The sequence below is a fragment of the Amycolatopsis sp. NPDC003676 genome (assembly GCF_053587275.1).
Map to the genome: position 1 here is coordinate 1 of NZ_JBSFNS010000044.1, position 55,916 is coordinate 55,916.

General features: G+C 68.6%; 51 protein-coding genes (1 of these 51 running past the window's edge). 26 read left to right on the forward strand and 25 right to left on the reverse strand.

Features of this window, described 5'->3' with window-relative positions:
- Nucleotides 1-155: 155 nt before the first annotated feature.
- A complete protein-coding gene (locus tag ACWDNU_RS24480) occupies nt 156-884 on the reverse strand; it encodes a sugar isomerase domain-containing protein (protein WP_449670592.1) in 729 nt (242 codons plus the stop codon).
- Nucleotides 885-965: 81 nt separating this feature from the next.
- Here ACWDNU_RS24480 and ACWDNU_RS24485 point away from each other — a divergent pair, with 81 nt between their 5' ends.
- The 4 genes from ACWDNU_RS24485 (at nt 966) to ACWDNU_RS24500 (ending at nt 4,948) form a co-directional block, all read left to right on the forward strand.
- Complete coding sequence (locus ACWDNU_RS24485) at nt 966-1,691, forward strand: alpha/beta hydrolase (protein WP_449670641.1); 726 nt, start codon at nt 966-968, stop codon at nt 1,689-1,691.
- An 89-nt stretch (nt 1,692-1,780) separates the two neighbouring features.
- Nucleotides 1,781-3,043 carry a class I SAM-dependent methyltransferase gene (locus tag ACWDNU_RS24490; RefSeq protein WP_449670593.1) on the forward strand — a complete coding sequence of 421 codons (1,263 nt, stop codon included), beginning with the start codon at nt 1,781-1,783 and terminating at the stop codon, nt 3,041-3,043.
- Between the two features lie 110 nt (nt 3,044-3,153).
- Nucleotides 3,154-4,347, forward strand: coding sequence for an LCP family protein (locus tag ACWDNU_RS24495; protein WP_449670594.1), 1,194 nt, complete (start codon nt 3,154-3,156; stop codon nt 4,345-4,347).
- A 76-nt stretch (nt 4,348-4,423) separates the two neighbouring features.
- Nucleotides 4,424-4,948, forward strand: a complete 525-nt coding sequence (locus ACWDNU_RS24500; RefSeq protein WP_449670595.1) for a GNAT family N-acetyltransferase — start codon at nt 4,424-4,426, stop codon at nt 4,946-4,948.
- Nucleotides 4,949-5,120: 172 nt separating this feature from the next.
- Here ACWDNU_RS24500 and ACWDNU_RS24505 read toward each other — a convergent pair whose 3' ends face one another.
- Entirely contained in the window at nt 5,121-5,579 is a 459-nt protein-coding gene (locus ACWDNU_RS24505) for a peroxiredoxin (RefSeq protein ID WP_449670642.1), read from the reverse strand.
- A 197-nt stretch (nt 5,580-5,776) separates the two neighbouring features.
- Here ACWDNU_RS24505 and ACWDNU_RS24510 point away from each other — a divergent pair, with 197 nt between their 5' ends.
- Entirely contained in the window at nt 5,777-6,223 is a 447-nt protein-coding gene (locus ACWDNU_RS24510; RefSeq protein ID WP_449670596.1) for a hypothetical protein, read from the forward strand.
- Nucleotides 6,224-6,342: 119 nt separating this feature from the next.
- Here ACWDNU_RS24510 and ACWDNU_RS24515 read toward each other — a convergent pair whose 3' ends face one another.
- From ACWDNU_RS24515 to ACWDNU_RS24540, 6 genes are all read right to left on the reverse strand, one after another.
- Nucleotides 6,343-8,196, reverse strand: a complete 1,854-nt coding sequence (locus tag ACWDNU_RS24515; protein ID WP_449670597.1) for a diguanylate cyclase domain-containing protein — start codon at nt 8,194-8,196, stop codon at nt 6,343-6,345.
- Between the two features lie 246 nt (nt 8,197-8,442).
- Nucleotides 8,443-9,846 (reverse strand): cytochrome P450, encoded by a 1,404-nt coding sequence (locus ACWDNU_RS24520; RefSeq protein ID WP_449670643.1) that lies wholly within the window; start codon nt 9,844-9,846, stop codon nt 8,443-8,445.
- 363 nt (nt 9,847-10,209) lie between these two features.
- Nucleotides 10,210-11,283, reverse strand: a complete 1,074-nt coding sequence (locus ACWDNU_RS24525; protein WP_134663605.1) for a ribonucleotide-diphosphate reductase subunit beta — start codon at nt 11,281-11,283, stop codon at nt 10,210-10,212.
- A 10-nt stretch (nt 11,284-11,293) separates the two neighbouring features.
- A complete protein-coding gene (locus ACWDNU_RS24530) occupies nt 11,294-14,263 on the reverse strand; it encodes a ribonucleoside-diphosphate reductase subunit alpha (protein WP_449670598.1) in 2,970 nt (989 codons plus the stop codon).
- 216 nt (nt 14,264-14,479) lie between these two features.
- Nucleotides 14,480-15,091 carry an acetoacetate decarboxylase family protein gene (locus ACWDNU_RS24535; protein ID WP_449670599.1) on the reverse strand — a complete coding sequence of 204 codons (612 nt, stop codon included), beginning with the start codon at nt 15,089-15,091 and terminating at the stop codon, nt 14,480-14,482.
- Nucleotides 15,088-15,921, reverse strand: coding sequence for an enoyl-CoA hydratase-related protein (locus tag ACWDNU_RS24540; RefSeq protein ID WP_449670600.1), 834 nt, complete (start codon nt 15,919-15,921; stop codon nt 15,088-15,090). Before ACWDNU_RS24540 ends, ACWDNU_RS24535 begins: the two co-directional genes overlap by 4 nt.
- An 81-nt stretch (nt 15,922-16,002) precedes the next feature.
- Here ACWDNU_RS24540 and ACWDNU_RS24545 point away from each other — a divergent pair, with 81 nt between their 5' ends.
- The 9 genes from ACWDNU_RS24545 to ACWDNU_RS24585 all read left to right on the forward strand — a co-directional run bounded on the left by ACWDNU_RS24545 (nt 16,003) and on the right by ACWDNU_RS24585 (nt 26,025).
- Nucleotides 16,003-16,368, forward strand: a complete 366-nt coding sequence (locus tag ACWDNU_RS24545; protein WP_449670601.1) for a VOC family protein — start codon at nt 16,003-16,005, stop codon at nt 16,366-16,368.
- A gap of 151 nt (nt 16,369-16,519) precedes the next feature.
- Nucleotides 16,520-17,311 (forward strand): TIGR03084 family metal-binding protein, encoded by a 792-nt coding sequence (locus tag ACWDNU_RS24550; RefSeq protein WP_370938689.1) that lies wholly within the window; start codon nt 16,520-16,522, stop codon nt 17,309-17,311.
- The gene (locus ACWDNU_RS24555; RefSeq protein ID WP_449670602.1) at nt 17,308-19,002 is read left to right on the forward strand and encodes an acyclic terpene utilization AtuA family protein; all 1,695 of its coding nucleotides are present in this window, start codon (nt 17,308-17,310) and stop codon (nt 19,000-19,002) included. The genes ACWDNU_RS24550 and ACWDNU_RS24555 overlap by 4 nt, the downstream gene beginning before the upstream one ends.
- Nucleotides 18,957-20,150 carry an acyl-CoA dehydrogenase family protein gene (locus tag ACWDNU_RS24560; protein ID WP_449670603.1) on the forward strand — a complete coding sequence of 398 codons (1,194 nt, stop codon included), beginning with the start codon at nt 18,957-18,959 and terminating at the stop codon, nt 20,148-20,150. Before ACWDNU_RS24555 ends, ACWDNU_RS24560 begins: the two co-directional genes overlap by 46 nt.
- The gene (locus tag ACWDNU_RS24565) at nt 20,147-21,748 is read left to right on the forward strand and encodes an acyl-CoA carboxylase subunit beta (RefSeq protein WP_449670604.1); all 1,602 of its coding nucleotides are present in this window, start codon (nt 20,147-20,149) and stop codon (nt 21,746-21,748) included. Before ACWDNU_RS24560 ends, ACWDNU_RS24565 begins: the two co-directional genes overlap by 4 nt.
- A gap of 5 nt (nt 21,749-21,753) precedes the next feature.
- The gene (locus ACWDNU_RS24570; RefSeq protein ID WP_449670605.1) at nt 21,754-23,706 is read left to right on the forward strand and encodes an acetyl/propionyl/methylcrotonyl-CoA carboxylase subunit alpha; all 1,953 of its coding nucleotides are present in this window, start codon (nt 21,754-21,756) and stop codon (nt 23,704-23,706) included.
- On the forward strand, nt 23,703-24,869 hold the full coding sequence (locus ACWDNU_RS24575) for an acyl-CoA dehydrogenase family protein (protein WP_449670606.1): 1,167 nt from the start codon (nt 23,703-23,705) through the stop codon (nt 24,867-24,869). The genes ACWDNU_RS24570 and ACWDNU_RS24575 overlap by 4 nt, the downstream gene beginning before the upstream one ends.
- A 178-nt stretch (nt 24,870-25,047) precedes the next feature.
- A complete protein-coding gene (locus ACWDNU_RS24580) occupies nt 25,048-25,653 on the forward strand; it encodes a TetR/AcrR family transcriptional regulator (protein ID WP_037814758.1) in 606 nt (201 codons plus the stop codon).
- A gap of 102 nt (nt 25,654-25,755) precedes the next feature.
- The gene (locus tag ACWDNU_RS24585) at nt 25,756-26,025 is read left to right on the forward strand and encodes a hypothetical protein (RefSeq protein ID WP_449670607.1); all 270 of its coding nucleotides are present in this window, start codon (nt 25,756-25,758) and stop codon (nt 26,023-26,025) included.
- 658 nt (nt 26,026-26,683) lie between these two features.
- On the opposite strand, the gene ACWDNU_RS24590 is transcribed toward ACWDNU_RS24585, so the two are convergent.
- Entirely contained in the window at nt 26,684-27,655 is a 972-nt protein-coding gene (locus tag ACWDNU_RS24590) for a chitinase (RefSeq protein ID WP_449670608.1), read from the reverse strand.
- A 357-nt stretch (nt 27,656-28,012) separates the two neighbouring features.
- Between ACWDNU_RS24590 and ACWDNU_RS24595 the strand changes: the two genes are divergently transcribed.
- Complete coding sequence (locus ACWDNU_RS24595; protein ID WP_449670609.1) at nt 28,013-28,666, forward strand: NIPSNAP family protein; 654 nt, start codon at nt 28,013-28,015, stop codon at nt 28,664-28,666.
- Nucleotide 28,667: 1 nt separating this feature from the next.
- Here ACWDNU_RS24595 and ACWDNU_RS24600 read toward each other — a convergent pair whose 3' ends face one another.
- The gene (locus ACWDNU_RS24600) at nt 28,668-29,111 is read right to left on the reverse strand and encodes a nucleoside deaminase (RefSeq protein ID WP_183123549.1); all 444 of its coding nucleotides are present in this window, start codon (nt 29,109-29,111) and stop codon (nt 28,668-28,670) included.
- A 79-nt stretch (nt 29,112-29,190) separates the two neighbouring features.
- Between ACWDNU_RS24600 and ACWDNU_RS24605 the strand changes: the two genes are divergently transcribed.
- Nucleotides 29,191-30,186 carry a helix-turn-helix transcriptional regulator gene (locus ACWDNU_RS24605; RefSeq protein WP_370938677.1) on the forward strand — a complete coding sequence of 332 codons (996 nt, stop codon included), beginning with the start codon at nt 29,191-29,193 and terminating at the stop codon, nt 30,184-30,186.
- On the opposite strand, the gene ACWDNU_RS24610 is transcribed toward ACWDNU_RS24605, so the two are convergent.
- On the reverse strand, nt 30,142-30,711 hold the full coding sequence (locus ACWDNU_RS24610; RefSeq protein ID WP_370938676.1) for a TetR/AcrR family transcriptional regulator: 570 nt from the start codon (nt 30,709-30,711) through the stop codon (nt 30,142-30,144). The genes ACWDNU_RS24605 and ACWDNU_RS24610 overlap by 45 nt on opposite strands.
- An 87-nt stretch (nt 30,712-30,798) precedes the next feature.
- Between ACWDNU_RS24610 and ACWDNU_RS24615 the strand changes: the two genes are divergently transcribed.
- A complete protein-coding gene (locus tag ACWDNU_RS24615) occupies nt 30,799-31,710 on the forward strand; it encodes an NADP-dependent oxidoreductase (protein WP_449670610.1) in 912 nt (303 codons plus the stop codon).
- Here ACWDNU_RS24615 and ACWDNU_RS24620 read toward each other — a convergent pair.
- The 4 genes from ACWDNU_RS24620 to ACWDNU_RS24635 form a co-directional block, all read right to left on the reverse strand.
- The gene (locus ACWDNU_RS24620) at nt 31,707-32,312 is read right to left on the reverse strand and encodes a TetR/AcrR family transcriptional regulator (protein ID WP_449670611.1); all 606 of its coding nucleotides are present in this window, start codon (nt 32,310-32,312) and stop codon (nt 31,707-31,709) included. The genes ACWDNU_RS24615 and ACWDNU_RS24620 overlap by 4 nt on opposite strands.
- Nucleotides 32,313-32,415: 103 nt before the next feature.
- Nucleotides 32,416-33,594 carry a hypothetical protein gene (locus ACWDNU_RS24625; protein WP_449670612.1) on the reverse strand — a complete coding sequence of 393 codons (1,179 nt, stop codon included), beginning with the start codon at nt 33,592-33,594 and terminating at the stop codon, nt 32,416-32,418.
- A 23-nt stretch (nt 33,595-33,617) separates the two neighbouring features.
- Nucleotides 33,618-33,971: a hypothetical protein gene (locus ACWDNU_RS24630; protein WP_449670613.1), complete on the reverse strand. Its 354-nt coding sequence runs from the start codon at nt 33,969-33,971 to the stop codon at nt 33,618-33,620.
- Nucleotides 33,968-34,498 (reverse strand): SigE family RNA polymerase sigma factor, encoded by a 531-nt coding sequence (locus tag ACWDNU_RS24635; protein ID WP_449670614.1) that lies wholly within the window; start codon nt 34,496-34,498, stop codon nt 33,968-33,970. Before ACWDNU_RS24635 ends, ACWDNU_RS24630 begins: the two co-directional genes overlap by 4 nt.
- A gap of 203 nt (nt 34,499-34,701) precedes the next feature.
- Between ACWDNU_RS24635 and ACWDNU_RS24640 the strand changes: the two genes are divergently transcribed.
- From ACWDNU_RS24640 to ACWDNU_RS24665, 6 genes are read left to right on the forward strand one after another with little or no spacing between them, the layout of a single operon-like run.
- On the forward strand, nt 34,702-35,607 hold the full coding sequence (locus ACWDNU_RS24640; protein WP_449670615.1) for a dihydrodipicolinate synthase family protein: 906 nt from the start codon (nt 34,702-34,704) through the stop codon (nt 35,605-35,607).
- Between the two features lie 33 nt (nt 35,608-35,640).
- Nucleotides 35,641-36,642: a proline racemase family protein gene (locus ACWDNU_RS24645; protein WP_449670616.1), complete on the forward strand. Its 1,002-nt coding sequence runs from the start codon at nt 35,641-35,643 to the stop codon at nt 36,640-36,642.
- Entirely contained in the window at nt 36,639-37,790 is a 1,152-nt protein-coding gene (locus ACWDNU_RS24650; protein ID WP_449670617.1) for an NAD(P)/FAD-dependent oxidoreductase, read from the forward strand. Before ACWDNU_RS24645 ends, ACWDNU_RS24650 begins: the two co-directional genes overlap by 4 nt.
- Entirely contained in the window at nt 37,787-38,044 is a 258-nt protein-coding gene (locus ACWDNU_RS24655) for a (2Fe-2S)-binding protein (protein WP_370938666.1), read from the forward strand. Before ACWDNU_RS24650 ends, ACWDNU_RS24655 begins: the two co-directional genes overlap by 4 nt.
- Nucleotides 38,037-39,410 (forward strand): FAD-dependent oxidoreductase, encoded by a 1,374-nt coding sequence (locus tag ACWDNU_RS24660; protein ID WP_449670618.1) that lies wholly within the window; start codon nt 38,037-38,039, stop codon nt 39,408-39,410. The genes ACWDNU_RS24655 and ACWDNU_RS24660 overlap by 8 nt, the downstream gene beginning before the upstream one ends.
- A 31-nt stretch (nt 39,411-39,441) precedes the next feature.
- Nucleotides 39,442-40,116, forward strand: a complete 675-nt coding sequence (locus tag ACWDNU_RS24665) for a GntR family transcriptional regulator (protein ID WP_449670619.1) — start codon at nt 39,442-39,444, stop codon at nt 40,114-40,116.
- Nucleotides 40,117-40,164: 48 nt separating this feature from the next.
- On the opposite strand, the gene mmsB is transcribed toward ACWDNU_RS24665, so the two are convergent.
- The 8 genes from mmsB to ACWDNU_RS24705 form a co-directional block, all read right to left on the reverse strand.
- Entirely contained in the window at nt 40,165-41,406 is a 1,242-nt protein-coding gene (gene mmsB / locus ACWDNU_RS24670) for a multiple monosaccharide ABC transporter permease (protein WP_449670620.1), read from the reverse strand.
- A complete protein-coding gene (mmsA, locus tag ACWDNU_RS24675) occupies nt 41,403-42,923 on the reverse strand; it encodes a multiple monosaccharide ABC transporter ATP-binding protein (protein ID WP_449670621.1) in 1,521 nt (506 codons plus the stop codon). The genes mmsB and mmsA overlap by 4 nt, the downstream gene beginning before the upstream one ends.
- Complete coding sequence (gene chvE / locus ACWDNU_RS24680; protein ID WP_370938661.1) at nt 42,920-44,026, reverse strand: multiple monosaccharide ABC transporter substrate-binding protein; 1,107 nt, start codon at nt 44,024-44,026, stop codon at nt 42,920-42,922. The genes mmsA and chvE overlap by 4 nt, the downstream gene beginning before the upstream one ends.
- A 17-nt stretch (nt 44,027-44,043) precedes the next feature.
- Nucleotides 44,044-45,549 (reverse strand): L-arabinose isomerase, encoded by a 1,506-nt coding sequence (araA, locus tag ACWDNU_RS24685; RefSeq protein WP_449670622.1) that lies wholly within the window; start codon nt 45,547-45,549, stop codon nt 44,044-44,046.
- 25 nt (nt 45,550-45,574) lie between these two features.
- Nucleotides 45,575-46,252 carry an L-ribulose-5-phosphate 4-epimerase gene (locus ACWDNU_RS24690; RefSeq protein WP_449670623.1) on the reverse strand — a complete coding sequence of 226 codons (678 nt, stop codon included), beginning with the start codon at nt 46,250-46,252 and terminating at the stop codon, nt 45,575-45,577.
- A complete protein-coding gene (gene araB / locus ACWDNU_RS24695) occupies nt 46,252-47,922 on the reverse strand; it encodes a ribulokinase (protein WP_449670624.1) in 1,671 nt (556 codons plus the stop codon). The genes ACWDNU_RS24690 and araB overlap by 1 nt, the downstream gene beginning before the upstream one ends.
- 108 nt (nt 47,923-48,030) lie before the next feature.
- Complete coding sequence (locus ACWDNU_RS24700) at nt 48,031-49,044, reverse strand: LacI family DNA-binding transcriptional regulator (protein WP_449670625.1); 1,014 nt, start codon at nt 49,042-49,044, stop codon at nt 48,031-48,033.
- Nucleotides 49,045-49,467: 423 nt separating this feature from the next.
- Nucleotides 49,468-50,076, reverse strand: a complete 609-nt coding sequence (locus ACWDNU_RS24705) for a TetR/AcrR family transcriptional regulator (RefSeq protein ID WP_449670626.1) — start codon at nt 50,074-50,076, stop codon at nt 49,468-49,470.
- A 23-nt stretch (nt 50,077-50,099) separates the two neighbouring features.
- Here ACWDNU_RS24705 and ACWDNU_RS24710 point away from each other — a divergent pair, with 23 nt between their 5' ends.
- Nucleotides 50,100-50,567, forward strand: a complete 468-nt coding sequence (locus tag ACWDNU_RS24710; RefSeq protein WP_370938655.1) for an SRPBCC family protein — start codon at nt 50,100-50,102, stop codon at nt 50,565-50,567.
- A 49-nt stretch (nt 50,568-50,616) separates the two neighbouring features.
- Here ACWDNU_RS24710 and ACWDNU_RS24715 read toward each other — a convergent pair whose 3' ends face one another.
- Together ACWDNU_RS24715 and ACWDNU_RS24720 are read right to left on the reverse strand one after the other, a co-directional pair.
- The gene (locus ACWDNU_RS24715) at nt 50,617-53,577 is read right to left on the reverse strand and encodes a trypsin-like serine protease (protein ID WP_449670627.1); all 2,961 of its coding nucleotides are present in this window, start codon (nt 53,575-53,577) and stop codon (nt 50,617-50,619) included.
- Nucleotides 53,578-53,714: 137 nt separating this feature from the next.
- Nucleotides 53,715-54,584, reverse strand: coding sequence for an XRE family transcriptional regulator (locus tag ACWDNU_RS24720; protein ID WP_449670628.1), 870 nt, complete (start codon nt 54,582-54,584; stop codon nt 53,715-53,717).
- A 126-nt stretch (nt 54,585-54,710) separates the two neighbouring features.
- Here ACWDNU_RS24720 and ACWDNU_RS24725 point away from each other — a divergent pair, with 126 nt between their 5' ends.
- Together ACWDNU_RS24725 and ACWDNU_RS24730 are read left to right on the forward strand one after the other, a co-directional pair.
- On the forward strand, nt 54,711-55,598 hold the full coding sequence (locus tag ACWDNU_RS24725) for an XRE family transcriptional regulator (protein WP_449670629.1): 888 nt from the start codon (nt 54,711-54,713) through the stop codon (nt 55,596-55,598).
- 154 nt (nt 55,599-55,752) lie between these two features.
- Nucleotides 55,753-55,916: the start of a CHAP domain-containing protein gene (locus tag ACWDNU_RS24730; protein WP_449670630.1), read on the forward strand. The gene runs 373 nt beyond the window's last position; the window shows 164 of its 537 coding nt (coding positions 1-164); its start codon is at nt 55,753-55,755; its stop codon lies beyond the right edge, outside the window.

Here is a 55,916-nt window from a genome sequence, read left to right on the forward strand (position 1 = left end):
TCGCCCAGCGCGGTGACCCGGTCTCCTCCGGCCGGGTCTCGCCGGGGCTGTCGGCGGGGCTTCCAGTACGTGAGGGGAACCCTGAGGGAATCTGATTCCCTCAGGGTTCCCCTCACGTACCTTGTGCGCCCTTGCGGGGGCACCGGCGAACGGAGTCAGCGCAGAGCGGGAACCCGAGGTTCGTATTTGGCCAGCAGCGCCGCGTTCGCCGCGTCGCCACCCTCCACATTGGAGCTGCGCCACAGCGGAACGTCGAGCCCCTCGGCAGTGCCCCGGTCGTAAACCTCGGCCAGGATCAGGTTCCACAGAAACGCGTTGACCACAGTGGACAGCGGCCCGGTGCTCGGCGCGGAAGCCGGATAGCTGGCGTCGCCGGGAATCACCAGCGAATCCAGCACCACGCTGCCTTCCTCGACCAGCGTCGTGGGAGACCGGCGCGGCGCGGCGGCTACGCACGCCCGCGACGTCACCGCGATCACCGCGGCGCCCCGGCGGCGCGCACCGGCGGCCAGTTCGACCGGGTACGGGTTCACGCCGGACGTGGAGAACACGACCAGCACGTCGTCGGCTCCCGGCGCGCGTTCGGCCAGCACCTCTTCGGCGAGCCCGGAACGGCGCTCGGTGCGCGTGCTGTGCTGCGCGCCGTGCAGCGGCAGCAGTTCCGGGTGGTACACCGGATACACGCAGGCGAGCCCGCCCGCGCGGTAGAACGTCTCGGCGACCGCGGCCAGCGAGTGCCCGGCGCCCGCGGTGAAGACGAGCGCGTCGGCCCGGATCACCCCCAGCAGCAGGTCCGCGGCGGCGGACACCTGCGCGGCATTGGCCTCCGCTGCCGCCGCAAGATGGTCCGAAGTGCTCTTCACGAGATCCGTGGCGCTCACCACACCTGCCCTTCCTCGCGGGTCCGGGCACCGAATCTATCGGGTGGACACGCTTCGTGGTGGATTACCGTGGAGTTGATCGGAATGGGGGTGCCGGTGAACGGGAAACGGCAAGACGGTCGGACGGATCCGGCCGTGCGGGTGTGGCGTGCCCCCGGGCAGACCCGCGCGGTGGCGCTCGTATTGCACGGCGGGGCCGAACGCAGCGCCGCGGTCGTCCAGCCGTGGCGGCTGGCGTATCAGCGCATGGTGCCGCTGGCCCGTTCGCTGCACCGGGCCGGACGGCGGCACGGCCTGGAAGTCCGGTTGATGCGGAACCGGCTGTACGGCTGGAACGACCGGATGGAAAGCCCGATCCCGGACGCGCGCTGGGCGCTGGAACAAATCCGCGCCGACCATCCCGGGCTCCCGGTGGTCCTCGTCGGCCATTCCATGGGCGGCCGCGTCGCGCTGCGCGTCGCCGACGATCCGGCGGTGACCGGGGTGTGCGCGATGGCCCCGTGGACGCCGCAGGGCGAGCCGGTGGACGCCGTCGCGGGCCGCGCGGTGCTGATCGCGCACGGCACCCGCGACCGGATGACCTCGCCCGCCGAGTCCTACGCCTTCGCCGCGCGCGCCCGCGAGGTCACCGACCTGGTGGCGCGGTTCGAGATCGCCGGGGAAGGCCATTCGATGCTCCGCCGTCCCGCGGTCTGGACCCGGCTGATGTGTGCTTTCACACTGGACCGGATCGGAGTGGGCGAGACGGACGAGACTCTCCGTCAGGCCTGGTCCCGCCCTTCCGGCGACCGGCTGCGCATCCCGGGGTAATCCGACGGCGCGGCCCGGTCGCGAAGGCAGTCGGGACGAAGCGGGAATATCATGGGGAAGGGCTCGAAAGCCCGTTCGGAGGGAGTGTCTTGTCCACGTCACGAGTCGATCCGACAGTGGTCTCAGCGGCCTCGCAGCCGGTGCCCGACGAATCCCGATGGCCCGGTCTCGCCACGCCGCCGCACTCGCCGTTGCGGGCGCGCGCGGCCGAGGCGCTGTTCCGGCACGCGGTGAAATCGCTGGACGTGCGCGTCACGTTGCCGGACGGCACGGTGCTCGGCGCGGGCGGCCCGGAAGCGCCGGAGATGCGCATCCACCGGCCCGCGGCGTTCTTCCACCGGCTCGGAGCCGACGCGAAGATCGGCTTCGGCGAGGCGTACCTGGTCGGCGACTGGACGGCGGACGACCTGGCGGGCGTCCTCACGCCGTTCGCCGAACGGCTGGCCACGCTGGTGCCGCCGTTCCTGCAGCGGTTCCGCCGGTTCGCCGAGCGCATGCAGCCGTCCGAGGAAGAGAACACCGTCGAAGGCGCGCGGTCGAACATCCACCGGCACTACGACCTGTCGAACGACTTGTTCAGCGCGTTCCTGGACGAGTCGATGATGTACTCCTCCGCGCTCTTCGGCCCCGGGGACACGCTCACTCAGGCGCAGCACCGCAAGCTCGACAGCGTGCTCGACTACGCCGGAGTGCGCAAAGGCAGCGAGGTGCTGGAGATCGGCACCGGATGGGGCGAGCTGTCCATCCGCGCGGCCTCGCGCGGCGCGAAGGTCACGTCGCTGACCATCTCGCGGGAGCAGAAGGTGCTCGCCGACGCCCGGATCGCCGAGGCGGGCCTTTCCGACCGCGTCGACGTGCGGCTGTGCGACTACCGCGAGGCCACCGGCGAGTACGACTCGGTGGTCAGCGTGGAGATGATCGAGGCGGTCGGCGCGTCCTACTGGCCGACGTTCTTCTCCACGATCGGCAAGCGCCTGCGCCCCGGCGGGCAGTTCGGCCTGCAGGCGATCACCATGGACCACGACCGGATGCTGGCCTCGGCCAAGTCCTACACGTGGATCCACAAGTACGTCTTCCCCGGCGGCATCATCCCGTCGGTGCAGGCGATCGAGGACGGGATGCGCGAGAACACCCGGCTGAAGCTGGCCGGGATGCGCGAGTTCGGCCAGGACTACGCCCGCACGCTCAAGCTGTGGCGGGACCGCTTCCAGCAGCGCTGGGACGACATCCGCGGCTTCGGGTTCGACGACGTGTTCCGGCGGATGTGGGAGTTCTATCTCGCCTACTCCGAGGCCGGGTTCCGGTCGGGGCATCTGAAGGTCCACCAGTTCGGGTTCGCCGACCCGCGCTGAGGCCGTCTCTCCCCGCCGGAACAACCCGCGTAGGGTCCCGCACGTCCACCGCAGGAGGACCGCGCAGGAGCCTGCGCGGCCACGCACCACCGGATCGGGGAGACAGGCCCATGACGTACGGAGGCGACGACGGCAGGCGGCGGATGCCGCCCGGCCCACCGCAGCCCCCCGCACGCCCGCGCCAGCAGCAGCGGGCGCAGATGATGCCGCTGCCGGGCAGGGGGCAGAGCCCGTATGACGCCCGCACCCGGCCGATGGGAGCGCGCGGCGAGGCCCCGCCCCCGCCGCCGGGGCCGCCGAGGCAGGACCCGCCGGAGTACGGGGGCAGGCAGCCGCGACCGCGCCGTCGCCGCCGGTGGAGCGTCGGCAAGATCCTGATGACGCTGCTCATCGTGTTCGTGCTGTTCCTCGCCGGGGTCTGGGCGTATCTGGAGTTCACCATCAACCGGGTGGACGCGATCGGCGACTACTCCGGGCGCCCGGCCGCCGCGTCGGGCACGAACTGGCTGATCGTCGGGTCGGACAGCCGCCAGGGCCTGAGCGCGGAAGACGAGGAGCGGCTGGCCACCGGCGACTCCGGCGAGGCGGGCGGGCAGCGCACCGACACGATCATGATCGCGCACATCCCGGACAATTCGACCAAACCGACGCTGCTGAGCCTGCCGCGCGACTCGCAGGTGAAGATCCCCGGCCACGGCACGAGCAAGATCAACGCCGCGTTCGCCCTCGGCGGGCCGAAACTGCTGGTCCAGACGGTCGAACAGGCCACCGGCCTGCGCATGGACCACTACGCGGAGATCGGCTTCGGCGGCTTCGCGAACATCGTCGACGCGATCGGCGGGGTCGACATGTGCATCGACAAGGACATGAACGACCCGATGACCGGCATCGACATCAAGGCGGGCTGCCAGAAGCTCGACGGCCGCTCGGCGCTCGGCTTCGTCCGGATGCGCCACGCCGACGCGACGCCGCGCTCGGACCTCGACCGGGTGGCGAACCAGCGCAAGTTCATCGGGGCGCTGGTCAGCCAGATCGCCAGCCCCGGGACTCTGTTGAATCCGTTCGACTTCTTCCCGCTGCTGGGCTCCGCGCCGGACGCGCTGACCATGGACACCGGCGATCACGTGCACAACCTGGTCGGCTTGGCGATCGCGATGCGCGGCATTTCCTCCGACGGCGTCACGACCACGACGGTGCCGCTCACCGACGCGTCGGCGCAGCACTGGGACAAGAAGAAGTCCGGGCAGATGTTCGACGCGCTGAAGAACGACACCGAGGTGCCGCCGGACATCGTGATGCACTGACGTTTTCTTGGGAAACGGCGGCGGTCTTCGCGAAATTCGCGAGCCTGCCGCCGTTTCTGCTGTCAGGATGGGTCGCATGGACACTCTCACCGACGGTGTAGTCACCCTGGTTCGCTGGCGCTCGGAGCATCGGGACGCGCAGGTGGCTGCTGTGGTGGGATCCCTGGACCACCTGGCCGCCTGGATGCCGTGGGCGATCGACGGCTACGACGAGGCCAAGGGCGACGAATTCCTGACGCGCGTGGCCTCGCAATGGGAGAGCGGCGAGGAATACAACTACGCGATCTATACGCCGGACTCCGAACTGGCGGGCAGTTGCGGTTTGATGCGCCGTGGCGACGGGTGGGAGATCGGGTACTGGCTCACGAAAACCCAGACTGGCAAGGGGTTTGTGACGCGGGCGAGTGCGTTGCTGGTCGCTTTGGCTTGGCGGCTGGACGCCGCTTTTGTGTTGATCAAGCACGATTCGGAGAATGCCCGCAGCGGCGCGGTTCCGGAGCGGCTGGGGTTTTCGCGGGTGGGGGAGGAGAAGGCCGAGGGGCGGCTTCCGTCGGCTTGCAGCGGGGTGAACGTGGTTTGGCGGCTCGAGCGGCCTGCGTAAGCGCTTCGCGCGCCCGGCTCATCGGCTTCGCGTGCGCCGCTGGGTTTGAGAGCGCCCCAATGCGGCATTGGGTGCATCTCACGCACCGAATGCCACATTGGGTGCGTTGCATGCACCCAATGCCACATTGGGGCAATCCTCGGCTGAGGGCGGGATTTCCGGGTGGCGCAGGTTAAGCGTCCGCGCGCTCCCGCAGTACCTTCAGCGCCCGATCCGCATGCGCTGTGAAGTTCAGTTCACTCTTGATCACGTCCAAGACCCGCCGGTCTTCCGCGATCACGAACGTCTGCCGTTTCGTGTGCAGGGGCAGGATTTTGCGCCACACGCCGAACTGCTTCGCCACCGTACCGTCCACATCGGACAGCAGCGGGTAGTCGAAGCTGTGCTTCTCGGAGAACTCCCGCTGTTTGCCCACGGCGTCCGGGCTGATGCCGACGCGCTGCGCGCCCGCCTCGGCGAATTCCGCGGCCAGGTCCCGGAAGTGACAGCTTTCCGCGGTGCAGCCGGTCGTCATCGCGGCCGGGTAGAAGAACAGCACGACCGGGCCGTCGGCCAGGAGGCCCGAGAGGGTGCGTTCGACGCCCTGGTCGTCGGGGAGGGTGAAGTCGGGGGCGAGGTCGCCAGGCTGCATCGCGGACGGGGTCCTTCCGGTCGATTCGGTGGCCATCATCTTGCCCGGGCGTCCGGTCGGCTGCGCGGCGGCCCGAACCACGGGGCAAGCATCTCACTGGTGAGTAACGGTCGGTAGACACAGATCGGATGGCGTAACACGCAGGGTGACCTACGCGACCGACAACCATGAAGTGCGCGACCGCGACAGTGGCAGCGTTGACGGCGATCATGGCTGCACTCACCGCATGCTCTGGCCAAACGCCCGCCGTGCCAGAGGGGACTCAAAGCGGCCAGAAAACCACACCTCCCGACACTCGAATGTCGGCACCGACGTTCACTATGAGGGGTGCCTTCGATATCCCCGCAAGCGGCGGCGAGAAGCTGACGCAGGGGACGGCCTGCAAGGGCACCGGAACCTACTCGGATGCGGCAGCCGGTGCCCCGGTGCGCGTCTACAACGGCAACGGCGAGCTGGTCGCCCAAGGCGCATTGCCGAACGGGATCTTCCAAATCACCCCGATCGGCAGTGCCTGCGTTTTCTCGATCACGGTGTCCGAGGTCCCGGACGGGCTGATTCAGTATGGAGTCCAGATCGGTGAGCACGGCGTTCGCCCGGTGAAGTCGGACGAGATGCACGCGTGGGTGTTCCTTTACGCCAGCTAGGAAATAGTGGCCTTCGGAGCCTCGATGTGCTCGCCGGTCCACATGGCGCGCTCGGGCCGGGAAGTCGTTCTCGACGCCGACTGGGCAGCGGATGACGTTGACGGGACGACGGGAAAGCGTCAGCTGGCGTGCCGGGCGATCATTTCGTCCACCTCATCACCCGTCGCGGACTCTGTCACGAACGAACCCCGAGCCGCCAGCACTCCCTGTTCCCGCAACCGGTCCGCGTGGTCAGCGTCCCGCACGCCCTCAGCCCCGATGCGCAGCCCAAGCTCCTTGGCTCGCGTCACCAGCTGCGACAGGTGCCGCACGTCGGTATCCGCTGGGTCCGGACCGGCGAGTGCGTCGATTACCGGGCCGCTGAGGATCACGTGCTTGACCGGGAGCCCGTACCTCGGGATGAGTTCCAGGTCGGACGATCCGGAGATGGTGAGCACCAGCTGCGCGCCAAGGTCGGCGAGCACGGTGAACGAGTCCAGCACCTCGCCGTCGTCGCCGAACATCGACGTGCGGTCGGTGCAGAGCCGCAATGCTCGGGCGGGCAGGCGGTGCCGGTCCAGCTGATCTTTGACCAGCAGCACCAGGTCTTGGTCGATGGCCAGGCGCTTCGGCAGCCGGATGCAGACGTCCGGCGCGGCGGGGCCGTATTGCTCGCGCCAGCGCGCGGTCGCGCCCAGCGATTCCTGCAGCAGCCATTTGCCGAGCGGCACGGTCATGCCGGTGGTCTGCGCGAGCGGGTAGAACTCCTCGGGGCCGAGTTCGCCGCGTTCGGGATGGCTCCAGAGCAGACCGGCGTTCACCGCGGCGATCTCGTCCGGCTTCGCGAGCTTGACCGTCGGCTGGTAGATCAGCGAGAACTCGCCGTTCTCCAGCGCACCGGCGATCACGGCACCGAGCTGGTAGCGGTTGCGGTTCTCGTTGTCTTTCTGCGGGTCGTACTCCATCCACTGCGCCTTGCCCGCCTCTTTGGCACGGTGCAGCGCCAGCTCGGCCGCGCGCAGCAGTTCGCTGTGGCTGCTTTCGTGCGCCGGGCGCACGACGATCCCGATGCTCGCGCTGACGCCGATGCCGTGTCCGTCGACGTACACCGGCTCGCTGAGTTCTTCCAGCACTTGGTCGGCCAGCACGACCGTCTTCTGCGAGTTCAGCTCCGACCCGCGCAGGATCACGGCGAACCCGTCGCCGGACAGCCGGGCGACGTAACCGTCGTACTGGCCGGTGAACACCGCCTCCAGCTTCCGTGAGATCGCCTTCAGCACGAGGTCGCCCATGCCGGTGCCGAGCCCATCGTTGATCACCTTGAACCCGTCGATGTCCAGGTACAGCAAGGCGATCTCGTCGGTGCCGCTCGAGCCGAGCACGGTTTCCAGCCGGGTGGTGAACGCGGCGCTGTTGGGCAGCCCGGTGAGCGGGTCGTGCAGGTTCTGGTGGCGCAGCCGTTCGCCGAGCAGGTGCAGGTCGTCGTCATCGGCCGCCATGAACACCGGGAAGTACGTCCCGGGACGGTCGCCGGGCAGCGTCGCGATCGTGACGTTCGTGGTGAGCTCGCCGTCGAGGCTGTGGCCGAGCTGCACGCTCTGGATGCTCCGGCGGCCGTCGGCGGTGAGCGGCAGGCCCTCGATCGCGGAGCGCAGCCGCACGGAATCCTGCGGGCCGGCTCCGAGGTCGGCGATGTGCTTGTCCCGCAACTCGATCGCGGACGTGCCGAGCAGCCGGGCCAGCGCGGCGTTCGCCTCGACGACGGTTCCGTCCGGGCCGGTGAGCGCGATGCCGATCGGCGCGGAGGAGAAAAGCGCGGTGAACCGGCGCGTGGCGCCGGCGTCCTCGGGACGCTCGGCGACCTCGCCGGCGAAGTCGAGCAGGATCCGCTCCACCTCGGCGGGAGGGAGCGTTACTCCGTTGGTGTCGGTCAGCGCCGCCGCGTACTTGCGCGCGACGTCGACCAACCCTGGCGCGGCACCAGGCTCCGGCACTCTCCACCTCTTCATACGCGGACAAAGACCAGCTCAGGCCCGGTGCGGAGGATCCGAAGACCCACACTGGGTACGAGTTGGCCGCAAGTGATGCCACGGCATCACGGAGCTAACAGGGTGTCTACCGGCTGAACGAGTGATGGGCACTACACAACTGGTGACATCAAGTCACCTTGAGTACACGAAGGTGGCCTGTACTGCGGTTTTGTCTCCAGCTGTCGACCTTTCTGTCCCGCTCGGCGGCCGTCAACGATAGGCCAGCCGGGCCGGGAGCCCGTCGGCGGGCACCGGAAGCGAGACGTAGTCCCACTTGGAGACGTAGTCCTCGGGCACCGACCAGCGGTGCGCCCGCAGCAGCTCGTGCATGAGCGCCTTGACCTCCAGGCCGCCGAACTGCAGCCCGATGCACTTGTGCGCGCCGCCGCCGAACGGCATCCACGCGAACCGGTGCGATTTGTCCTCGCGGCGGTCCGGGCCGAACCGCTCGGGGTCGAAGCGCAGCGGATCGGTCCAGTGCTCGGGGGAGTAGTGGTTCAGCGTCGGCGAAACCGCGACCATCGTGCCTTCCGGCAGGTAGTGGCCGAGGACGGAAGTGTCCTTTGTGGTCTTTCGCGCGAGCGACGGCACCGGCGCGCGCAGCCGCAGCGCCTCTTTCATGACGAGGTCCAGCGTTTCGAGGCTCTCCAGCGCTTCGAGGTCCGGCAGGTCGTCGCCGAGGCGCAGCGACTCCTCGCGGGCGCGCTCCTGCCATTCCGGGTGCTTCGCGAGGTAGTAGGCCATCGCGCTGGCGGTGATGGTGGTCGTGTCGTGCGCGGCCATCATCAGGAAGATCATGTGGTTGACGATGTCGGCGTCGCTGAACCGGTCGCCGTCCTCGGAGGCCGCGTGGCAGAGCGCGGAGAACAGGTCGTCGCCGTCCGCGTCGCGCTTCGCCGCGAGGTTCTCCCCGAAATAGCGCTCCAGCGTCCGCCTGCCGCGCAAACCCGCGGCCCAGCGGCCGCCAGGCACCGGATATCGCACGACGGCGGTACCGGCGCGCACAGCGGCCACGAACGCGCGGTTGATGCGCTCGGCGTCGGCGGCGGAGCGCATGCCCATGAAAACCTGCGTCGCGACGTCCAGCGTCAGCTGTTTGAACGCCCAATACAGCTGGGGGCGGCCGGACGGCAGCGCGGCGACGCCCTCGCGCAGCGCCGGGCCCATCTGTGCGACATAGCCGCGGAGCCGGTCTCGGGTGAAAGCCTCCTGCATGATGCGGCGGTGCAGGTGGTGCTCGCCGAAGTCGAGCAGCATGAGGCCGCGCTCGAAGAATCGCTCGATGAAGAACTTCCAGCCCTCCTGGGAGAAGGCCTTGTCCTTGTTGACGAGGGCGGTCTGGGTGGCGTCGGGTCCGGACAGCGTCACGATGCGTTGGCCGAACACGCCCATCCACGAGACTGGGCCGAACTGCTCGAAGCGGCGGAGGCTGAAGTCGAGGCCGAACCGCATCCCGTCGAGGGTGTGGCCGATCAGGGGTGGGCCGTCGTCGCCGAGGATGGGTTTCAGGCCGCTGCCGGCTGGGGGTGTGGCGAGTTCGCTGACTGGCCAGCGGGCGCTGAGCCAGCGTTCGTCTACCTTGCGCGGCAACGGGATCGCGGTTAGGGGCGGCATTCGGCCGCGGAGGTTTTCGGACAGTTTTGTGACGCTGTCGCTCCCGGCGTGGGCGACCTTGCCGAGCGCGTCGGGACCTACTCGGGCGACCCGGCCGAGCGCGCCGCCGGTCGTCGGGATTCCCGCTTTTCCGGTCACGTCCGCCATGACGACCACCTCCCGGCAAGGGTATCGGTCGCGTCCACGGTCCTCTGTTATTGACGTTCTGACAATACCTGGCGGGGCTGCCGTTCGGGTGATCCTCGGGGGCTTTGTGCGAGGGGTGAGTTCTCGTCGCCTGGCGGCGAGATCGCTGGGGGTTAAAAAAACTCGGCCGCGCCCTGGTTTGTCAGGGCGCGGCCGAGCTTCAATGCGTTGGGATGCTCAGTCCCAGTCCAGGGCGCCGCCTGACTGGTACTCGATGACCCGGGTCTCGAAGAAGTTCTTCTCCTTCTTCAAGTCCATCGCCTCCGACATCCACGGGAACGGGTTTTCGTTCTCGCCGTAGATCGGGGTCAGGCCGATCTGCTGGGCGCGGCGGTCGGTGATGAAGTGCATGTACTGCTCGCACAGGTCAGCCGACAGGCCGAGCATGCCGCGCGGCATGGTGTCGCGGGCGTACTTCACTTCCAGTTCGCACGCGTCCTGCAGCATTCCGCGCACCTCGGCCTGGAACTCTTCGGTCCAGAGGTGCGGGTTCTCGATCTTGATCTGGTTGATGCAGTCGATGCCGAAGTTCAGGTGGATCGACTCGTCGCGCAGGATGTACTGGTACTGCTCGGCGATGCCGACCATCTTGTTCCGGCGGCCCAGCGACAGGATCTGGGCGAAACCGGTGTAGAACCACATGCCTTCGAAGATCACGTAGAACGCCACGAGATCGCGCAGGAACGCCTGGTCGGCTTCCGGCGTGCCGGTTTCGAAGTCCGGGTTTTCCAGGTTCTGCGTGTACTTCAGCGCCCACGCGTCCTTGTCCGAAATGGACGGGACCTCGCGGTACATGTTGAACAGCTCGCCCTCGACGAGGCCGAGGCTTTCGCAGATGTACTGGAAGGTGTGCGTGTGCACGGCCTCCTCGAAGGCCTGGCGCAGCAGGTACTGGCGGCACTCCGGGTTGGTGATCTGCCGGTACACCGCGAGCACGATGTTGTTGGCCACCAAGGACTCCGCCGTCGCGAAGAAGCCGAGGTTGCGCTTGAGCATCTGCCGCTCGTCCTCGGTGAGGCCGTCCGGCGACTTCCACAGCGCGATGTCCGCCTGCATCGCGACCTCGGTCGGCATCCAGTGGTTGTTGCACGCCGCGAGGTACTTGTCCCACGCCCACCGGTACTTCATCGGCAGCAGCTGGTTGACGTCGGCGCGCGCGTTGATCATGCGCTTGTCGTCGACGTTGATCCGGGCCGCGCCGACCTCGATTTCGCCGAGGCCGGTCGCGTCCGTCGTTTCCACGTTCGTCATCAAGGGTTCCTTACTGGCAGGCTTCGCAGTCGGGGTCGTCGATCCGGCAGGCAGCGCCCTCGGTGGCGACGAAGTCGACGTCGGTCTTCGGCATTTCCTTCGGCTCCGCCGGAACGGCCGCGGCGGGCGACGGCGACGGAGTGGCGGCCGGGACCGCGGCGGACGGCGACGGCGTGGCAGCCGGGGCCGGGGAAGCAGCGGGGGCAGCGGCAGCGGCGGGAGCCGGAGTGGCGGAGACGGCGTTCAGCTTGCCGTCGGTGCCGCGCAGGGTGCTCTTCTCCACGTGCGTCGCGGACTGCGCCCGCAGGTAGTACGTGGTCTTGAGGCCCTTGTGCCAGGCGTAGCGGTACAGCTCGTCGAGCTTGCGCCCGCTCGGAGCCGCGATGTACAGGTTCAGCGACTGGGCCTGGTCGATCCACTTCTGCCGCACCGAACCGGCGTCCACGATCCACTTCGACTCGATCTCGAAGGCCGTCGCGTACAGCGCCTTGAGGTCGTCCGGGACGCGGTCGATCTGGCCGAGGCTGCCGTCGAAGTACTTCAGGTCGCTGACCATGACCTCGTCCCACAGGCCGCGCGCCTTGAGGCTCTTGACCAGGTGCGGGTTGACGACGGTGAAGTCGCCGGACATGTTCGACTTGACGTACAGGTTCTGGAACAGCGGCTCGATCGACTGGCCGACGCCGGAGATGTTGGAGATCGTCGCGGTCGGCGCGATCGCCATCACGTTGGAGTTGCGCATGCCGACGGTCCTGACGCGCTCGCGCAGCGGGGCCCAGTCCAGCGTCGTGGAGGTGTCGACGTCGAGGCCGTCGCCCTGGCGGGCGTCGATGAGCAGCTGCATCGAGTCGATCGGCAGGATTCCCTTGCTCCACAAGGAACCCTCGAACGTCTGGTACTGGCCGCGCTCCTCGGCGAGATCGGTCGAGGCCGAGATCGCGTAGTAGGAGAGGTGCTCCATCGAAGTGTCGGCGAACTTCACCGCGTCGGCGGACGCGAACGGCACGCCCAGCTCGAACAGCGCGTCCTGGAATCCCATGATGCCCAGGCCGACCGGACGGTGGCGCAGGTTGGAACGGCGCGCCTCCGGGATCGTGTAGAAGTTGATGTCGATCACGTTGTCGAGCATGCGCACCGCGGTGCGCACGGTCTTCTCGAGCCGCTTGGTGTCGAGCCCTTCAGGGGTGACGTGCTTGAGCAGGTTCACCGAGCCGAGGTTGCAGACCGCGACCTCTTCGGTGTTCGTGTTCAGCGTGATCTCGGTGCACAGGTTGGACGAGTGCACGACGCCGACGTGCTGCTGCGGCGAACGCAGGTTGCACGGGTCCTTGAAGGTGATCCACGGGTGGCCGGTCTCGAACAGCATGGTCAGCATGCGCCGCCACAGCTCGACCGCGCGGACCTTGCGGAACACCTTGATCTCGCCGCGCGCGGCGGCCGCCTCGTACTCGCGGTAGCGCTGCGCGAACGCGTTGCCGTAGAGGTCGTGCAGGTCCGGCGTCTCGTTCGGCGAGAACAGCGTCCACTCGGCGTTCGCTTCGACGCGGCGCAGGAACTCGTCCGGGACCCAGTTGGCGGTGTTCATGTCGTGCGTGCGCCGCCGGTCGTCGCCGGTGTTCTTGCGCAGGTCGAGGAATTCCTCGATGTCGACGTGCCAGGTCTCCAGGTACGCGCAGGCCGCGCCCTTGCGCTTGCCGCCCTGGTTGACCGCGACCGCGGTGTCGTTGGCGATCTTCAGGAACGGCACGACGCCCTGGGACTGGCCGTTGGTGCCCTTGATGTGCGCGCCGAGGCCGCGGACCGGGGTCCAGTCGTTGCCGAGGCCGCCGGAGTACTTGGCCAGCAGCGCGTTGTTCTTGTACGCCTGGAAAATCGAGTCCAGGTCGTCGTCCACGGTGGTCAGGAAGCAGGACGACAGCTGCGCACGGTTGGTGCCGCTGTTGAACAGCGTCGGGGTGGACGCCATGAAGTGGAACGTCGAGAGCAGCTCGTAGAACTCGATCGCGCGGGCTTCGCGGTTGTCCTCGCGGATCGCCAGGCCCATCGCGACGCGCATGAAGAACGCCTGCGGCAGCTCGAACCGGACGCCGTTGTGGTGCTGGAAGTACCGGTCGTACAGCGTCTGCAGGCCGAGGAAGCCGAAGTCGAGGTCGCGCTCGGCGTGAATGGCGGCGGTGATCTTGTCCAGGTCGAAGCCCAGCAGCTCGCCGTCGACCAGTTCCAGCTCGACCGCGCGGCGCAGGTAGGCGCGGAAGTACGCCGGGTATTCGCTCGTCATTTCGTCCTGGCTGGCCTGCCGCGGCTTCTGCGCGAGGTAGCTCAGCGCCTCGCCGCGCAGCTTGTCCAGCAGCAGCCGGGCGGACACGAACGAGTAGTTCGGCTCCTGCTCGACGAGCACGCGCGCGGCCATGATCTGCGCGAGGGCGAGTTCGTCGGCGGTGATGCCGTCGTAGAGGTTGCGCTTGGCCTCGGCCAGCACCGGCTCGGCGGACACGTCCTCGAGCCCGGCGACGGCCTCGCCGACGACGTGCGAAACGCGCGCCCAGTCGAGCGGGCGCAGCGTCCCGTCGGCGCCCTTGACGCTCAGCGCGACCTCGGCCGACGCCGGCGCGGCGGCCTCGCGGGCCTTCGAGCGCTCGTCGCGGTAGAGGACGTAGGCGCGGGCGACCTTGTGGTGCTCGCCGCGCATCAGAGCGAGTTCGACCTGGTCCTGGATCTGCTCGATGTGCAGCGCGGTCTCCGGGCCGGTGTGGCGCAGCAGCGCCGCCTCGACCTGCCCGGTCAGCTCCGCGACCACGTGGTGCACGCGGGAGGACGCGGCGGCGTCGCCGCCCTCGACCGCGAGGAAGGCCTTGGTCAGCGCCACCGAGATCTTGCCCGCGTCGAAGGGCGAGACGCTTCCGTCCCGCCGGATGACGCGGACCGCGCTCGGGGCCCCCTCCGCCGCCGACGGCGGCCGCTGACCGGTTTCCACTGACATGCGTGTCTCCAACAGTTCCTCGAAATGGGCGCGTTCGAGCGGCACACAGCCGGTCAAGGCCATGCGCTGCGGTTTCGTCGAAACAGCCCGGCCGCCCTCGTCAAGCGGTCTCCCCGTCGCTGGGGGCTGCCGGTTCCCAGAGACTACATCTTGGGGTTCAAGCTCGCACGGGCCCCAAGGTATGGCGTGTCACTCTCACCCTGGCGGGTTATCCGATCACCGAGGGCAAGATCCGAAACGGAGCTTCGTGGCGCCCAGTGCCGCACTGGCCACGGGCCGTTTCCCGGCCAGGTACCCCAGCGGCCCGGCCGGGTTGACCGACCAGTCCGCGGCCGCCGCGCGCGGTTTCGCGCGCCACTCGACCGGGCTACGCAGCGGGCTGCCGTTTCGCGCCTGAGCGATCTCGAAGCGTACCGGGAGTGTGATCGGGAGCCCGACGCGCGGGGTGAAGGCGGCGGTGGCGATCCAGTCGTCGGAGGCCGCGGCGGTGAAGGTGCGCCCGCCGGTGAAGGTGAAGGCCGCGAGGTCCTTCGGAATGCCCCACAGTTCGCGCCCGCCCGCGCGCGAGACCTCGCTGTCGACCCAGATGTCGGTGATCGACGCGGCGAGCCCGCGGCCGCGCACGGCGACGCAGGAGAGGAGTTCGTGGTAGCTCAACTGACCGGACGGGAGGTAGTCGATCCAGGCGGTGAAGACGGCGGCCTGGTTGTTGAGGAGCAGCGGCTCGGCGCCGGTGGGCAGCGCGGGCAGTTCGTCGATCGGCACGCGCCAGATGGAGATGCAGGCGTCGGCGGCGAGATGCCACGGTTCGGGCGGGTACTCGGTCATTCGCTGGTCCACGGCAGGTAGGGCGGCAGATCTCGGTCCACGCGCAACGGGAACTCGGGCGGGCGTTTCTGGAAGAACGAGGCGATGCCTTCGACGGCGTCGGGGTTCGAACCCAGCTGGGAGATGAGCTTCGAGTCCACCTGGTGGACGTCGAACGGCGACGGGGCCGAGGCCATCCGGTAGAGCAGCTGGCGGGTGACCGCCACCGCGACGGGTGCGGTGGTCTCGGCGATTTCTCGGGCCTTTTCTTGGGCCTGGCTCAGGACGTCCTCGGGCTCGTGGATCCGGTGGACGAGCCCGGTTTGGAGCGCTTCCTCGGGGCCGAAGAGCCGTCCGCTGACCATCCAGTCGACGGCCGCGCCCATCCCGACGAGCCGGGGGAGGAACCACGCGGACGCGCCCTCGGGGTAGATCCCGCGGCGGGTGAAGACGAAGCCGAACTTGGAGTCGGTGGCGGCGAACCGGTAGTCGCAGGACAGCGTGATGGTGATCCCCGCGCCGACGGACGCCCCGCGCAGCGCGGCGAGCACCGGCTTGTTCATGGTGAAGATCCGCTTCGAGACGCGGCCCGCGGGTTCCTGCCAGTCGTCCGGCGGGCGGTCGCCGAAGTCGAACCCGCCGGACGAGAGGTCGGCTCCGACGGAGAAGTCCTTGCCGGTGGTTCCGAGCACGACCGCGCGGATGTTCTCGTCCCGGTCGGCGCGGTCGAGGGCGTCGGCGAGTTCGTCGGCCATCCGGGTCGTGTAGCCGTTGCGGGCCTCGGGCCGGTCGAGCAGGACGGTCGCGACTTTGCCGGCGACGTCGCAGGCGATCTCCGCGTAGGAGTCCATGGGAGGACGGTAGGGCGCCGGAGCCTTGTTTTCAATGTGTCAATAACGGTTGGGCGATCGTGGCCGGGGCATGCTCGGATCATGCTGAAGGTGGGCACGGTGGTGCTGGGAGTCGAGGACATGGAGCGCGCGGTCTCGTTCTGGAGCGACGCGCTGGGGTACGCGCGGCGGGACGACGCCAAGGATTTCGTGGTGCTGCTGCCGCCGGACGGCGCGAGGCCGGGGGTGGCGTTCCAGCGGAGTTCGGCGCCGGTGCAGGAGGTGCCGCGGGTGCATCTGGACCTGTACGCCGGGGATGCCGCGGACCAGGCGGCGGAGGTCTCTCGGCTGGTGGGACTGGGGGCGCGGCAGGTGGACTGGCCGCACTACCCGCCGGATCCGGACTTCGTGGTCCTCGCGGATCCGGAAGGCAACCGGTTCTGCGTCATCGACACCGCGCACGGCTGATCCGCTGTCCGTGCGGGGACCTTGATTCCGTCCTGGTCCCCGCACGGCACGCGGCCGGGGCAAAAACAATCAGGCGCGCTTGATTTTTCCGGGGCCAGGGTCCACGCTGGGTCCGCACGAGGTGGTGCGGCGGACGCAGGGAGGCGCAGGAATGGCTGATCTCGCGGGGATCCTCCGGGATCTCGCGGCCGAATCGCAGGCGGTCGACGACCTGGTCGCCGGGTTGCCCGCGGACGGGTGGGCGCGGCCGACGCCGGCGCCCGGCTGGAGCATCGCGCATCAGGTCGCGCATCTGGCGTGGACCGACGGCAAATCGCTGATCTCCGCGAGCCGGCCGGAGGACTGGCAGTCCGAGGTCGAAAACCTGTTGAGCATCGGCGAAAACTACGTCGACGCGGGTGCCGAAGAAGGGGCTCAGCTGCCGCCGGACGAGCTGCTGGCCCAGTGGCGTGCGGGACGGGCCGCGCTTGCCGAGGCGCTCGCTGCGGTGCCGGAGGGGCAGAAACTTCCTTGGTACGGCCCGCCGATGAGTGCGGCGTCCATGGCGACCGCGCGGATGATGGAGACCTGGGCGCACGGTCAGGACATCGCCGACGCGCTCGGCGTCACGCGCGAGCCCACCGAACGGCTGTGGCACATCGCCCGGTTCGGCACGCGGACGCGCGATTTCGCGTACAAACTGCACTCGCTCGCGCCGCCGACCGAAGAATTCCGGGTCGAGCTGGTCGCGCCGGACGGCAGCACGTGGGCATTCGGGCCGGAGGACGCGGAGCAGCGGCTCACCGGCAGCGCGCTCGACTTCTGTCTGGTCGCGACACAGCGGCGGCATCCGGCGGACACTGATTTGGTCGCGACTGGCGCGGATGTCGAGGAGTGGCTGGGCATCGCGCAGGCGTTCGCCGGGCCGCCCGGAGCGGGACGCAAGCCGGGGCAGTTCGCGTGAGCGCGCCGTTGCGCGTCGGGAACGCGTCCGGGTTTTACGGCGACCGGTTCTCCGCCGTGCGCGAGATGCTGACCGGCGGCCCGCTGGACGTCCTGACCGGTGACTATCTCGCCGAGCTGACCATGCTCATCCTCGGCCGCGACCGGATGAAGGACCCGGCGCGCGGCTACGCCAAGACGTTCCTCCGGCAGATGGAGGAGAATCTCGGGCTGGCTAAGGAAAAGGGCGTCCGGATCGTCGCGAACGCGGGCGGGCTCAACCCGGCCGGGCTCGCCGACGCGTTGCGGGAGCTGGCCGCGAAGCTCGGTCTCGATGTCCGCGTCGCGCACGTCGAAGGCGACGATCTGATCGCGCGTGCGGACGAGTTCGGGTTCGAGAGTCCGTTGACTGCCAACGCTTATCTCGGCGCGTGGGGGATCGCGGAATGCCTGAAAGCCGGTGCGGACGTGGTGGTGACCGGGCGGGTCACGGACGCGTCGGTGATCGTCGGACCGGCGGCGGCGCATTTCGGCTGGGCCCGTGACGACTACGACGCGCTCGCTGGGGCGGTCGCGGCGGGTCACGTCATCGAATGCGGCGCGCAGGCGACTGGCGGAAACTACTCGTTCTTCCGTGAACAGCCGATCGGTGTGCCGGGATTCCCGCTCGCGGAGATCCACGCGGACGGGTCCAGTGTGATCACGAAGCATCCGGGGACCGGTGGGGTGGTCAATACCGGAACTGTCACGGCGCAGCTGTTGTATGAGATCACCGGTGCGCGGTATGCGAATCCTGATGTGACGGCACGGTTCGACGCACTGTCGCTTTCGGACGACGGGCCGGATCGGGTGCGGATCAGCGGGGTGCGCGGGGAAGCGCCGCCGCCGACGTTGAAGGTGTGCCTCAACCGGCTCGGCGGGTTCCGGAATGAGACGACGTTCGTCCTTACCGGACTGGACATCGAGCAGAAAGCCGCGCTGGTGCGGGAACAGCTGGAAGGCGCGCTGGCGAAGCGTCCGCCAGCCGACGTCCGGTGGACGCTCGCTCGCACGGACCACGCGGACGCCGACACCGAGGAACGCGCCAGTGCGCTGCTGCACGTCGCGGTGAAGGACAACGATCCCAAGATTGCCGGACGTGCGTTCAGCGGAGCGGCGATCGAATTGGCGCTTGCGAGCTACCCGGGATTTCACGTGACCGCACCGCCTTCGGACGCGTCGCCGTTCGGGGTCTACTCAGCGGCCTTTGTGGACGCTGGCGCGGTCCCGCATGTCGCGGTGCTGCCGGACGGGTCCAAGGTGGACATCGCGCCCGCCTCGGAGACGCTTGAGTTGTCCGAAGTGGACGAACCAGCGTTGCCGGAACCGTTGCAGGCGGACAAGGTGCGGCGGGTCCCGCTTGGTCTGGTCGCCGGAGCGCGCAGCGGCGACAAGGGCGGCAATGCGAACCTCGGCGTGTGGGTGCGGTCCGAGGAAGCGTGGCGCTGGCTCGTGCACCGGCTGACCGTCGGGGAATTCCGCCGGTTGCTGCCGGAAACCGAAGGACTGCCGGTCACCCGGCATCTGCTGCCGAACCTGTGGGCGATGAACTTCGTGGTCGAGGGCATTCTCGGCGACGGCGTCGCTTCGCAGGCCAGGTTCGATCCCCAGGCGAAGGCGCTCGGCGAATGGCTGCGGGCGCGCGAACTCGACGTCCCGGAGGCGCTGCTGTGACCGTGGATCCGTTCCGCACGCCGGAACGCACCGAACTGCGCGCGACGGTGCGCCGGTTCGTGGAGAAGGACGTGCTGCCGCACCTCGACGACTGGGAGCGGGCCGGGGAACTGCCGCGCGACCTGCATCGCAAGGCGGGACAGCTGGGCCTGCTCGGGGTCGCGTTCCCCGAATCCGCGGGCGGCGGCGACGGCAATTACCTCGACGCGCTCGTGGTCGCCGAGGAAATGCACTACGCGGGCGGGTCCGGCGGGCTGTTCGCGTCGCTGTTCACCTGCGGGATCGCGGTGCCCCACATCGTCGAGGCCGGCGACCCGGTGCAGATCGAACGCTGGGTGCGGCCGACTCTCGAAGGCGAGAAGATCGGCTCGCTGGCGGTCACTGAGCCGGACGGCGGCTCCGATGTTGCTGGGATCCGCACCACGGCGGTGCGCGAGGGTGACGAGTATGTGGTCAACGGGGCCAAAACGTTCATCACTTCCGGGTGTCGCGCGGACTTTGTGACCACTGTGGTCCGAACCGGCGAAGCGGGCGCGCATGGTCTTTCGCTGATCGTGGTCGAGCGCGGGACGCCGGGGTTCACGGTGTCGCGCAAGCTGGAGAAGATGGGCTGGGCGGCCTCGGACACCGCTGAATTGTCTTATGTGGACGTTCGTGTCCCGGCGGAGAACTTGATCGGGGCGGAGAACAGCGGGTTCGCTCAGGTGGCCACGCAGTTCGTGACTGAACGGCTTTCGCTGGCGGTGCAAGCGTATGCGCACGCGCAGCGGGCACTGGACTTGACGGTGGACTGGTGCCGGATGCGCGAGACGTTCGGGCGTCCGCTGATTTCGCGGCAGGTCGTGCAGCACAAGCTCACCGAGATGGCCTGCAAGGTCGACGTCGCCCGGACGTATGCCCGGCAGGTCGCGATCCGGCACGTGTCCGGCGAAGAAGTGATCGCCGAGGCGTGTTTCGCGAAGAACACCGCGGTGCAGACCGCTGAATGGGTCGTGAACGAGGCGGTGCAGCTGCACGGCGGGCTCGGCTACATGCGCGAGGCCGAAGTGGAACGGCACTACCGCGACGTCCGCATTCTCGGCATCGGCGGCGGCACCACCGAAATCCTGACCGGACTGGCCGCGAAGCGATTGGGATACACCGCATGACCACTATCAGGTCCACAGTGGACACCCGGGCCGACGAGTTCGCCGCGAACCGCGAGGCGATGCTGGAGAAGCTCGCGGAGATCGACGCCGAACAGGCCAAAGCGGTCGCCGGCGGCGGGGAAAAGTACGTCGAACGGCATCGCAAGCGCGGGAAATTGCTGGCGCGCGAACGGATCGAACTGCTCCTGGACGAGGATTCGCCGTTCCTGGAGCTGTCGCCGCTGGCCGCGTGGGGTTCGGACTACCGGGTCGGCGCGAGCGTGATCACCGGGATCGGCGTCGTGGAAGGCGTCGAATGCCTGATCTCGGCCAGCGACCCGACGGTCAAGGGCGGCGCGAGCAACCCGTGGACGACGAAGAAATCGTTCCGGGCGGCGGACATCGCGGCGCAGAACCGGCTTCCGGTGATCAATTTGGTCGAGTCCGGCGGCGCGGATCTTCCGACGCAGAAGGAAATCTTCATCCCCGGCGGCCGGGTCTTCCGTGATCTGACGCGGTCCTCGGCGGCGAAGGTGCCGACCGTCGCGCTGGTGTTCGGCAACTCGACCGCGGGCGGCGCGTATCTGCCCGGCATGTCCGATTACGTCGTGATGGTGAAGGAACGCGCGAAGGTGTTCCTCGGCGGGCCGCCGCTGGTCAAGATGGCGACCGGCGAGGAATCCGACGACGAATCCCTCGGCGGCGCGGAAATGCACGCGCGGACGTCCGGGCTCGCCGATTACCTCGCCGTCGACGAGGAGGACGCGATCCGCCTCGGCCGCGGCATCATCAAGCGGCTCAACTGGACCAAACAGGGTCCGGCGGCCAAACCGGACTACGCCGAGCCGGTGTTCGACCCCGAAGACCTGCTGGGCATCGTGCCGACCGATCTGAAGGTCCCGTTCGACCCGCGCGAGGTGATCGCGCGCGTCGTGGACGGTTCGGACTTCGACGAGTTCAAGCCGCTGTACGGGCCGAGCCTGGTCACCGGGTGGGCGAGCATCCACGGTTATCCGGTCGGCATCCTGGCGAACGCACAGGGCGTGCTGTTCGGCGAGGAATCGCAGAAGGCCGCGCAGTTCATCCAGCTGGCCAACCAGATCGACACGCCGCTGGTATTCCTGCACAACACGACCGGCTACATGGTCGGCAAGGAATACGAGCAGAGCGGCATCATCAAGCACGGCGCGCTGATGATCAACGCGGTGTCGAACTCGAAGGTGCCGCACCTGTCCGTCCTCATGGGAGCGTCCTACGGGGCCGGGCATTACGGGATGTGCGGCCGGGCCTACGATCCGCGGTTCCTGTTCGCGTGGCCGAGCGCGAAGTCCGCGGTGATGGGACCGGCGCAGCTGGCCGGGGTGCTGTCCATTGTGGCCCGCGCCGCGGCGGCGAGCCGGGGCCAGGAGTACAGCGAGGAAAACGACGCCGCGATGCGCGCCATGGTGGAGAACCAGATCGAGGCGGAATCGATGCCGATGTTCCTGTCCGGCATGCTTTACGACGACGGCATCATCGACCCGCGCGACACCCGCACGGTGCTCGGGCTGAGCCTGTCGGCGATCCACAACGGACCAGTCAAGGGCGTCGAAGGCGGCTTCGGCGTCTTCCGGATGTGAGGGCCATGATCCAGAATCTGCTGGTCGCCAACCGGGGCGAAATCGCCCGCCGGGTGTTCCGCAGCTGCCGGGACGCCGGAATCGGCACGGTCGCGGTGTTTTCCGACGCGGACGCCGATTCCCCGCACGCGCGGGAAGCCGACGTCGCCGTCCGGCTGCCGGGCAACGCGCCGGGCGAGACGTATCTGCGCGGCGAACTGCTCGTCAAAGCCGCGGCGGACGCCGGAGCCGACGCGATCCATCCCGGATACGGCTTCCTGTCCGAGAACGCCGGTTTCGCCCGTGCGGTGCTCGACGCCGGGCTGACTTGGATCGGCCCGCCGCCCGCGGCGATCGAGACCATGGGCTCCAAAGTGGAGTCGAAACGGCTGATGGCCGCGGCCGGGGTTCCGGTGCTGTCCGAATTGGACCCATCGGCGGTAACCGAGGCTGATCTTCCGTTGCTGGTCAAGGCTTCCGCTGGCGGCGGCGGTCGCGGCATGCGCGTGGTTCGCTCGCTGGACGAGCTGGCCGAGGCCGTCGAGAGCGCTCGTGCGGAAGCGGGCTCGGCGTTCGGCGACCCGACGGTGTTCTGCGAGCGGTATCTCGAAACCGGACGGCACATCGAGGTCCAGGTGCTCGCCGATTCGCACGGCACGGTCTGGGCGGTGGGGGAGCGGGAGTGCTCCATCCAGCGTCGGCACCAGAAGGTGGTCGAGGAAGCGCCATCGCCCTTTGTGGACGATGCCATGCGGACTGAGCTGTTCGACGCGGCGCGCAAGGCCGCGCAGGCGATCGACTACGTCGGTGCGGGAACCGTCGAGTTCTTGGCTGGCCCGGACGGCCGGTTTTACTTCCTGGAGATGAACACCCGGCTTCAGGTGGAGCATCCGGTGACGGAGAACGTCACGGGGCTGGACCTGGTGGCGTTGCAGCTTTCGGTGGCCGAGGGTGCTCGGTTGCCTGCCGAACCGCCTGCTGCCCATGGACATTCGATCGAAGTCCGGCTGTACGCGGAAGACCCGTCGGCTGGATGGCAGCCGCAGAGCGGGACGCTGCATGCTTTTGAAGTGTCCGGAGTGGACCGCGAATTCACTCACGGTGCAGGACTGCGCTTGGATTCCGGCGTGGAATCCGGGTCGGTCATCGGCGTCCACTACGACCCGATGCTGGCGAAGGTCATCACGTGGGCGCCCACGCGGGCGGAAGCCGCGCGTCGACTCGCCGGTGCTTTGGCTGGCGCGAAGATCCACGGCGTGGTGACCAACCGCGATCTGCTGGTCCGGATTCTGCGGCACGAGGCTTTCCTCGCCGGAGAAACGGATACCGCGTTCTTCGATCGGCACGGACTGGACACTTTGGCCGCTCCACTGGCTACTGTGGACACCGAGCGCTGGTCCGCTTTGGCTGCCGCGCTCGCGGATGCCGCAGGGAATCGGGCTAGTGCGACGACTCTGGGACGGTTGCCGAGCGGTTGGCGCAACGTCCGCTCCGCTGGTCAGCGCAAGGTGTTTTCCAAGGGAGACAACCGTTACGAGGTTGTCTACTCGCTGACCCGCGACGGTCTGCGAGCCGAGGGCTACGACGATGTCGCCTTGGTCGCCGCGACGCCGGATCAGGTGGTCTTCGACATCGCCGGAGTCCGCCGGACCTTCGAGGTCGCCCGGCACGGTTCGGTGTCCTATGTGGATTCTCCGCTGGGTTCGGTGGCGCTGACCGTCGAGCCGCGGTTCGCCGATCCCGATGCGGCACTGGCTGCGGGATCGCTGCTCGCGCCGATGCCGGGCACGGTTGTGCGGCTCGCAGTGTCCGAAGGGGACAGTGTGCGGACGGGCGATCCATTGCTGTGGCTGGAAGCGATGAAGATGGAACACCGGATCTCAGCCCCGGCGGACGGCGTGGTCGCCGAATTGCCGGTCGAGGTCGGGCAACAGGTCGAGGTAGGCGCGGTGCTGGCTGTGGTGGGAGAGACCGAATGAACGCGATGAACTTCGTCGAGCCGGAAGAGCGGGTGGCGCTGCGGAAGGCCGCGGCCGATCTGGCGGGCAAGTACGGGCACGAGTACTACGCGAAGAAGGCCCGCTCGGGCGAGAAGACCGACGAGCTGTGGAACGAAGCCGGACGGCTCGGCTACCTGGGCGTGAACCTGCCGGAGGAATACGGCGGCGGGGGAGCGGGGATCGCGGATCTCGCTGCGGTGCTGGAGGAATTCGCCGCCGCGGGCTCGCCGCTGCTGCTGATGGTGGTGTCGCCGGCGATCGTCGGGACGGTGCTGTCGCGCTTCGGCACGCCGGACCAGAAGAAGCAGTGGCTGCCGGGAATCGCGGACGGCAGCAAGAAGATCGTCTTCGCGATCACCGAACCGGACGCCGGATCCAACTCGCACAAGATCACGACGACCGCCCGCCGGGACGGTGGCGACTGGGTGCTGTCCGGCCGCAAGGTGTTCATCTCCGGGGTCGACGAGGCGGACGCGGTGCTCGTCGTCGGCCGCACCGAGGACGCGAAGACCGGGCGGCTGAAGCCCGCGCTGTTCGTGGTGCCGACGGACACGCCCGGGTTCGAGTTCGCGAAGATCGACATGGACATCGTCGCGCCGGAAAACCAGTTCTCGCTGTTCCTGGACGACGTGCGCCTGCCCGCGGAAGCCCTGGTCGGCGAGGAGGACGCGGCGATCGCGCAGCTGTTCGCGGGCCTGAACCCGGAACGGATCATGGGTGCGTCGTTCTCGCTGGGCACCGCTCGGTACGCGCTGGACAAGGCCGTCGGGTACGCCAACGAACGGCAGGTGTGGGGCGCGCCGATCGGGTCGCATCAGGGGCTCGCGCATCCGCTGGCGCAGGTGAAAATCGAGCTTGAGCTGGCGAAACTGATGACGCAGAAGGCCGCTTCGCTGTACGACGCGGGCGACGATTTCGCCTCCGGAGAGTCCGCGAACATGGCGAAATACGCGGCGGCGGAGGTAGCGATCCGCGCGGTCGACCAGGCAGTGCAGACTCATGGCGGCAACGGCCTGGCGACCGAATACGGCCTGGGGAGCCTGGTGACGGCCGTGCGGTTGGGCCGGATCGCGCCGGTGAGCCGGGAAATGGTGCTGAATTTCGTGGGGCAGCACAGCCTTGGGCTGCCGAAGTCGTACTGAGCAGTGGTGAAGTCATGAGGTGCGTCGGCTACTGGACGCCCGGCCGCGAGCTGTGGCCGGGCACCCGGCGCGGGCCTGTCCGGAGGTCCGTGAGGGGAACCCTGAGGGAATCAGATTCCCTCAGGGTTCCCCTCACGGCCTTTTCTGGGAGCGGGCCGGCCGGGCGAGGTGACGGCTGATGCTCCGCGAACCGCAGCAAGAACGCAGCCGCACTACGCGGCGGCGGTTGATCGAAGCCGCGATGGACTGCATTGGGGAGCGGGGCTGGCACGGGGTCACCGTCGCGGTCATCGCGGAGCGGGCTGGCGTTTCCCGGGGCGCCGCGCAACATCACTTCCCGACTCGAGAGTCGCTGGTCGCGGCGGCGGTCGAGTTGCTCGGCGAGGCTCAGTTGGACGAACTGCGCACACGCGCGGCCGGGTCGCCGGGCGGTTCCTCGCGGATCGAGTGGGTCGTCGAGATGCTGCTGACCCTGTACACCGGGCCGATGTTCCGTGCGGCGTTGCAGCTGTGGGCCGTCGCGTCGACTGATGATCAGCTGCGCGACGTGCTTGTTCCGCTGGAGGCGCGCGTCGGGCGGGAGGCGCACCGGGTCGCGGTCGAGTTGCTCGGCGTCGACGAAGCTCAGCCGGGCGTGCGCGAACTGGTCCAGGCCACTCTCGACCTCGGGCGCGGCCTCGGTCTCGCCAACCTCCTCACCGACGACACCCGCCGCCGCGAACAGATCGTGCGCGAGTGGGCTCGGACGCTCGAGTCTCGCCTGGCGGGAACCGAACAGGTCTAGGCATCGTCACATTCCCGAACCGCTACAGTGTGGCTGTTAACACATTCGGCCCAATCGGCGATAACGTTGAGTAAGTAGCCCACGAGGAAGAAGGCGATCCCGGTGTCCGGTGCAGAAGGGGTGACCGTCGAGCTGACCCATCGCGCGATGGCCATGCTCAAGGCGGTCGCGCAGCAGCGCGCGGAGATGTCCACCAGCTGCGAGCCCGACCTGTTCGTCGACGGTTTCGCTTGCTGCGACCAGATGACCGCACACGCGCTCGCCAAGGGCGGCTACGTCCGCCCGGGCACGGGCTCCGCTGCCGCCGGGCGCGTTCCCGCTGAACTGACCGAGGCCGGAGTGGCCGCGCTGTCGGTCACCGCCGCTGCCTGATCTTCACTCGTTCGGCCGTACCCGCGCACGGTGTGTGACGGACGACAGAACGGGGACCTCCCGGGCGGGAAGGTCCCCGTCGCCGCGCTCCGCCCTGCCGGATGGCCTCGATTCGGGCGCGCGCCTGTGCCGGTGGTTCAGTCCACTGCGGCACGGTTTGGCTGACCTGGTCGGCTCAGTTCGATCGGCGGCTGGTTCGCTCGGCTGAACCGTCGTCGACTCGGCCCAGATCTGCGGCACCGTCGCCAGCTTGGTTCAGGCCGGTTGCGCCGTGGCCAACCTTGCCCGGATCGGCCGGACCGCCGCCAGCTTGGCTCCTCAGCTGCACCGTGATCGGCTTGGCTCGGATCGGCTGAACCGCCACCGACTCGGCTCATCAGCTGCAGCGTGAGCAGCCCGCCGCCGCCCCGCTCCCGCTGTCCGTGAGGGCCACCCTGAGGGAATCTGATTCCGTGAGGGTTCCCCTCACGACCCTCGACGGTCCGTGAGGGAGTCCTTCACGGAATCAGATTCCCTCAAGGAGTCCTTCACGGACCGCCCGCCCTGCCGCGATCGCGACGCCCCCAATGTGGCATTGGGTGCGTCGCATGCACCCAATGTGGCGTTCGGTGCGTCAGATGCACCCAATGCCACATGGAGCGCAAGCCCGGCCCCGAAATCAGCCGTTGTAACCAGCCACGACCTTGGTGAACGCGTAGTTCTCCTGGTCGATCCCGCTGCACCCGCTGCAGTCGCGGTTCGTCGCCCAGAACGTGACGCGGCCCAGGTGGTGTTCGGCGGCCCAGTCGCGGATCGCGGTGAAGTCCGCGACCGACACGACTTCTCCGGCCCGGTCGGTCTTGCCGTTCATCGACGACAGCCCGGCGCGGTGGTAGGCGGTGGCGTCGTCCCAGCCGAAGGTCGACTTCAGTTCTCCGACCAGGCCGTCCACCGCGGATTTCGTCATCGCGACCATGTCGCCGCCGTCGGAGAAGTCGAACGGCATCAGCGACCACACGTCGACGTCCGCGCCCAGCGCCTTCGCCTGCGACACCAGTCGCTTGCCCCAGTCGTTCGGGCCCTGCGGCGTGGTTCCCATGGTGATCACGACGCGCAGGTTCGGGTTCTTGTCCTTGAGGATCTTGACCGCGCCGAGGATCCGGTCCTGGACTGTCGCGTTCTCGAACTCGTCGGTGTTCTCGATGTCGAGGTCGATCGCTTGCAGGCTGTAGGCGTCGATCACCTGCTGGTACGCGCCGGCCAGTTCCTCCGGCGATCCGCAGTTCGGGCCCAGTTTGTTGCCCGACCAGCCGCCGAAGGACGGGATCACGTCGCCGCCCGCCGCGCGGATCTTCTGGATCATCGCGGCGTCGGAGCCGTCGAGCGGGCGGTTGCCGTCCCAGGCGGGAGCGCAGCCGCCGCCGGAAAGCATGAAAGCGAGGGTGAACGCGCTGACGCCGGTCGCCTCCATCGCGGCGGACGGATCGCTCTGGCCGCCCCATTGGTACAGATACGGTGCCGCGAGAACCGGGTCTCCCGCGGCGGAGGCGGTGCCGACTGTGGTGGTCAGGGCAGCGCCCGCGGCGAGTGCCAGCACGCCGAGCCGTCCGGCGAGTTTCCGGCGGGAAGTGGTGCGGCGCAAGGATTTCATGGGTCCTCCAACGGGGGAAACGCGCACCCGGCGGCACGCGGCATCGGAGCACCTGGCGAAGCCGGACGTGGCGGCGGCGCCCCGCAGGCACTCGAGGGGAGTGTGTGCGCAGTCACAATGGACTAGACCATTGAGAAGTGTCAAGACATGGGCGGGAGTGGGAAAAAACCTTACTGAGCGTGTCCAGGTCGCCGGGATGTTCCGGGGCGCCGGTGAGCGGGACTATCGGGAAGCCGCGCGCGGACGGGAGGGCAAACAAAGCCGCTCAGCGGGCGCTGCCGGAGCGGTGTGTCACGCTGAAGACGGCTCCCCGGTCATCGGCGCCCTCGGAGCGGTCGATCTTCGAAGGGGAGCGTCATGACCGAACCGGTCCGGATCAGCGGAGCCGACGTCGCGCCGGAGCAGCAGGCCGTCCGCTACGAGCTGGCGATCCTGTCCTTTCAGCTGCTCGACGGGCCGAAAGCCGTCGAGGGCGTGTTGCCGTGGGTCGAGGGGCACGGCGAACTGCTCGGCTGCTGGCAGACGGAGAACGGCCCGCTCGGCAGGCTGGTCGTGCTGCGCGGGTTCGAGAATCAGCAAGCGCTCGACCAGGAGCGGATGCGGGCGCGCCATAGCCGCAAACCGTTCGGCGGCGACTATTTGACTGATTTGTCGCTGCGGAGTTTCGCGCCGTTCCCGTTCATTCCGCCGGTGCGGCCGGGGAAATACGGTTCGGTGTATGAGATCCGCGATTATCACCTCCGCCCGGGCGGGCTGACCGCGACGATCGACGGCTGGCGGAAAGCGTTGCCCGCGCGGCATGCGATCGATCCGCTGACCGTGGTGATGTACGCGCTCGACGGGCCGGATCGGATCATCCAGATCTGGCCGTTCGCGAGCCTGGACGAACGGCTCGCGATTCGCCGGGACCTTTACGCGAAGGGGATGTGGCCGCCGCCGGGTGCGCCGGAGGAGATTCTCGACGCGGATTCGATTATCGCGTTGCCGACGGAGTTTTCTCCGCTGGCGTGAGTTACGTCGGTTCGCCGATGTCTTCGAACCACAGCGCCGGTTCGCGTTCGATGAATTCCGTCATCAGGGCGACGCAGGCCGGGTCGTCGAGAAGATCGATGCGGACGCCGTGGCCGGCCAGCCAGTCGTGGCCGCCGGTGAACGTGCGCGATTCGCCGATCACCACGTGCGGGATGCCGAATTGCCGGACCAGGCCGCTGCAGTACCAGCACGGCGACAGCGTCGTGACCATGATCGTGTCGCGGTAATGCGGGCGGCGGCCGGCGGCGCGGAACGCGGCGGTTTCGGCGTGCAGGGACGGGTCGCCGTCCTGGACACGGCGGTTGTGGCCGCGGCCGAGGAGCTTCCCGTCGCGGTCGAAGAGGGCGGCGCCGATCGGGACGCCGCCTTCGGCTTTTCCGGCTTCCGCCTCTTCGCGGGCGACAGCGAGCAGGTCGTCGAGCATGCGTCACTTTCGCACGGCGCGGCGAGGTCGCGGCGATCGAGGACCGAAGCTGTCCGCGAAGCGTGGCAGAGTAACCGGCATGTACGGAACCTCCGAACGCCTGTTGCGCCTGCTCTCGCTGCTGCAGGCCCGCCGCGAGTGGCCTGGTCCGGACCTCGCGGGCCGGTTGGGGGTCGACGTCCGGACGATCCGGCGCGACGTCGAACGGCTGCGGCAGCTCGGCTATCCGGTGCACGCGACGCCGGGGGTCGCGGGCGGGTACCGGCTGGGGTCCGGCGCCGCGTTGCCGCCGTTGCTGCTGGACGACGACGAGGCGGTCGCGGTGGCGGTCGGCCTGCGGACGGCGGCGAACGGCACCGTGTCGGGGATCGAGGAGACGTCCGTGCGGGCGTTGGCGAAGCTCGAACAGGTGCTGCCCGCGCGGCTGCGGCACCGGGTGCGGGCGATGGACTCGGCGATGGTCCGGATCCCCGGCGGCGCGCCGACGATCGACGCCGAGCTGCTCACCGTGGTCGCCGCCGCGTGCCGGGACAACGAGCGGCTGCGATTCACCTACGGCACGCACGCGGGCGCTGTGGCCGAGCGCGACGTCGAGCCGCTGCGGCTCGTGCACACTGGCTGGCGGTGGTACCTCGTCGCGTGGGACCTCGGCCGCAACGACTGGCGCACCTTCCGGCTGGATCGCATCGACGGTCTCCCGACGCCCAGTTTCCGTTTCACGCCAAGGGAACCACCGGCGGAAGACCTCGCCGCGTACGTGTCGAGCCGGATCGCGACCGCGCCGTATCCGCACATCGTGACGTTGCGGGTGTCGGCTCCGGCGGAAGTGTTGTCCGCGCGAGTTTCGCCGACGACGGCGGTGATCGAGCCGATCGACGACGAAACCTGCCGAATGCGTACCGGGGCGAAAACGTTCGACTACATCCCGTTTTACCTCGCGCAGTGGGAATTCGACTTCGTGGTGGAGGACGCGCCGCCAGAATTGATGGGCCGGCTGGCGCAGATCGCGGAACGGTTCGCGCGGGCTACTTCAGGTCGAGGTGGCGACGGCGAGCAGGTCCGCGGCGGCAGCTGACAGCGCTTCGGGGAAACCCTTGCCGTCACGGTGTTCCTCGGCCATCCAGCGTTCGGTGGCCAGTCGTAACACGGACAAGCCCAGGTCGGTCGCCAGCCGCGCGGTTTCGGGGGCGATGCCTCTGTCTAGCAATGCACTGGTGAGCGCTTCCGAAATCGTGACGAGTTTGATCAATTCCCGCTCGCGCAGCGGGGGATTGGCCGCGATCACCGTCGCGCGGCGCAGCAGGAATTCGCGCGGACGGAATACGCGCGGCGCGGTGGCAAATGCGGCCAGCAGGGTGGGCAGCGCGGGAGTGCCGGGCGGGACCGCGTTGATGGCGGTGACGAACTCGGTTTCCAGTTCCTGGCTGCCGCCGAACAGCACTTCCCGTTTGTCGGCGAACCACCGGTAGAACGACCGCTCGGTGAGGTTCGCGCGCTGAGCGATCTGCGCGACCGTCGTGCGGTCGTAGCCCTGTTCCTCGAACAACGCCAGCGCGGCCTGTTCGAGCCGGTTCCGGGTGTTGCCCTCCCATCGCGCCATGCGCCCAGTGTAGCGACAGCAGATGCTGTCATCACTCTGGTAGCGTGAGTGACGACAGCTTCTGTCATCACTCACGAGGAGCCACCAATGCGCACCCTTCGTTTTCACGAGCACGGCCCCGCGGCCGAGGTATTACGGGTCGAGGACGCCGCGGTACCGGACCCTGGACCAGGCCAGATTCGCGTCTCGGTGCAGGCGTGCGGGCTGAACCCGGCGGACTGGGCGTTGTGCGAGGGCTTGTTCGCCGGTGACCTGCCGCGCGGGGTCGGGCTCGAGGTGTCCGGCACGGTCGACGCGCTCGGCGACGGCGTGACCGGCGTGGAGATCGGCGATCCGGTGTTCGGTTGCGCGCCGTTCACCGGCCCGACCGCGGGTGCGTCCGAGCTGGTGCTGCTGGATGCGTGGTTCCCGCGTCCAGACGGGCTCGACGCGGTCCACGCCGCGGCGCTGCCGATGGCGACCGGCACGGCTTACGCGGCGCTCGACGCACTCGGCGTCGGCTCCGGCAGCACCCTGCTCGTCCACGGCGCGGGCACCACCACCGGGTTCGCCGCCGCGCAGATCGCGCTCCTGCGCGGGGCTCGCGTGATCGTCACCGCAGGTGAGACGCACGCCGAGGCACTCCGCTCAGCTGGCGCGGAAGTCACCGGCTACCACGGCGGAATCGCCGATCGTGTGACGACGCTGGCCGGGGGACCGGTCGACCTCGTGCTGGACGCGGCCCCGTTCAGCGGCGCGGTGGCCGAACTCGTGCGCACCGTCAAGGAACCCGGGCACGTGCTGACGCTCGATCTCAGCTCGGACCAACCCGGGGTCCAGACCATTGTCAGCTCGGGCGCCCAGCCGCGCTACGACGTCCTCGGCGAGTTCGCGTCGCTCGCGGCGGACGGGCGGTTTTCGGTTCCGGTGTCCCGGATTTTCCCGCTGGACGACTGGCGGGCCGCGCTTGAACTGAGCCAGTCGAGGCAGTCCCGGGGCAAGTTGGTGCTGGCGCTTTAGTTCGCGCCGAGCATGCGGAGGACCAGTTCGCCGTATTCCTTGCCGAGTTCGGTGGGCGTTTGCCGGGTCCGTTCGCTGTACCAGCGCGCGACATCGACGCCCAGCGACAGCACGGCCCGGGCGGCGATTCCGACGTCGCCGACGGTGAACGCACCGGATTCCACCCCGTCGGCGATCACCTCGCGCACGCGCTGCTCGATCTTCCGCCGCAGTTGCGCGACGACCTGATATTCCTTTTCCGGCAACGCATTCAGCTCGTACTGCACCACGCGCGCGACAGTGTGCCGCCGCGCGTGCCAGGCGACGAAATCCTCGACGAGCAGCCGCATTCGTTCCACCGGGCCGGTGACGCGGCCGATTACGTCCTCGACAAGGGAGAGCGTCTGCTCGTGGCCGTTGCGGCTGATGGCGAAAAGCAGCGCGGCTTTCGAGGGGAAGTGCACGTACAGCGCGGCCGGGCTCATCCCCGCCGCGCCTGCGATGTCCCGCGTGGTGGTGGCGTGGTAGCCGCGCTCGGCGAACGACTCCACCCCGGCGAGCATCAGCCGGCGCGCGGTCTCGGGCTGCACGTCGGGCCACAGGTCGGCCGAGAGCGTGGTCATCCGGCGATCCTCCTCTAGTCCCGCGCCGGCCGGTGAGTCCGCCCGTCGTCCCTAGAGTGTAAGCGCTCGCTCAGTGCGGAGTCCGCTGATTCGGCTTCGCCGGTCAGATGACGTAACGCCACCCGGTGAGGGAGTACGCGCTGAACCAGCACCCGAGGAGGACGAAGGCGGCCGTCGTAACCACGGCGGTGCCCCGGCGGCGGGCGGCGAGACCGCGGGCGATCGGGAACAGCAGGATGAAACCGGGGATCAGGAAGCGCGGCTTGACGGTCGGGAGGCCCGCGGTGCCCACGACCAGCACTACGATCCCGGCGCCGTAGGCGGCGAGCGGCCACCATCGCGACAGCGGCCGCAGCGTTTTCGGCAGCAGGACGGCGAGCACGGCCGCGCCCAGCACGACGAAAACGGTCAGCGTCTCCATCACCGAAGACCCGGATGCCAGTTTTTGCCAGGAGAATTCCGCCGCCTCGCGGCCCCCGTCGAAGCGGGTTCGCCAGTTGTCCCATTCGAGGTCGAACCAGCCGGTCGGGCTGCCGGTCCGGACCGCGACGAAGACCCACCAGCCGAGCAGGCCGAGCGGGCACAGCACCGCGCAGATCATGGTCGTCCAGCGGTCGCGGGTGCGGATGAAGGCGATGACCGCGGCGACGCCGACGACGGCGATGAGGACCGCGGCGGTCGACCGCGTGAGGCCCGCGCCCACGCAGCACGCGGCGGCCAGCAGCCAGCGGCGTTCGACGACTCCGACGAGCGTCCAGGCCGCGAAGGCGGTGAACAGCGCTTCGGTGAAGACCATGGACTGCGTGATGGCGAGCGGTGCCCCGGCCCACAACGCTACGAGCAGCAAACCGGTGCGTGCGCGGCCGTCGATCCGTTGGGACAGCCGGAAAATCGCGGCTGCGGCGAGGCATCCGGCGACCGTGCTCACCAGCAGCCCAGCCAGGACCGTGCTGCCCAACGTGACCGGCGAGAGGACGCGGAGCAAGGTCGGGTACGCCGGGAAGAACGCGAGCGTCGTATAGGGCGCGTAGTTCCCCGCCGCGTCGTACAGGCCGCGGGTGGTGCCGAAGTAGCCGTAATCGGCGATGTCCAGGTAGAACTGCCCGTCCCAGGCGGTGAGGCGGCCGATGAGGGGCTGGCCGGTCCGCACGGTGAACAGCGCGAGCAGGGCGACGCTGAACACGCGGATGAGCAGGTACCCGCCGATCGCGCGGACGTACGGGCGTTGGTGCCAGCGGATCGTCGGCGGGGTGAAGGCGGCTGGTTCGGCAAGCGTCGTCAAGGCGGGTCTTTCTCGTGGGCCGGTCAGCGGTGGCTGGTGGGGTGGCTGCCGGTGGTCGTCGTGTGGTTCGGGGTGGTTCCGGGGGAGCTGCTGCCGGGTGTCGGGTCGAAGGTGGGGACAGGCTGGGGTCCGGTCGTCGGCGCGACGGCGGGCTGGACGATCTGCGGAGCGGTGGCCGGACCGGTTTGGCCTGCCGTCACTGTCACCAGGACGACGAGCACTGCCGTCGTCAGCGCGCTCCCGCCGACCGCGACGAGGTTCCGCCGCCGGTGTCGCTTGCGGCCTTCCGACAGCAACAGCGCGGGATCCACGCCGGGCGGCGGTTCGTCCACCGGCCCGGCGAGCAGGAGCACCGCGCGTGCTTCTTCGTCGTTCATGCCCGCCCCTCCTGGGACGCCAGGCGCCCGAGCTGACTGGGATCGAGGAGTTTCCGCAGGGTCGCCAAGCCGCGCGCGGACTGGCTTTTGACGGTGCCCGCCGAGCAGCCGAGAGCGGCCGCGGTCGCGTCGACGCTGAGGTCGTCCCAGAACCGCAGCACGAGAACCGCGCGTTGTTTCGGCGGGACGCCGTCGAGAGCCGCGCGCACGGAAAGCCGCTGGGCGTGGTCGGGCTCGGGTGCCGTGCTGACGTCCGGCAGCTCCGCGGAAAGGTGCTCGCGCGAACGCCACTTCCGCCGGTTTTCGTTCAGGAACGCGCGCACGAGCATCCGCCGCACGTAGGCGTCCAGCTCGCCCCGCCGGACCAGCCTCGGCCACACGCGGTAGAGCTTGAGGAAGGTGACCTGCAGCAGGTCGTCGGCCCGATGCCAGTCCCCGCACAGGACGAACGCGGTGGCGCGCAGGGAACCCGAGGACGCCGTGACGTACGCGACGAACTCGTCCTCCCACCACGCGTCTTGCTCCACACGGGGTACAGGCCTCGTGGTGCCGGGGAGGTTGCATGCGAATTGAGTGACCCAGGTCATAGGGGGCGGGTCCGCTGCTGTGTCCACAGTGGACTGTCTGCTCGCGCTCCGCCCCCCGAGGGCGGGGTTGCGAAAGGAGGAAGAGCCGCGCCAAAGTCTCTGTGCAATGTCACATGACACACTGCCGGAATCAGGGAGACCCCATGAGCACGGTGGACCAGCCTTGGCGCGGCATCCACGTCGCGACCGCCCTGCCGTTCAACGACGATCTCTCGGTGGACTACGACGGTTTCGCCGAGCACGTCCGGTGGCTCGCCGAAAACGGCATGGACGGCGTGACTCCCAACGGTTCGCTGGGGGAGTACCAGACCCTCACGGACGAGGAGCGGGCGCGCGTCGTCGAAATCGCGGTCGAGGCCGCGCCGGACGGCTTCGGGGTCATGCCCGGCGCCGCCGCGTACGGCTCGAGGGAGACCTGCCGGTGGATCGAGCAGGCGGCTGAGGCCGGCGCGCACTCGGTGCTGCTGCTCCCGCCCAACGCGTACCGGGCCGACGCCGACGCTGTCATCGAGCACTACCGTGCCGCCGCCGCGGTGGGCCTTCCGATCGTGGCGTACAACAACCCGTACGACACCAAGGTCGACCTGACGCCCGACCTGCTCGCACGGCTCTTCGCGGAAGACCTCATCGTGGCGGTCAAGGAGTTCACCGGCGATGTCCGGCGCGCGTACGAGATCGCCGAACTCGCGCCTGGGCTCGACGTGCTGATCGGCAGCGACGACGTGGTACTCGAACTCGCCGTCGCGGGGGCGGTCGGCTGGATCGCCGGATATCCGAACGCGCTGCCCGTCGCGTCGAAGAAGCTCTACGACCTGGCTACGTCGGGGCAGGCGCAGGACATCGCCGCGGCGGTCCCGTTGTACCGGGACCTGCATTCGTTGCTGCGCTGGGATTCCAAGACCGAATTCGTGCAGGCGATCAAGGCGTCGATGGACCTCGCGGGCCGCAAGGGCGGGGCATGCCGTCCGCCTCGTCATGCCCTGACCGGTGCCGCTGCGGACCGGGTGAACGCCGATACCAAGGCGGCTCTCGAAAAAGGCTATCGCTGACCCGCACGACTTTCGCACAGGAAGCGAGAACCGATGAGGACGAGCCGAATCATCCACGCGGTCGATTCGCACACCGAAGGGATGCCGACCCGCGTGGTGACCGGCGGGGTCGGCGTGTTCCCCGGCGCGAGCATGGCCGAACGCCGGGTGTGGTTCCAGGAGAACGCCGACGACCTGCGGACCTTCCTCATGTGCGAGCCGCGCGGGCATTCCGCGATGAGCGGGAGCATCCTGCAGCCGCCGACGCGGCCGGACGCCGACTGCGGGGTGCTCTTCATCGAGGTCTCGGGCCTGCTTCCGATGTGCGGGCACGGCACGATCGGGACCGCGACGGTCCTGGTGGAAACCGGGATGGTTCCCGTCGTCGAGCCGGTGACGACGGTTCGGCTGGAAACGCCCGCCGGTCTGGTGGTCGCCGAGGTCGCGGTCGCGGACGGGAAAGCCACGTCGGTGACGATCCGCAACGTGCCGTCGTTTTCCCTGACCCTGGACGCGAGCGTCGAGGTTCCCGGGTTCGGGGACGTGCGGTACGACCTCGCCTTCGGCGGGAACTTCTACGCGATCGTCGACCTCGACGACTTGGGCCTGCCCTTCGACCGGAAAGCCAAGAACGAACTCCTCGCCGCCGGGCTGAAGATCATGGCCGCGATCAACGAGCACGCCCTGCCCCAGCACCCCGAGCGCCCCGACATCTCCGGCTGCCACCACGTTTACCTCAAAGCACCCGGCTCCGACGCGAAACATTCGCGGCACGCCATGGCTATTCACCCCGGATGGTTCGACCGTTCGCCCTGCGGCACCGGGACGAGCGCCCGGATGGCTCAGCTGCACGCACGCGGAGAACTGGCCCTCGACACCGATTTCGTCAACGAGTCGTTTATCGGCACCACTTTCACCGGAAGGCTCGTCGAGGAAACGACAGTCGGCGGAATACCGGCGGTGGTACCGACAATCACCGGACGTGCTTGGATTACCGGCACCGCGCAGTACATGCTCGACCCGGCTGATCCGTTCCCTGCCGGGTTCGAGCTGTGACCACGCCTGACGTCCTGATCATCGGCGCTGGCGCACTCGGTGCCGCCGCGGCTTGGTTCGCGACCCGCGCGGGCCTTTCCGTCGAAGTCGTCGAACAGGGCCAGGTGGCCAGTGGCACGACCAGCAGCTGCGAAGGGAATCTGCTGGTCTCGGACAAAGAAGCCGGACCCGAACTCGATCTCGCGCTCTTGTCGCTGGCTGCCTGGCGCGGGGAGCTCGGCGAATACGGCTCGCTCTGGGAGTTCGAGCAGAAGGGCGGCCTGGTCGTGTCGTCCACAGTGGACTCCGCTGCCGGGCTGGTCCAGCTCGCCGAGCGGCAACGTATCGCGGGTGTCGAGGTGCTCGACCTTGCCCCGGAAGCGATTCCCGCCTACGAGCCGCATTTGACCCGCGATCTTTCCGGGGCCGCGTTTTATCCCCAGGACTGCCAGGTGCAACCGATGCTGGTGGCGGCTCACCTGCTTCGAATGGCGCGCGAACGCGGTGCCGAAGTCCGTACTGGCACCCGCGTAGTCGGGTTTCTTCGGGACGGCGACCGGATTCTCGGCGTCCGAACCGATCGCGGAGACCGGTACGGCGGCTGCGTCGTGAACGCGGCGGGAACTTGGGCGGGCGAGGTCGCCGCGCTCGCTGGCGTGGAGGTCCCGATTCTGCCGCGCCGGGGCTTCATTCTCGTCACGCAACCTCTGCCGCCGACCGTGTTCCACAAGGTCTACGCCGGGGAATACGTTGCCAGCACTCAAAGTTCCGACGAGGGGCTGCAAACGTCAACGGTGGTCGAGGGAACTCAGGCGGGAACGATCCTCATCGGCTCCTCGCGCGAACGGGTGGGCTTCGACCGTTCCGTGTCGCCGCGGGCACTCCGGGAGATCGCCGCGAAGGCGCTCGCGCTCTATCCGTCGCTGAGCCGGACCAAGGTGATGCGCAGCTACCTGGGATTCCGCCCGTACTGCCCCGATCACCTCCCGGTCATCGGACCGGATCCTCGGGCACCCGGCCTGTGGCACGCGGCGGGCCACGAGGGCGCGGGCATCGGCCTTTCCGCCGGAACAGCGAAGATTCTCGTCCAAGCACTTCTCGGCGAGGCAACCGATATCGACATCTCGCCCTTCGCACCCGAACGGTTCGCCATGATGGAGGCCTCGTGACCACGACCGTGACGCTGACCTTCGACGGTCAGCCGCTCACCGCGTCGCCCGGACAGAGCGTCGGCGCGGCGCTCACCAATGCCGGAGTGCGCTCTTGGCGAACGACTCGCCGTGGCGGTCGGCCCCGGGGTCTGTTCTGCGGGATCGGCGTCTGCTTCGACTGCCTGATCACCGTGGACGACGTGGCTGACCAGCGGGCCTGCTTGGTACCGGTCCGGGACGGCATGGTCGTTCGGAGCGACTCCGATGAGTAGGTACGACGTGATCGTGGTCGGCGGCGGTCCCAGCGGTCTCGCGGCCGCGGAGGCAGCGTCCGGGAACGGCCTGCGCGTGGCACTTGTCGACGCCTCGGCCCAGATCGGCGGCCAGTACTGGCGCCGGCCGAGAGATCAAGCGGCTGCGCAGCACGGCACGACACTGGAGTCGCTGCGCCGACGCCTCATCGACGTCGACCATTACTCAGAGCACCAGGTCTGGCTTCTCGAACCGGCCGGAGAGCATCGTCTGCACCTGGCACCGGCCCACGAAAGCGTGCGCACTGCGGCCCCGCCCGTCCTCCGCGCACGTTCCCTGATCCTGTGCCCGGGCGCCTACGATCGTCAACTGCCGATCCCGGGGTGGGACCTCCCCGGGGTGATGGCGGCGGGCGGAGTCCAAGCGTTGGTGAAGGCCCACGGCGTCCTTCCTGGCCGACGAGCCGTCGTCGCGGGCACCGGGCCGTTTCTGCTTCCGGTGGCGCGGCAGCTCGCGGAAGCGGGCGCGGAGGTCGTCGCCGTCTGCGAAGCGAACAGCCCCGCGGGTTGGCTGCGGACGCCGCTCGGCGCGCTGGCTGTTCCGGCCAAACTGGGCGAAGCCGTGTCGTACGCCGCCGCGTTCGCACGGCACCGCATTCCCTTCCGGACCCGCACGATCGTGGCTGCCGTCGAAGGTGGCGACAAGGTCGAATCCGTGCGGGTTCGCAAGGTCGATCGCGCTGGAACCGAGACGCTCGACGGGATCGACCTGGTCGCTCTGGGATGGGGATTCACCCCGTCGCTGGAACTGATCCTCGCCGCGGGCGCAGCTACCCGCGTCGACCTGGACGAATCGCTGGTCGCCGTGGTCGACGCCTGGCAACGCACCGATGTCACCGGTGTCTACGTCGCGGGCGAAGCCACCGGCGTCGGCGGGGCACTTCTCGCGCTTGCTGAAGGCGAGCTCGCAGGCCTGGCTGTGGCCATGGACCAGGGCCGTTCCGTGGACCACCGACGCGCCGGACGCCTCCAACGCCAGGTGCGGCGGGGGAGAGCTTTCGCAGCCGCCATGCATCGCGCGCACCCTCTGCCCGCAGGCTGGCAGGACTGGCTCGAACCGGACACGACGGTCTGCCGGTGCGAAGAGGTCACCGTCCAAGACATCCGCGACGCATGCCCTTTGGGTGCGGTCGACGCGCGGACGGCGAAGCTCCTGGCGCGACCGGGGATGGGCTGGTGCCAGGGCCGCGTCTGCGGATTCACCTCGGCCAAACTCGCCAAGGGCAAGGGAAAACGCTTGACGGTCAACGATCTCGCGCCGATGTCCAAACGGTCGATCGCGATGCCGGTGTCCTTGGAACGGCTCGCGACGGACGAACCTCACTAGGATGAGCGTCCGGAAAGAAGAGGAGTGACGGATGAGCGCGAACATCCAGGGGTTCGAGAAGACGACACTCCGGGAGCGAGTCTCGCACGCCCTTCGCGCCGCAGTCGTGGCCGGGGAGCTGGAACCCGGCAACGTCTACTCCGCGCCGGAGCTGGCCAAACGGTTCGGCGTGTCCGCCACTCCGGTGCGCGAAGCGATGCTCGACCTGGTCCGCGAAGGCCTCGTCGCCACTGTCCCGAACAAGGGTTACCGGGTCACGGAGATGGCCGAGAGCGAGCTGGACCAGATCACCGAGCTTCGCATGTTGATCGAGCCTTCGCTGGTCGCCCGCGCGCATATTCCGGATGGTGATCTGCCGGAACTGCGAGCGATGGCCCAGGCCATTGTGGACGAAGCGGCGGCGGGCGATCTGGTCGCGTACACCGAGGCGGACCGGGCGTTCCATCTCAGGTTGCTGGGCTATGCCGGGAACGCCCGTGCGACCTCGCTGATCGCTGATCTGCGGGCGCACACGCGGCTTTACGGGCTCGCCGCCTTGTCCGAACGCGGCGAACTGGAGGAGTCCGCGCGCGAGCACCACGCGATCCTCGACGCGATCGCCAGCGGGAATGCCGGGCTGGTGGAGAAGCTCATGCGTACTCACATCGGGCATGTGCGGGAGTCGTGGGCCAGTGCTGAGCCGACGCAGCGGAAGCGGAATTCCTGACGTTCGCGGAACCCCGGTGGGCGGCACCGAAGCACCGCCCACCGAAAGTCAGCGGGCGGCGGCCCCAGCGCGCCGCTTGGTCCAGATGTCATAAGCGACCGCCGCGAGCAGCACCGCGCCTTTGACCAGCATGACGCGCTCACTGGGCGCTCCGACCAGCGACATCCCGTTGTTGATCACCGCCATGATCAGGCCGCCAGTGATAGCTCCGACGACCTTGCCGACACCGCCCTGGACCGCAGCTCCGCCGATGAACGCGGCGGCGATCGCGTCGAGCTCAAAGTTCACACCCGCCGTAGGCCCGGCCTGGTTGAGGCGCCCGGCGAAGATGATGCCGGCCAGTGCGGCCAGGACGCCCATGTTCACGAAGACCCAGAACGTCACGGATTTGACCTTGACCCCGGACAGGGTCGCGGCCTGCAGATTCCCGCCGATGGCGTAGACGTGCCTGCCGAACACGGATTTCCCGGCGACCAGGGAGTAGCCGAGCACCAGCACGGCCAGCAGCACCAGCACCCAGGGCAGGTTGCGGAACCGGGCGAGCTGCACGACGACGGCGAGCACGAGCGCGGCGGCGACGGCGATCTTGAGGACGAACAGCGGGAACGGGTCGACCTCTTGGCCGTAGCCGAGCCGTGCGGCGCGTTTGCGCCATTGAGCAAGCACGATTCCGGCGATCACGACGACGCCGGCGAGGAGGCTGAAGAGGTCGGCGCCGCCGAGCGGGCCGAGGCCGATGTTGCCGAGGTAGCCGCCGGTGAAGCCGTTGGACAGAGTGCGGATGGCGTCGGGGAAGGGGCCGATGCCCTGGTTGCCGAGCACGGTGAGGGTGAGTGCGCGGAAGGCGAGCATCCCGGCGAGGGTCACGATGAACGCGGGGATACCGAAGTAGGCGACCCAGTATCCCTGCCAGGCGCCGATCACCGCGCCGACGACGAGGGTGATCACGACGGCCAACGGCCAGGGCAGGCCGAGGTTGACCGTGAGGACCGCGGCGACCGCGCCGGTCATCGCCACCACCGAGCCCGCGGACAGGTCGATGTGCCCGGAGATGATCACCAGGATCATCCCGACGGCGAGGATCAGCACGTAGGAGTTCTGCACGATGATGTTCGAGATGTTCTGCGGTTCGAGCAGCGCGCCGCCGGTGATCGCCTCGAACAGGACCACGATCAGCGCGAAGGCGACGTAGATGCCGCTCTGCCGGAGGTTGATCGAGATCCGCCGGGGGCTGCGCCCTGCGGGCGGGGCGGCCGGATCGGCGGGCCGCACCGGGTTCGTGGTGGTCATGGCCGTTCCTTCGTCATGTGTCGCATGAGCAGTTCCTGGGTGGCCTCGGCGCGCGCGACCTCGCCGGTGATCCGGCCCGCGGACAGGGTGTAGATGCGGTCGCAGAGGCCGAGCAGTTCGGGGAGTTCCGAGGAGATGACGAGGACCGCTTTCCCCTGCGCGGCCATCTCGTTGACGATCGTGTAGATCTCGTACTTCGCGCCGACGTCGATGCCGCGGGTCGGCTCGTCGAGGATGAGCACGTCCGGATCGGTGAAGATCCACTTGGCCAGCACGACTTTCTGCTGGTTCCCGCCGGACAGCTTGCCGGTGACGCTGCGCACCGACGGCGCCTTGATCCGCAGGTCCCGGTGGAAGCGAGTGGCGACGTCGTGTTCGGCGTGCTCGTCGATCCAGCCGCGGCGGGCCACGGTGCGCAGCCCGGCCGCGGTGGTGTTGCGCTGGATGTCGTCGATCAGGTTGAGGCCGTACAGTTTCCGGTCCTCGGTGGCGTAGGCGATGCCGTTGCGGATGGCGTCGCGGACGGACCGCAGCGTGATTTCCTTGCCGTCCTTGACCAGCCGGCCCGAGATGTTCGTGCCGTACGAGCGGCCGAAGACGCTCATCGCGAGTTCGGTGCGCCCCGCGCCCATCAGCCCGGCGAGCCCGACGATCTCGCCGCGCCGCAACGTCAGGTTCGCCTCGTCCACCACGACCCGGCCGGGCTGGCTCGGGCTGTGCACCGTCCAGTCCTCGATCCGCAGCACCTCGTCGCCGATGTCCGGCTCCCTTGGCGGGAAACGGTGTTCGAGGTCGCGCCCCACCATGCCGGTGATGATGCGTTCCTCGCTCAGCCCGGCGGCGTCGAGCGTTTCGATCGTCTTGCCGTCGCGCAGGATCGTGACGGTGTCGGCGATCGCGGTGACCTCGCCGAGCTTGTGCGAGATGATCACGCAGGTGACGCCGTCGTCGCGCAGTTCGCGCAGCAACGCGAGCAGATGCGCCGAATCGTCGTCGTTGAGCGCGGCGGTCGGCTCGTCGAGGATGAGCAGTTTGACGCGCTTGGACAGGGCTTTGGCGATTTCGACGAGCTGCTGCTTGCCGACGCCGAGCTCGCTGACCGGCGTGACGGCGTTCTCGCGCAGCCCCACCCGGAGCAGCAGTTCAGCGGCCTCGTGGTTGGTCCGGTTCCAGTCGACCCAGCCGCGTTTGGCCCTTTCGTTGCCGAGGAAGATGTTCTCGGCGACCGAAAGCTGCGGGCACAGCGCGAGTTCCTGGTGGATGATCACGATGCCGCGGCGTTCGCTGTCGCGGATGGACCCGAACGCGCAGTCCTCGCCGTCGAAAGTGATGTCGCCGTCGTAACTGCCGTGCGGGTAAACGCCGGACAGGATCTTCATCAAGGTGGATTTCCCGGCGCCGTTCTCGCCGCAGACGGCGTGGATTTCCCCGCGCCGCACCGAGAGCGTGACGTCGGACAGCGCGGTTACGCCGGGAAAGGTCTTGGTGATCCCGCGCATGCCGAGCAGTTCGGTCATTTCAGCTGGCCCGCCGTGTAGTAGCCGGAGTCGAGCAGTTCCTTCTGGTAGTTGGACTTGTCGACCACGACCGGCTGCAGCAGCTGGGCCGGGACGACCTTCTTGCCGTTGTCGTAATCGGTGGTGTTGTTGACCGCGGGCTTCTGTCCTTTGAGGACGGAATCGGCCATTTTCACCGTGACGTCGGCGAGTTTGCGAGTGTCCTTGAAAACGGTGGAGTACTGCTCGCCCGCGATGATCGACTTGACCGAGGCGACTTCGGCGTCCTGCCCGGTGACCACCGGATAGGGCTGTCCGGCGGAACCGTAACCGTTGCTCTTGAGCGCGGACAGGATGCCGATCGACAGGCCGTCGTACGGGGAGAGCACGCCTTGGACCTTCGCGCCGCCGGTGTAGGTCTTGGTGAGGAGGTCTTCCATGCGCCGCTGCGCGGTGGCCGGGTCCCAGCGCAGGATCGCGGTGGTGGCGAAGGCGGTCTGACCGCTCTTCACGACCAGTTTCTTGCTGTCGATCAACGGTTTGAGCACGGACATGGCGCCGTTGAAGAAGAAGGTCGCGTTGTTGTCGTCGGGCGATCCGCCGAACAGTTCGATGTTGAACGGGCCGGGTCCGTCGCCGAGGCCCTTGACCAGCGAGTTGGCCTGTTCGACGCCGACCTTGAAGTTGTCGAAGGTGGCGTAGTAGTCGACGGCGGGGGAGTTGCGGATGAGCCGGTCGTAGGCGATCACCGGGACCTTGCGGTCGGCGGCCTCCTGCAGCTGCGTGGTGAGCGCGGTGCCGTCGATCGAGGCGACGACCAGCAGCTTCGCGCCCTTGGTCAGCTGGTTCTCGATCTGGTTGACCTGGGTGGGGATGTCGTTCTCGGCGTACTGCAGGTCGACCTTGTAGCCGAGCTTTTCCAGCGCGGCCTTGATGTTGTCGCCGTCGTGGATCCAGCGTTCGGACGATTTGGTCGGCATCGTCACGCCGACCAGCGCGCCTTCGGATCCGCCTGCCTGCTGGTCGACGGTCTTCGCGCTGGACCCGCAGGCGGCGACGCCCAGCGCGAGCACGGCGGCCCCGGCTGCCGCGGCGGCGGTGCGGATTCCTCGAGTGAACTTCATTGTTCGTTCTCCTTCTTTCAGAAGCCCTGGGCGAGCCGGTGGTAGGCCTGGTTCCAGCGAATGCGGTCGGCGAAATCGGAAGTCGTGGTGTTCTCGTCGATGAGGAGCAGTTCGACGTCGAGCATGCGGGCGAAATCCCGCAGGGTCTCGGTGCCGACCGCCTGGGTGAGCACGGTGTGGTGCGGGCCGCCCGCGGTGATCCACGATTCCGCCGACGTGGTGAGCGACGGCGCGGGTTTCCACACTGCGCGCGCCACTGGCAGGTTGGGCAGCGGCTCGTCGGGCGGAACGACCTCGATCTCGTTGGCCACCAATCGGAATCGGTCGCCGAGATCGGTCAAGCCAAGGACCGCGCCGCGGCCGGGCGAGGCGTTGAAGACCAGCCGCACGGGGTCCTCGCGACCGCCGATGCCGAGCGGGTGGATCTCGCAGGACGGCGTGTCCGCGGCGATGCTGGGACACACTTCGAGCATGTGTGCGCCGAGGATCTTGGGCTCGCCGGGTCCGAAGTGGTAGGTGTAATCCTCCATAAAGGACGTTCCGCGATCCGAGCCGCGGCCCATCGCTTTCACCGCGGCCAGCAGCGCGGACGTCTTCCAGTCGCCTTCGCCGCCGAAGCCGTAGCCGTCGGCCATCAGCCGTTGTACCGCCAGGCCCGGCAGTTGGCGGAGTCCGCCGAGATCCTCGAAGTTCGTGGTGAACGCGCCGAATCCGCCTTCGGTCAGGAACGAGCGCAGGCCGATCTCGATCTGCGCCGCGTACCTGAGGGATTCGTGTCGTTCGCCGCCACGGGCCAATTCGGGTGCGAGGCGGTATTCGTCGGCGTACTGGGAGACCAGATTCTCGATGTCCACAGTGGACGCGTTGTCGACTCGTTCGGCGAGTTCAGTGACGCCGTAGGTGTTGACCGAGACGCCGAACCGCAGCTCGGCCTCGACCTTGTCGCCTTCGGTGACCGCGACGTCGCGCATGTTGTCGCCGAACCGGGCCAGTTTCAACGTCCGCAGATGTGCCGCGCCGATCGCCGCCCGCGCCCAAGCGTCGATGCGAGCGACCACCGCCGGATCGGCCGCGTGCCCGGCGACGGTCTTGCGCGGAATCCCGAGCCGGGTCTGGACGAACCCGAACTCCCGGTCGCCGTGCGCGGCCTGGTTGAGGTTCATGTAGTCCATGTCGAGACTGGCCCACGGCAGTGCCGCGTCGAGCTGGGTGTGCAAGTGCAGCAACGGTTTGCGCAGTGCGTCGAGGCCGCTGATCCACATTTTCGCCGGGCTGAACGTGTGCATCCACGCCATGACGCCGACGCAGGCGGGGTCGGCGTTGGCCTCCTGCAGCACCTGCCTGATCCCGGCGGACTCGGTCAGCACCGGTTTCCCGATCAGCTCGCACGGCAGGCCGCCGGAATCGGCGAGCAGCTGCCGGATCCGCAGCGACTGCCCGGCGACCTGGTCGAGGGTCTCCTCGCCGTAGAGCGCCTGGCTGCCGGTGAGGAACCACACCTGCGGCTTGGTCGCGGAGGTCATCTTTTCTCCTTGCTGGATCAGGGTTTCAGCGCTGCCCGTAGACGTTCTGGTACCGCGCGTGCAGGCGGTCGACGTCGGTGGCCGACAGCGGGGCGGGCGTGCCGAGCTGGTGTGCGATGTGGACGGTGCGGGCCACGTCCTCGACCATCACCGCGGCCTTCACCGCGTCCCGCGCCGTGGCGCCGACGGTGAACGGGCCGTGGTTGCGCATCAGCACGGCGGGGGAGCGGGTCGCGCGCAGGGTTTCCACGAGGCCGCGGCCGATCGAGTCGTCGCCGATCAACGCGAACGGGCCGACCGGGATCTCGCCGCCGAACTCGTCGGCGATCATCGTGAGCACGCACGGAATCGGCTCGCCGCGCGCGGCCCACGCGGTGGCGTAGGTCGAATGCGTGTGCACGACGCCGCCGATCTCCGGCAGATGCCGGTAGACATAAGCGTGCGCGGCGGTGTCGGACGACGGCGCGAGTTCGCCGTGCACCAGGTGCCCGTGCAGATCGGTGACGACCATCGTGTCGGCGGTCAGATCGTCGTAGGACACGCCGGACGGTTTGATCACCATCAGGTCTTCGCCGGGTACGCGGGCGGAGATGTTGCCTGCGGTCCAGACGACCAGTTCGTTGCGCGTCAGTTCGTTGTGCAGTCGCGCGACGGATTCCCTCAGTTCCGCGATGGTGTCGCGTGCCTGTGCGGTCAGGGTCATCAGTTCTGTCCTTTCGCGACAGTGGCGAGCTCGCGGCGGCGCGCGGCGAGACGGTGCATGACGTCGTTGCCGCCGCGGCCGAAGTAGTCGTGCAGTGCGGTGTATTCCGCGTAGAGCTCGTCGTAGGCGGACACGTTCGCCAGCACCGGCTGGTACGCCATCCGCTGGACCGAACCCATCGCCGCCGCGGCCGTGCGTACGTCGGGATAGGCGCCCGCAGCGACCGCGGCGTGGATCGCCGAACCGAGCGCGGGTCCTTGTGTCGAGCCGATCAGCGAGAGCGGGAGGCCGGTGACGTCGGCGTAGATCTGCATCAGCAGCGTGTTTTTGGTCAGCCCGCCCGCGATGATCAGCTCGGTGACCGGAACTCCGGCGTCCTCGAACGTCTCGATGATCTTGCGCGTGCCGAACGCGGTGGCCTCCAGGAGCGCGCGGTAGACGTGCTCGGGCCGGGTGCTCAGGGTCTGTCCGATGAGGACGCCGGACAGCTCGTGGTCGACCAGGACCGACCGGTTGCCGCTGTGCCAGTCGAGTGCGACCAGGCCGTGCTCGCCGATCTCCTGCTGTGCCGCGAGGCGGGTCAGGAATTCGTGGAGGCCTTCTTTTCGCGCAGTGTCCGAATAGGACGCCGGAACGCAGTGTTCGACAAACCAGCCGAAGATGTCGCCAACCCCGCTTTGGCCCGCTTCGTAACCCCACAGGCCGGGGACGATGCCGCCGTCGACGACTCCGCACATGCCCGGGACCTCGCGCAGGTCCGCGCCACTCATGACGTGACAGGTCGACGTGCCCATGATCGCGACCATTTGGCCCGGCTCGACCGCCTGCGCGGCCGGGGCGGTGACGTGCGCGTCGACATTGCCGACCGCGACGGCGATCCCGGCGGGCAGTCCAGTCCAGGCCGCGGCCTGCGCGCTGAGCTTTCCGGCGAGCGAGCCGAGCTGCCCGATCGGATGGTCGAGCTTCTCGTCCACAAAGGACTCGAACCCGGGTGCGAGGCGGTTGAGGAAGTCGCGGTCCGGGTAGCGGCCGTCCTGATAGATCCCCTTATACCCGGCTGTGCAGGCGTTGCGGACGTAAGTGCCGGTCAGCTGCCAGACGATCCAGTCCGCCGCCTCGACCCAATGCCGCATCGCGCGGTAGACCTCGGGGGCTTCCTCGAACATCTGCAGCGCTTTGGCGAACTCCCACTCGGACGAGATCAGCCCGCCGTACCGCGGCAGCCACGATTCGCCGCGCTCGCGGGCCGCGGCGTTGATGCGATCGGCCTGCGGTTGCGCGGCGTGGTGCCGCCACAGCTTCACGTACGCGTGCGGGTTTCCCGTGAATTCCGGCAGTTCGGAGAGCGGAGTGCCGTCCTCGGTGGTCGGGATCATCGTGCAGGCCGTGAAATCCGTGCCGATCCCGATGACGTCCTGTGGGTCGGCACCCGCCTCGGCGAGCGCGGCGGGCACGGCGGTGCGCAGGACGTCGACGTAGTCCGACGGAACCTGCAGCGCCCAGCCCGGCGGCAGTTCCTCGGCGGTGGCGGGAAGCCGGTCGTCGACGACCCCGTGCCGGTACTCGGTCACGGCGCTTCCCAGTTCGGCGCCGTCGCGCACCCGGACCACGACCGCGCGTCCGGAGAGCGTGCCGAAGTCGATGCCGACGACGAGGGAATCTGCTGGCACTGGAGGGATTTCCTTCCGGGTTCCGCGCCGCGCGACGGTCTGCCACTCGGTCTGTTAGCGCTAACATTCTGCGGACGGTGCGTTTCGGGCGGGTGTTGCCGTGCTTGCTTACCGGGGCCCGGTGCTGTCCCGGACGATCAGATCGGGAGCGACGAGGTGGCGGATGCCGGGGTCGCCGCCGTCCATGCGTTCGACGAGCAACCGGAACGTCCGCCGCCCGACCTCGATGAAGTCCTGCCGGACGGTGGTGAGCGGCGGGCTGAAGTAGGCCGCTTCCGGCACGTCGTCGAAACCGGCCACGCGAACCTGCCCCGGCACCGAGATGCCCGCCTCGGCGAACGCGCGCAGCACGCCCAGCGCCATCTGGTCGTTGGCGACGAACACCGCGTCGGGTCGCGCTTCGACCAGGCGACGTCCCGCGTCGTAGCCGGACCGAGGACTCCAGTCCCCGCGCAGCGGCGGCGGCACCCGCGCCCCGCGCCGCTCGAGCGTTTCCCGCCAGCCGCGTTCGCGCTCCAGCGATTCGAGCCAGTCCTCGGGTCCGGCGACGTGCCACACCGTCTCGTGCCCGAGCGACAGCAGATGCTCGGTGACCCGGCGGGCCCCGTCGTACTGGTCGACCGAAATCACCGGCACCGGAACGTATTCGCCGCCGCCGACCGCGACCATCGGGACGTCGGCGGGCACCTGCCGCAACGCCTCGCCGGCCGCTACGTGCGGCGCGATCACCACGATCCCGCCGACCGCCTGCCGCCGCAGATTGTCGACGGCCTCCGCGAACGACGATCGCCGCGGCCGGCTGACGCTGGAGATCGTGACCCCGTAGCCCTCCTCGCGGGCGGCGTGCTCGATCCCGTACAGCGTGCTCGCCGGACCGTACAAATTGGACTCCAGCGCGACGACGCCGAGGACGCTCGACCTGCCGGTCGCCAACGTCCTGGCCGCCGAGTTGGGCCGGTACCCGAGCTGCTCCACCGCGGCGAGCACCCGGGCCCGCGTCTCCGCCCGGACGGTCCCGGTGTCGTTGACGACCCGGGAGACCGTCATGTGCGAAACGCCTGCCATGGCCGCCACCTCGGCAAGCCCTGGCTGACGTTTGGCTGAAGACCCTTCGGCGGGCATCCCCGCACCTCCTTGGGCCGGCGGGATTGAGCATGGCAATGTTAGCGATAACAGCCGCCGGGTCAAGCCCCTTCGCTAACGAAACGAGAACGCGTTCCGTGCGGGCAGCGCCTGCCCCGCGGCGGGGCCGGGCGCCGAGACTCCGATGCGTATCATCTTCAACCGGGAGCGACGGAGCGGCTGCTGCCCATCCCATTTCGGGCAGGCGAGGGGGAAGCGTGGAGTGTCCGAGATGCCGCCAGGGAATCCTTGGGAAAGTCAAGGCAACCCGGTTTGCTCTTATTATGGTCAAATGTGCTGAATGCGACGCAATTTGGCCGGTCGGAGGAAGTATCGGCCCGGATAACTTCGTTCAGTTCCAGCTGTTCCTGGACCTCATGGGCGAATCCGAGATGGACACTCCTTACGAGGAACTCGGACAGTTCACCGGGCCTTGAGCCCCAGCGAATGCCGAGCCTGCAACGTCCACGCGGCCAAAAACGCTTCCTCTCCAACATCCCCCGGCGTATGCCCGACGAGCGCCTCGAGAATCGGGTAATACGTCAACGAAGCAAGCAACACCGACGCAGTAGCCGCCGGATCCTCGACCTGAAACTCACCACGCCGCACCCCGGACGCGATCCACTCCGTCGCGACCGTATAGACCGACCCGAGCACGCCGTGCCACATCTGCTCCAGCAGGTCCGGGAACGGCTCCAGTTCCCGGAAAATAATGCGCAAGGCCGCACGGTTCCGGCGCATGCTGTCCCAAACCAGCCGCGCGACCACCGGCAGGGCCTCGTCCGGCGCTTCGGGCAGCGCGGCCGCTCGACGACTGCTCTCGCTGACCTCCGCCAGGTGTTGCTGCACGATTTCCTCCAGCAGCGCCCGCTTCGACGGGAAGTGCTTGTACAGCGCCCCGGAACCGGGGTTGAGTCCGCAGGCTTGCTGGATGTCGGCGGTCGAGGTCTGGGCGAAACCCCGTTCGGAGAACAGCCGGGTGGCCGCTTCGACCAGGTTCTGCCGGGTCGCTCCGGGAGTTGAACGCGCCATAGTGAGAGAGTACTCTCTTTCCTATGATCGAGGTTCAGGTGACCGAGACGATCAACTGCCCGGCGGACCGCGTGCTCGAGTTCGTGATGGATCCCCGTGCCTATGCCGCGGTCGACCGCAAGATCGGCGCGATCGACTGGGTGCGGCGCGACGGGGACGTCACCGAATTCCGCTTCGGGAGCAAGCTTCCGGGGCTGCCCGGTCCCGCGACGAAGATCGTTTCGCGGATGAGCCGGACGCCGGGGGAGCGGGTGGACGTGCGGCTTCCGTCGATTCCGGAGAATCGGCTGGCTCATCTCGTCTCCGAGTTCAGCGCCAGCTGGGTGTGCGTACCGGCGGGCGAGCAGACCGAGGTCACGCGGACACTGCGCTGCGGGTTCAAAGGGCCGATGAAGTGGTTGGCAGAGCCGGTTCTGCGGCGCACGTTGCGGCCGGACGTCGAGGACGAGATGCGGCAGGCCAAGGCGGCGCTTGAGGCCCAGCGGTCCTGAACGAGACAGACGCCGCCCCACCTGGGAGCGGCGTCTGCCCGGCAAAAACTCAGCCGAAGACGAACCAGAAGAACGCTGCGTTAGCCGTCTTTCCGGAAGCGTCGGTCACGGTGACCGTCACCTGCCTGCTGTCCGCACGGGTCGGTGTCCCGGAGATGACGCCGCTCGCCGGGTCTAGCGTCAGGCCGGGGGCGAGGGCGGTCGACGTCCACCGGTACGGGCTGGCGCCGCCGGAGGCTTGCAGCGGCAGGTTCACCGCTTTGCCGGTCCAGCTGTTCTGGTTGCCCGGGTTGGCCAGCGTCAGCGCGGAGGGCTGTCCGCTGGTGACGGTCAGCCGGTAGTGGGTCGTCTGCGTCGATTTCGCGCTCTTGCCGGAGATCGTGACGTCGTACGTTCCGGCGGGAGTGGTCGCGCTCGTGGCGATCGTGAGCGACGAGCGGCCGCCGAGGTCCACGCTCGCCGGGCTGAACGCGGCCGTCGCGCCCGTGGGCAGGCCGGCGGCGGTCAGGCTGATCGCACCGGTCGGCGGCGGGTTGTCGCCGCCCGGCAGGTGCGGGGCGAGGTCCGCGGCGTAGGTGGAAACCCTCGCGTAGACGGCGTACCAGTCGCACGAGGTCGACATCCACGAGAACACCCCGACGACCGTGTTCCCGACCAGGTACGGCCCGCCGCTGTCGCCGACGCACGCGCCCGCGTGGTGGTCGGCGTACCCGGTGCACAGCATCGCCGGGGTTTTGTACTCCTCCCGTCCTTGCGGATCGGTGAACCGGCCCTTGCAGGCGCTGTCCTCGGCGACCGGGACGTCGGCCTGGCGCAGGACGTTGCTGTAGGTGTTGGCGCCGGTTTCGCCCCAGCCGATCGACATTCCCTTCGTGCCGGGGGCGTCGAGGCTCGGGTCGGTGTTGAGCTTCGGGTACGTGATCCCGGCGGGGACCGGCATGTCCTTGTCGAGCGTCACGACCGCGACGTCCGCGCCGACGCTCCAGTCCGTGTAGCTCGGATGCACCCACTGCGAGGCGATTTCCGCTGTGGTGCCGGTGTTTTGAGTGAGGTCGTCATCGCCGTAGACGAACCATTTGTGGCCGGGTTTCTCCAGCAGGCAGTGCGCGGCCAGGAGCACGGTGTGCGGTCCGAACAGGGTGCCGGTGCAGGACTGCTGTCCAGGGAAAGCCGAACCTTCGCGGCGCATCGAGATGATGAACGGGTGGTCTGCCGTCGTGGTCGGAGTGCCGCCTACGACGCTCGGCGAGGACGCGGGCGAAACAGCGGCGGGTGCGTTGGCGGTGACGGTCGTGCTCGCCGAGCTGCCCGCGGCGACGCTGCCGGAGGAAGGCGAGGCCGACAGCGTGAAGTCCTGCGCCGGAGGCGGGGTGTCGCCGCCGGTCAGCTTCGCGGCCAGTGCGTCGGCCTTCGGGGAACCCCAGCCGGTGCACAGGTCGTAGCCGGTGCCCGCGTTGTAGGTGCCGTTGCCGCCCGAGGTGACGTCGTGGAAGGTCGAGGCGTAGTCCGCCGAACCGGCGATCTTGTAGATGCTCGGGTTGAGCTGGCCGAGCCGGGATTTGCCGCCGGCGAGGGATTTCTGGTTCAGCATCGCCGCGTAGCCCGCCCAGAGCGGGGAGGACAGGCTGGTGCCGCCGACGTCGAGCCAGCCGCCGTTCAGATAGACCGAAAGCGCGCCGGCGCCGTAGTCGGCGACCATCGAGACGTCCGGGACCGAGCGGTACTTGTTCGTGCCGGGCTGCCAGTCCGGGCGGTCGTAGATCTGGGAATACCCGCCCCCTGACCGGGTATTTCCGCTGCCGCCCTGGTTCCAGCACGATTCCGACTGCCACGTGCCCGCGCTGTCGGACGTCCGCAGCTGGGTGCCGCCGACGCCGGTGAACAGCGGGTCGCTGGCCGGGTAGTCGGCCTGGATGGTCTTGTTGTCGCCCTGGTAGCCGCAGCCGGTGCCGCCCCAGTCGCCGGACGCCGAGAACATCGTGACGCCTTGCGCGGCGAGCTGGGTGTAGGAATCGTGCGAGGCCGCGATCGGGCTGGACTCGCAGATCTCGCCGTTGAGCCACGAGCCGGAAAGAACGGTGATCTTGTTGTCCGAGGCGATCTGCGCCATTTCGTGCACCCACGCCTGGTCGGAGTTCGGCGCGGAGTAGACGACCTGCTTGGCCTTCGGGGCGGTCGCCGCGACGGCCTGGACGTCGAGGGTGACCTCCATCTGGTCGCTGCCCGGATTGGCGACGCCGCCGTCCACCTTGACGATTTCCGGCGTGACGGCGGGTTGCTTGAAGTATTGCGTCCACGCGTCGATATCGGACTGTTTGAACGTGTCGAATTCGATCAGGCCGACCGTTTCGCCCGAACCGTCGTAGCTGCCGGAGACGCCGGTCATGCTGTAGGCGGTGCGCAGCTGGGCCGGGGTGTAGCCGCCGCCAGGGCCGGACGGGCCCGCCGGTGCGCTCGCCCGGTGTGCCGCGCGCCGGTTCGTCAGGCCGGTGACCCCGCGGACGACGGCGGCGAGGTCCGATGGAACCGCGGTTGCCTTGGTGGCGTTGAAAAACTTCTCGCCGGTAGCCGAATGGAATCCGGCAATCGTGGTACCGAAAGCGTTTTCCACTTCGCCTGGGGTGCCGGACGCGGTGACGACCTGCCGGTTGCCGGTGACGTCGTCGATGCGCAATCCCTTGGCGGTCAAATACTTCCGCACCTGGTCGACCGCGCTGGCGGTGGGGCCGAATCGCTCGGTGTATTCCGCGGCGCTCAGGTAATGGCGGTACACCGGCGAGTTCGGGTTGGCGGTGTCGGCGACGTACCGTTCGGCGCCCGCTGCGTCGCGCGGCTTGAGCGCGACGGACACCGTGACCTGGCCGGGCAGGGCGGAGCTGTCCGCGGTGGCCCCTGAGGGAATGGCGGGGGCTGCGTTCAGCGGGACCAGGGGCGGTGCCGCCAGGGCAGCCGGTGGGGAAAGGGCCGCTGTGGTCAGGAAAGCGGCCACGAGGAGGGCTGGACTTCGCATGCGCTGCTCCGTGGAGGTGAGGAGGAATACAGCACTGAGCACGGTAAGAACCGCATTCCGGCCTCGGCCACGAAAAGTGGAAACCGCGCGGTGCCGCGGGGGTTTGCGCTGGTCAGCGGGCCGCGTTCACAGAATTGCTACCAGGTCCAGTCCACGCCGATGATCCCGGCGCGGACGTCGCGCGCCGCCAGCGTCACCGCGCCGCTGCGGGTCGCGCGCAGTTCTTCCACCTTTCGGCGGGGCGCGGCGAGATCGCGTTGTTCGAAACGGCGGATGCTTTCCGGAACGCGCGAACCGAATTGCACCCGGCACGTGTACAGCGGAGCGGGCCGGGTGAGCCTGCGATGGTATCCCTGCACCGGACATCCGCGCGGAAACACCAATTCGTATTCCGCCGCGGCGACTTCTCCGGCGCGCAGTTCCCGGTCGAAAAGCAACTCGGCGACGAGCAGCCCGCTGACCGCGTCGACCCGGGTCCGGCCCGCGCGGCAGCAGTGCCCGGCGGCGAAGCGCGGAGGCGGCCGCAGGCGGTCCTCGGTCTGGTAGTAGGTCGCCATCCGCACGACCCCGTCGACGGCGGCCTCGGCCACCACTCGGACCCTGAGCAGGCGTTCCTGGCGTTCGTCGTCGACGACCAGTTCGTCGTGCACCGACCACAGCCGCACCTGGTCTTCCGGCGGCAGCTCGAATTCCAGCGTCGCCGGCCGCACCGACGGCCACAACCGGCGCCGTTCGAGCAGGGGAGTCCTGGGCAGGCGGGAGCACTGCCGGTCTTGCGGCCCGAGCAACGACGTGAGGCCGCCCGCGCCCAGCCCGAGCACCTGCTCGAGCTCGACGACCGCGTGCAGCGACGCCTCGCGGCCCGGCAAGGAACGTCCGGTTCGCCAGTACGCCAGGGCGCTGCGCGACACCGTGACGCCGCGGGCGGCGAGGTGTTCGCGCAGCCGGTCCAGAGTCAGCCCGGCGCCGCTGATGGCGGCGTCCAGCGCGTTGGCGAACGACGGCACGGGTCCACTGTGGCGCTGGCCGGGCGGCCGGACCAGCGTCGTTCGTCGGATACCGCTGTGGCGGGCGGGCGTAATGCGGACTTTCGTGGGTTCCGGAACGGGGGAGCGGCGGATCATGCTGAGCGGGTGACTCGGCCTTCCGCGGGCTCGTTCGCGGTCACGCTGGACACCGCGATCGAGGAATCCGGGCTGTCGCTCGATCGGCTCCAGCATCACCTCGCCGCGCGCGGGATCCGGCTTTCGCGGTCGGCGCTGTCCTACTGGCGGCGCGGACGGTCGCAACCGGAACGCGAGACGTCGATGGCCGCGGTTCTGCAGCTCGAAGCGGTGCTGAGCCTCGAACCCGGGACGCTCACCTCGCGGCTGGGCCCGAAAGCGCCGCGCGGGCGCTGGCTCGGCGAACCCGCCTGCCGGATCGAGCGCCGTCGGTTGTGGCCGCAGTTGCGGGCGTTCTCCGCCGAGCTGAAGCCGCCGCCGGACGGGCAGTTGTCGTTCTGGTCGATCCACGACCGCATGGTGCTCGACGAGCACGGAAGCGAGCGCGCGTTGCAGGTCCGGATGGTCGCCGAGGCCGCCGTCGACGGCGTGGACCGGTTGATGACCTACTACCAGGCCGATTCGTTCCTGACCGCCGATCCGGCTTACCGCCGCGTGCGCTCGGCGCGGGTCGGCCGGGTCTGCGTCGACCGGGAATCCGGCATGGTCGCGGGCGAACTGCGGCTGGAGCGGGCGCTGGCGCTGGGCGAGGTGACGATCGTGGAGTACGAGATCCGGTTCCCGCCGGGCTCGCCGATCGACCACTACCACCGCCGCTTCACCCGGCCGGTCGCGGAGTACGTCTGCCAGGTGAGCTTCGGCGCGCGGATCCCGCGCCGCGTCCGGTCCTTCGAGCAGCGCGGGCTCGGTGGTCCCGAACATCCCGGCAATCCGCTGGCCGCCGGTGCCACGCACACGACGACGCTGGCGTTGCGCGACGTCCGTCCCGGCATCTACGGCACCGGATGGCAATGGTGAAAGAGCGGGCCGCGCCAATTCTGTGAACACCCCGCGCCGACCAGCGAAGACGATCTGCTGCGGACCAGTCGTCCACAAAGGTCTAGTTCGAACTTGATCAGCGACTTACCGTCACGGCGCACTTACTCCCCGAAGCAAAGAAAGGCCTCTCCCCATGCGCCGATCTTCCCGTACCGTCCTCGCCCTCGCCGCTGCCGCCGCCTTCGCCGTCAGCGGGACCGCCACCGCGACCGCTGCTCCTGCCGCGTCTGTTGCCCAGGCGACGTCGATGGCCGCCCACTTCGGAACCGTCCCGGCCTCGTCGACCGCGGGCACTAT

Excerpts from the sequence above, each read along its gene's own strand:
- ACWDNU_RS24560 (WP_449670603.1), top strand. The coding sequence starts at position 18,957 with ATGGCTGCGGGCGCGCGAACTCGACGTCCCGGAGGCGCTGCTGTGACC.
- ACWDNU_RS24615 (WP_449670610.1), top strand. The coding sequence starts at position 30,799 with ATGCGCACCCTTCGTTTTCACGAGCACGGCCCCGCGGCCGAGGTATTA.
- ACWDNU_RS24580 (WP_037814758.1), top strand. The coding sequence starts at position 25,048 with ATGCTCCGCGAACCGCAGCAAGAACGCAGCCGCACTACGCGGCGGCGG.
- ACWDNU_RS24505 (WP_449670642.1), bottom strand. The coding sequence starts at position 5,579 with ATGCAGCCTGGCGACCTCGCCCCCGACTTCACCCTCCCCGACGACCAG.
- ACWDNU_RS24665 (WP_449670619.1), top strand. The coding sequence starts at position 39,442 with ATGAGCGCGAACATCCAGGGGTTCGAGAAGACGACACTCCGGGAGCGA.
- ACWDNU_RS24540 (WP_449670600.1), bottom strand. The coding sequence starts at position 15,921 with ATGGACTCCTACGCGGAGATCGCCTGCGACGTCGCCGGCAAAGTCGCG.
- ACWDNU_RS24550 (WP_370938689.1), top strand. The coding sequence starts at position 16,520 with ATGGCTGATCTCGCGGGGATCCTCCGGGATCTCGCGGCCGAATCGCAG.
- araA (WP_449670622.1), bottom strand. The coding sequence starts at position 45,549 with ATGACCTCCGCGACCAAGCCGCAGGTGTGGTTCCTCACCGGCAGCCAG.
- ACWDNU_RS24715 (WP_449670627.1), bottom strand. The coding sequence starts at position 53,577 with ATGCGAAGTCCAGCCCTCCTCGTGGCCGCTTTCCTGACCACAGCGGCC.
- ACWDNU_RS24485 (WP_449670641.1), top strand. The coding sequence starts at position 966 with ATGGGGGTGCCGGTGAACGGGAAACGGCAAGACGGTCGGACGGATCCG.
- ACWDNU_RS24590 (WP_449670608.1), bottom strand. The coding sequence starts at position 27,655 with ATGAAATCCTTGCGCCGCACCACTTCCCGCCGGAAACTCGCCGGACGG.
- ACWDNU_RS24700 (WP_449670625.1), bottom strand. The coding sequence starts at position 49,044 with ATGCCCGCCGAAGGGTCTTCAGCCAAACGTCAGCCAGGGCTTGCCGAG.
- ACWDNU_RS24575 (WP_449670606.1), top strand. The coding sequence starts at position 23,703 with ATGAACGCGATGAACTTCGTCGAGCCGGAAGAGCGGGTGGCGCTGCGG.
- ACWDNU_RS24525 (WP_134663605.1), bottom strand. The coding sequence starts at position 11,283 with ATGACGAACGTGGAAACGACGGACGCGACCGGCCTCGGCGAAATCGAG.
- ACWDNU_RS24595 (WP_449670609.1), top strand. The coding sequence starts at position 28,013 with ATGACCGAACCGGTCCGGATCAGCGGAGCCGACGTCGCGCCGGAGCAG.
- ACWDNU_RS24640 (WP_449670615.1), top strand. The coding sequence starts at position 34,702 with ATGAGCACGGTGGACCAGCCTTGGCGCGGCATCCACGTCGCGACCGCC.
- ACWDNU_RS24610 (WP_370938676.1), bottom strand. The coding sequence starts at position 30,711 with ATGGCGCGATGGGAGGGCAACACCCGGAACCGGCTCGAACAGGCCGCG.
- ACWDNU_RS24660 (WP_449670618.1), top strand. The coding sequence starts at position 38,037 with ATGAGTAGGTACGACGTGATCGTGGTCGGCGGCGGTCCCAGCGGTCTC.
- ACWDNU_RS24530 (WP_449670598.1), bottom strand. The coding sequence starts at position 14,263 with ATGTCAGTGGAAACCGGTCAGCGGCCGCCGTCGGCGGCGGAGGGGGCC.
- ACWDNU_RS24535 (WP_449670599.1), bottom strand. The coding sequence starts at position 15,091 with ATGACCGAGTACCCGCCCGAACCGTGGCATCTCGCCGCCGACGCCTGC.
- ACWDNU_RS24500 (WP_449670595.1), top strand. The coding sequence starts at position 4,424 with ATGGACACTCTCACCGACGGTGTAGTCACCCTGGTTCGCTGGCGCTCG.
- ACWDNU_RS24545 (WP_449670601.1), top strand. The coding sequence starts at position 16,003 with ATGCTGAAGGTGGGCACGGTGGTGCTGGGAGTCGAGGACATGGAGCGC.
- ACWDNU_RS24520 (WP_449670643.1), bottom strand. The coding sequence starts at position 9,846 with ATGCCGCCCCTAACCGCGATCCCGTTGCCGCGCAAGGTAGACGAACGC.
- ACWDNU_RS24605 (WP_370938677.1), top strand. The coding sequence starts at position 29,191 with ATGTACGGAACCTCCGAACGCCTGTTGCGCCTGCTCTCGCTGCTGCAG.
- ACWDNU_RS24570 (WP_449670605.1), top strand. The coding sequence starts at position 21,754 with ATGATCCAGAATCTGCTGGTCGCCAACCGGGGCGAAATCGCCCGCCGG.
- ACWDNU_RS24600 (WP_183123549.1), bottom strand. The coding sequence starts at position 29,111 with ATGCTCGACGACCTGCTCGCTGTCGCCCGCGAAGAGGCGGAAGCCGGA.
- ACWDNU_RS24565 (WP_449670604.1), top strand. The coding sequence starts at position 20,147 with ATGACCACTATCAGGTCCACAGTGGACACCCGGGCCGACGAGTTCGCC.
- ACWDNU_RS24705 (WP_449670626.1), bottom strand. The coding sequence starts at position 50,076 with ATGGCGCGTTCAACTCCCGGAGCGACCCGGCAGAACCTGGTCGAAGCG.
- mmsA (WP_449670621.1), bottom strand. The coding sequence starts at position 42,923 with ATGACCGAACTGCTCGGCATGCGCGGGATCACCAAGACCTTTCCCGGC.
- ACWDNU_RS24710 (WP_370938655.1), top strand. The coding sequence starts at position 50,100 with ATGATCGAGGTTCAGGTGACCGAGACGATCAACTGCCCGGCGGACCGC.
- ACWDNU_RS24630 (WP_449670613.1), bottom strand. The coding sequence starts at position 33,971 with ATGAACGACGAAGAAGCACGCGCGGTGCTCCTGCTCGCCGGGCCGGTG.
- ACWDNU_RS24495 (WP_449670594.1), top strand. The coding sequence starts at position 3,154 with ATGACGTACGGAGGCGACGACGGCAGGCGGCGGATGCCGCCCGGCCCA.
- ACWDNU_RS24690 (WP_449670623.1), bottom strand. The coding sequence starts at position 46,252 with ATGACCCTGACCGCACAGGCACGCGACACCATCGCGGAACTGAGGGAA.
- mmsB (WP_449670620.1), bottom strand. The coding sequence starts at position 41,406 with ATGACCACCACGAACCCGGTGCGGCCCGCCGATCCGGCCGCCCCGCCC.
- ACWDNU_RS24620 (WP_449670611.1), bottom strand. The coding sequence starts at position 32,312 with ATGACCACGCTCTCGGCCGACCTGTGGCCCGACGTGCAGCCCGAGACC.
- chvE (WP_370938661.1), bottom strand. The coding sequence starts at position 44,026 with ATGAAGTTCACTCGAGGAATCCGCACCGCCGCCGCGGCAGCCGGGGCC.
- ACWDNU_RS24645 (WP_449670616.1), top strand. The coding sequence starts at position 35,641 with ATGAGGACGAGCCGAATCATCCACGCGGTCGATTCGCACACCGAAGGG.